The sequence below is a fragment of the Kordiimonas sediminis genome (genome assembly GCF_014656395.1).
Lineage (GTDB): Bacteria > Pseudomonadota > Alphaproteobacteria > Sphingomonadales > Kordiimonadaceae > Kordiimonas_A > Kordiimonas_A sediminis.
Genome location: NZ_BNCI01000002.1, coordinates 230,686 through 288,356, shown reverse-complemented (window position 1 = coordinate 288,356; position 57,671 = coordinate 230,686). Strand labels below are relative to the sequence as shown.

The 57,671-nt window shown below is 50.0% G+C and carries 55 protein-coding genes and 1 tRNA gene (2 of these 56 only partly in view); 20 read left to right on the top strand and 36 right to left on the bottom strand.

Translation table 11 applies throughout. From position 1 onward, the window contains the following. Positions 1-246: the 5' portion of a PaaI family thioesterase gene (locus IE181_RS08895; RefSeq protein ID WP_191252108.1), read on the bottom strand. It extends 168 nt beyond the left edge of the window; the window shows 246 of its 414 coding nt (coding positions 1-246); it begins with the start codon at positions 244-246; the stop codon falls past the left edge of the window. Positions 247-292: 46 nt separating this feature from the next. Then, a complete protein-coding gene (locus tag IE181_RS08890) occupies positions 293-1,135 on the bottom strand; it encodes a TIGR00266 family protein (protein ID WP_191252106.1) in 843 nt (280 codons plus the stop codon). A gap of 184 nt (positions 1,136-1,319) precedes the next feature. Here IE181_RS08890 and sppA point away from each other — a divergent pair, with 184 nt between their 5' ends. The 3 genes from sppA to IE181_RS08875 all read left to right on the top strand — a co-directional run bounded on the left by sppA (position 1,320) and on the right by IE181_RS08875 (position 4,290). Continuing rightward, complete coding sequence (gene sppA / locus IE181_RS08885; protein WP_191252103.1) at positions 1,320-3,164, top strand: signal peptide peptidase SppA; 1,845 nt, start codon at positions 1,320-1,322, stop codon at positions 3,162-3,164. Positions 3,165-3,170: 6 nt separating this feature from the next. Continuing rightward, on the top strand, positions 3,171-3,575 hold the full coding sequence (msrB, locus tag IE181_RS08880; RefSeq protein ID WP_191252101.1) for a peptide-methionine (R)-S-oxide reductase MsrB: 405 nt from the start codon (positions 3,171-3,173) through the stop codon (positions 3,573-3,575). 109 nt (positions 3,576-3,684) lie between these two features. Beyond that, the gene (locus IE181_RS08875) at positions 3,685-4,290 is read left to right on the top strand and encodes an FMN-dependent NADH-azoreductase (protein ID WP_191252099.1); all 606 of its coding nucleotides are present in this window, start codon (positions 3,685-3,687) and stop codon (positions 4,288-4,290) included. A gap of 92 nt (positions 4,291-4,382) precedes the next feature. Here the strand turns inward: IE181_RS08875 and IE181_RS08870 are convergent, their stop codons facing one another. Both IE181_RS08870 and IE181_RS08865 read right to left on the bottom strand, forming a co-directional pair. Continuing rightward, the gene (locus tag IE181_RS08870; RefSeq protein WP_191252097.1) at positions 4,383-5,777 is read right to left on the bottom strand and encodes a DUF3667 domain-containing protein; all 1,395 of its coding nucleotides are present in this window, start codon (positions 5,775-5,777) and stop codon (positions 4,383-4,385) included. Between the two features lie 108 nt (positions 5,778-5,885). Further along, positions 5,886-6,539, bottom strand: a complete 654-nt coding sequence (locus tag IE181_RS08865; RefSeq protein WP_191252095.1) for an MBL fold metallo-hydrolase — start codon at positions 6,537-6,539, stop codon at positions 5,886-5,888. Positions 6,540-6,650: 111 nt separating this feature from the next. Here IE181_RS08865 and IE181_RS08860 point away from each other — a divergent pair, with 111 nt between their 5' ends. Both IE181_RS08860 and kynB read left to right on the top strand, forming a co-directional pair. Then, the gene (locus IE181_RS08860) at positions 6,651-7,499 is read left to right on the top strand and encodes a tryptophan 2,3-dioxygenase (RefSeq protein WP_191252093.1); all 849 of its coding nucleotides are present in this window, start codon (positions 6,651-6,653) and stop codon (positions 7,497-7,499) included. 52 nt (positions 7,500-7,551) lie between these two features. Continuing rightward, positions 7,552-8,190 (top strand): arylformamidase, encoded by a 639-nt coding sequence (gene kynB, locus IE181_RS08855; RefSeq protein WP_191252091.1) that lies wholly within the window; start codon positions 7,552-7,554, stop codon positions 8,188-8,190. A gap of 36 nt (positions 8,191-8,226) precedes the next feature. Here kynB and IE181_RS08850 read toward each other — a convergent pair whose 3' ends face one another. The 4 genes from IE181_RS08850 to IE181_RS08835 all read right to left on the bottom strand — a co-directional run bounded on the left by IE181_RS08850 (position 8,227) and on the right by IE181_RS08835 (position 10,523). Beyond that, entirely contained in the window at positions 8,227-8,466 is a 240-nt protein-coding gene (locus IE181_RS08850) for a hypothetical protein (RefSeq protein WP_191252089.1), read from the bottom strand. Between the two features lie 104 nt (positions 8,467-8,570). Further along, positions 8,571-9,314: a substrate-binding periplasmic protein gene (locus tag IE181_RS08845; RefSeq protein WP_191252087.1), complete on the bottom strand. Its 744-nt coding sequence runs from the start codon at positions 9,312-9,314 to the stop codon at positions 8,571-8,573. A 242-nt stretch (positions 9,315-9,556) separates the two neighbouring features. Continuing rightward, positions 9,557-10,075 carry a PEPxxWA-CTERM sorting domain-containing protein gene (locus IE181_RS08840; protein WP_191252085.1) on the bottom strand — a complete coding sequence of 173 codons (519 nt, stop codon included), beginning with the start codon at positions 10,073-10,075 and terminating at the stop codon, positions 9,557-9,559. 373 nt (positions 10,076-10,448) lie between these two features. Further along, a tRNA-Gln gene (locus IE181_RS08835) sits at positions 10,449-10,523 on the bottom strand. Positions 10,524-10,682: 159 nt separating this feature from the next. Between IE181_RS08835 and IE181_RS08830 the strand changes: the two genes are divergently transcribed. Further along, positions 10,683-11,657, top strand: coding sequence for an NAD-dependent epimerase/dehydratase family protein (locus tag IE181_RS08830; protein ID WP_191252083.1), 975 nt, complete (start codon positions 10,683-10,685; stop codon positions 11,655-11,657). 20 nt (positions 11,658-11,677) lie between these two features. Here IE181_RS08830 and IE181_RS08825 read toward each other — a convergent pair whose 3' ends face one another. From IE181_RS08825 to IE181_RS08815, 3 genes are read right to left on the bottom strand one after another with little or no spacing between them, the layout of a single operon-like run. Continuing rightward, positions 11,678-12,574 carry a 4-(cytidine 5'-diphospho)-2-C-methyl-D-erythritol kinase gene (locus IE181_RS08825; RefSeq protein WP_191252081.1) on the bottom strand — a complete coding sequence of 299 codons (897 nt, stop codon included), beginning with the start codon at positions 12,572-12,574 and terminating at the stop codon, positions 11,678-11,680. Positions 12,575-12,584: 10 nt separating this feature from the next. Continuing rightward, entirely contained in the window at positions 12,585-14,354 is a 1,770-nt protein-coding gene (locus IE181_RS08820) for a tetratricopeptide repeat protein (protein ID WP_191252079.1), read from the bottom strand. A 20-nt stretch (positions 14,355-14,374) separates the two neighbouring features. Continuing rightward, complete coding sequence (locus tag IE181_RS08815) at positions 14,375-16,030, bottom strand: electron transfer flavoprotein-ubiquinone oxidoreductase (protein ID WP_191252077.1); 1,656 nt, start codon at positions 16,028-16,030, stop codon at positions 14,375-14,377. A 256-nt stretch (positions 16,031-16,286) separates the two neighbouring features. Between IE181_RS08815 and IE181_RS08810 the strand changes: the two genes are divergently transcribed. The 6 genes from IE181_RS08810 (at position 16,287) to IE181_RS08785 (ending at position 23,534) form a co-directional block, all read left to right on the top strand. Further along, positions 16,287-17,141, top strand: a complete 855-nt coding sequence (locus IE181_RS08810) for a uracil-DNA glycosylase (protein ID WP_373308362.1) — start codon at positions 16,287-16,289, stop codon at positions 17,139-17,141. Further along, on the top strand, positions 17,138-18,952 hold the full coding sequence (locus IE181_RS08805) for a lytic transglycosylase domain-containing protein (protein ID WP_191252075.1): 1,815 nt from the start codon (positions 17,138-17,140) through the stop codon (positions 18,950-18,952). The genes IE181_RS08810 and IE181_RS08805 overlap by 4 nt, the downstream gene beginning before the upstream one ends. A gap of 150 nt (positions 18,953-19,102) precedes the next feature. Continuing rightward, complete coding sequence (locus tag IE181_RS08800) at positions 19,103-20,614, top strand: alanine/glycine:cation symporter family protein (protein ID WP_229819287.1); 1,512 nt, start codon at positions 19,103-19,105, stop codon at positions 20,612-20,614. Next, complete coding sequence (locus IE181_RS08795) at positions 20,611-21,120, top strand: nuclear transport factor 2 family protein (RefSeq protein WP_229819285.1); 510 nt, start codon at positions 20,611-20,613, stop codon at positions 21,118-21,120. Before IE181_RS08800 ends, IE181_RS08795 begins: the two co-directional genes overlap by 4 nt. Before the next feature lie 187 nt (positions 21,121-21,307). Then, on the top strand, positions 21,308-21,949 hold the full coding sequence (locus IE181_RS08790) for a PAS domain-containing protein (RefSeq protein WP_191252073.1): 642 nt from the start codon (positions 21,308-21,310) through the stop codon (positions 21,947-21,949). A gap of 166 nt (positions 21,950-22,115) precedes the next feature. After that, the gene (locus IE181_RS08785; RefSeq protein ID WP_191252071.1) at positions 22,116-23,534 is read left to right on the top strand and encodes a cryptochrome/photolyase family protein; all 1,419 of its coding nucleotides are present in this window, start codon (positions 22,116-22,118) and stop codon (positions 23,532-23,534) included. A gap of 54 nt (positions 23,535-23,588) precedes the next feature. Here the strand turns inward: IE181_RS08785 and IE181_RS08780 are convergent, their stop codons facing one another. The 3 genes from IE181_RS08780 to IE181_RS08770 form a co-directional block, all read right to left on the bottom strand. After that, positions 23,589-24,392: an SDR family oxidoreductase gene (locus IE181_RS08780; RefSeq protein ID WP_191252069.1), complete on the bottom strand. Its 804-nt coding sequence runs from the start codon at positions 24,390-24,392 to the stop codon at positions 23,589-23,591. A gap of 64 nt (positions 24,393-24,456) precedes the next feature. Next, positions 24,457-25,257 carry an enoyl-CoA hydratase/isomerase family protein gene (locus IE181_RS08775; RefSeq protein WP_191252067.1) on the bottom strand — a complete coding sequence of 267 codons (801 nt, stop codon included), beginning with the start codon at positions 25,255-25,257 and terminating at the stop codon, positions 24,457-24,459. A gap of 14 nt (positions 25,258-25,271) precedes the next feature. After that, positions 25,272-25,964, bottom strand: coding sequence for an SOS response-associated peptidase (locus tag IE181_RS08770; RefSeq protein WP_191252064.1), 693 nt, complete (start codon positions 25,962-25,964; stop codon positions 25,272-25,274). 81 nt (positions 25,965-26,045) lie between these two features. On the opposite strand from IE181_RS08770, the gene IE181_RS08765 reads away from it, so the two are divergent. After that, a complete protein-coding gene (locus tag IE181_RS08765) occupies positions 26,046-26,501 on the top strand; it encodes an NUDIX hydrolase (RefSeq protein WP_191252062.1) in 456 nt (151 codons plus the stop codon). Positions 26,502-26,537: 36 nt separating this feature from the next. After that, positions 26,538-26,762 carry a DUF2842 domain-containing protein gene (locus IE181_RS08760; protein ID WP_191252060.1) on the top strand — a complete coding sequence of 75 codons (225 nt, stop codon included), beginning with the start codon at positions 26,538-26,540 and terminating at the stop codon, positions 26,760-26,762. A gap of 58 nt (positions 26,763-26,820) precedes the next feature. On the opposite strand, the gene IE181_RS08755 is transcribed toward IE181_RS08760, so the two are convergent. Next, complete coding sequence (locus tag IE181_RS08755) at positions 26,821-28,446, bottom strand: long-chain fatty acid--CoA ligase (protein WP_191252058.1); 1,626 nt, start codon at positions 28,444-28,446, stop codon at positions 26,821-26,823. Between the two features lie 170 nt (positions 28,447-28,616). On the opposite strand from IE181_RS08755, the gene IE181_RS08750 reads away from it, so the two are divergent. Then, entirely contained in the window at positions 28,617-29,207 is a 591-nt protein-coding gene (locus IE181_RS08750) for an EipA family protein (RefSeq protein ID WP_191252056.1), read from the top strand. Positions 29,208-29,219: 12 nt separating this feature from the next. On the opposite strand, the gene IE181_RS08745 is transcribed toward IE181_RS08750, so the two are convergent. Together IE181_RS08745 and IE181_RS08740 are read right to left on the bottom strand one after the other, a co-directional pair. After that, the gene (locus IE181_RS08745; protein WP_268245736.1) at positions 29,220-29,657 is read right to left on the bottom strand and encodes a M67 family metallopeptidase; all 438 of its coding nucleotides are present in this window, start codon (positions 29,655-29,657) and stop codon (positions 29,220-29,222) included. Continuing rightward, positions 29,629-30,108 carry a hypothetical protein gene (locus IE181_RS08740; RefSeq protein ID WP_191252052.1) on the bottom strand — a complete coding sequence of 160 codons (480 nt, stop codon included), beginning with the start codon at positions 30,106-30,108 and terminating at the stop codon, positions 29,629-29,631. The genes IE181_RS08745 and IE181_RS08740 overlap by 29 nt, the downstream gene beginning before the upstream one ends. A 10-nt stretch (positions 30,109-30,118) precedes the next feature. On the opposite strand from IE181_RS08740, the gene IE181_RS08735 reads away from it, so the two are divergent. After that, entirely contained in the window at positions 30,119-31,108 is a 990-nt protein-coding gene (locus IE181_RS08735; RefSeq protein ID WP_191252050.1) for an RluA family pseudouridine synthase, read from the top strand. A 68-nt stretch (positions 31,109-31,176) separates the two neighbouring features. After that, a complete protein-coding gene (gene rpoH, locus IE181_RS08730) occupies positions 31,177-32,049 on the top strand; it encodes an RNA polymerase sigma factor RpoH (protein ID WP_191252048.1) in 873 nt (290 codons plus the stop codon). Positions 32,050-32,102: 53 nt separating this feature from the next. On the opposite strand, the gene IE181_RS08725 is transcribed toward rpoH, so the two are convergent. From IE181_RS08725 to IE181_RS08700, 6 genes are all read right to left on the bottom strand, one after another. After that, positions 32,103-32,606, bottom strand: coding sequence for a hypothetical protein (locus tag IE181_RS08725; protein ID WP_191252046.1), 504 nt, complete (start codon positions 32,604-32,606; stop codon positions 32,103-32,105). A 49-nt stretch (positions 32,607-32,655) separates the two neighbouring features. Further along, a complete protein-coding gene (locus tag IE181_RS08720; RefSeq protein WP_191252044.1) occupies positions 32,656-34,680 on the bottom strand; it encodes a serine/threonine-protein kinase in 2,025 nt (674 codons plus the stop codon). 179 nt (positions 34,681-34,859) lie between these two features. Next, the gene (locus IE181_RS08715) at positions 34,860-36,152 is read right to left on the bottom strand and encodes an adenylosuccinate synthase (RefSeq protein ID WP_191252042.1); all 1,293 of its coding nucleotides are present in this window, start codon (positions 36,150-36,152) and stop codon (positions 34,860-34,862) included. Between the two features lie 33 nt (positions 36,153-36,185). Further along, positions 36,186-37,364, bottom strand: coding sequence for an ATP phosphoribosyltransferase regulatory subunit (locus tag IE181_RS08710; RefSeq protein WP_191252040.1), 1,179 nt, complete (start codon positions 37,362-37,364; stop codon positions 36,186-36,188). 14 nt (positions 37,365-37,378) lie between these two features. After that, complete coding sequence (gene serA, locus IE181_RS08705) at positions 37,379-38,956, bottom strand: phosphoglycerate dehydrogenase (protein ID WP_191252038.1); 1,578 nt, start codon at positions 38,954-38,956, stop codon at positions 37,379-37,381. A gap of 72 nt (positions 38,957-39,028) precedes the next feature. Beyond that, complete coding sequence (locus IE181_RS08700) at positions 39,029-40,183, bottom strand: phosphoserine transaminase (RefSeq protein WP_229819283.1); 1,155 nt, start codon at positions 40,181-40,183, stop codon at positions 39,029-39,031. Positions 40,184-40,469: 286 nt separating this feature from the next. Here IE181_RS08700 and IE181_RS08695 point away from each other — a divergent pair, with 286 nt between their 5' ends. After that, entirely contained in the window at positions 40,470-41,024 is a 555-nt protein-coding gene (locus IE181_RS08695) for an EF-hand domain-containing protein (protein ID WP_191252033.1), read from the top strand. Positions 41,025-41,117: 93 nt separating this feature from the next. Here IE181_RS08695 and IE181_RS08690 read toward each other — a convergent pair whose 3' ends face one another. After that, positions 41,118-42,320, bottom strand: a complete 1,203-nt coding sequence (locus IE181_RS08690; protein ID WP_191252031.1) for a pyridoxal phosphate-dependent aminotransferase — start codon at positions 42,318-42,320, stop codon at positions 41,118-41,120. A 224-nt stretch (positions 42,321-42,544) separates the two neighbouring features. Further along, positions 42,545-43,249 carry a TorF family putative porin gene (locus tag IE181_RS08685; RefSeq protein ID WP_191252029.1) on the bottom strand — a complete coding sequence of 235 codons (705 nt, stop codon included), beginning with the start codon at positions 43,247-43,249 and terminating at the stop codon, positions 42,545-42,547. 326 nt (positions 43,250-43,575) lie between these two features. Here IE181_RS08685 and uvrB point away from each other — a divergent pair, with 326 nt between their 5' ends. After that, positions 43,576-45,720 (top strand): excinuclease ABC subunit UvrB, encoded by a 2,145-nt coding sequence (gene uvrB, locus IE181_RS08680; RefSeq protein ID WP_191252027.1) that lies wholly within the window; start codon positions 43,576-43,578, stop codon positions 45,718-45,720. A gap of 12 nt (positions 45,721-45,732) precedes the next feature. Here uvrB and IE181_RS08675 read toward each other — a convergent pair whose 3' ends face one another. The 11 genes from IE181_RS08675 to IE181_RS08625 form a co-directional block, all read right to left on the bottom strand. Further along, positions 45,733-46,359: a sulfotransferase family 2 domain-containing protein gene (locus IE181_RS08675; protein ID WP_191252026.1), complete on the bottom strand. Its 627-nt coding sequence runs from the start codon at positions 46,357-46,359 to the stop codon at positions 45,733-45,735. 36 nt (positions 46,360-46,395) lie between these two features. Beyond that, the gene (locus IE181_RS08670; protein WP_191252024.1) at positions 46,396-47,556 is read right to left on the bottom strand and encodes a serine hydrolase domain-containing protein; all 1,161 of its coding nucleotides are present in this window, start codon (positions 47,554-47,556) and stop codon (positions 46,396-46,398) included. A 9-nt stretch (positions 47,557-47,565) separates the two neighbouring features. Continuing rightward, entirely contained in the window at positions 47,566-48,330 is a 765-nt protein-coding gene (locus IE181_RS08665) for an alpha/beta fold hydrolase (RefSeq protein WP_191252022.1), read from the bottom strand. A 2-nt stretch (positions 48,331-48,332) separates the two neighbouring features. Continuing rightward, the gene (gene thiD / locus IE181_RS08660; RefSeq protein WP_191254135.1) at positions 48,333-49,115 is read right to left on the bottom strand and encodes a bifunctional hydroxymethylpyrimidine kinase/phosphomethylpyrimidine kinase; all 783 of its coding nucleotides are present in this window, start codon (positions 49,113-49,115) and stop codon (positions 48,333-48,335) included. A gap of 6 nt (positions 49,116-49,121) precedes the next feature. Beyond that, a complete protein-coding gene (gene glmM, locus IE181_RS08655; protein ID WP_191252020.1) occupies positions 49,122-50,462 on the bottom strand; it encodes a phosphoglucosamine mutase in 1,341 nt (446 codons plus the stop codon). 51 nt (positions 50,463-50,513) lie between these two features. Next, a complete protein-coding gene (gene folP / locus IE181_RS08650) occupies positions 50,514-51,644 on the bottom strand; it encodes a dihydropteroate synthase (protein ID WP_229819279.1) in 1,131 nt (376 codons plus the stop codon). 6 nt (positions 51,645-51,650) lie between these two features. Continuing rightward, entirely contained in the window at positions 51,651-53,588 is a 1,938-nt protein-coding gene (gene ftsH, locus IE181_RS08645) for an ATP-dependent zinc metalloprotease FtsH (protein ID WP_308430909.1), read from the bottom strand. Between the two features lie 133 nt (positions 53,589-53,721). Then, the gene (gene tilS / locus IE181_RS08640; RefSeq protein WP_191252018.1) at positions 53,722-55,011 is read right to left on the bottom strand and encodes a tRNA lysidine(34) synthetase TilS; all 1,290 of its coding nucleotides are present in this window, start codon (positions 55,009-55,011) and stop codon (positions 53,722-53,724) included. A 12-nt stretch (positions 55,012-55,023) separates the two neighbouring features. Continuing rightward, positions 55,024-55,887, bottom strand: a complete 864-nt coding sequence (locus IE181_RS08635) for a tol-pal system YbgF family protein (protein ID WP_191252016.1) — start codon at positions 55,885-55,887, stop codon at positions 55,024-55,026. Between the two features lie 118 nt (positions 55,888-56,005). Next, positions 56,006-56,560 carry a peptidoglycan-associated lipoprotein Pal gene (pal, locus tag IE181_RS08630; protein ID WP_229819277.1) on the bottom strand — a complete coding sequence of 185 codons (555 nt, stop codon included), beginning with the start codon at positions 56,558-56,560 and terminating at the stop codon, positions 56,006-56,008. 215 nt (positions 56,561-56,775) lie between these two features. Further along, entirely contained in the window at positions 56,776-57,405 is a 630-nt protein-coding gene (locus tag IE181_RS08625) for a LysE family translocator (protein WP_191252014.1), read from the bottom strand. Between the two features lie 169 nt (positions 57,406-57,574). Here IE181_RS08625 and ygfZ point away from each other — a divergent pair, with 169 nt between their 5' ends. After that, positions 57,575-57,671, top strand: the start of a protein-coding gene (ygfZ, locus tag IE181_RS08620) for a CAF17-like 4Fe-4S cluster assembly/insertion protein YgfZ (RefSeq protein WP_191252012.1). It continues 689 nt past the right edge of the window; only the first 97 of its 786 coding nucleotides appear in the window; the start codon lies at positions 57,575-57,577; its stop codon lies beyond the right edge, outside the window.

The following is a 57,671-nucleotide window of genomic DNA, read 5'->3' as shown; positions in this document are numbered from 1 at the left end:
GGAGACTGTCACAGCAGCCTCCCCCAGATGTTCCCTTGCAATTGCAAAAAGCGCTGTGTCAGCAAAACTCATCATCAAACCGCCATGCAAATTGCCGTGGCCATTAAGATGCTTTTTCTCGGAATAAAAAGCAGACTTCCATGTGCCGTCATCACATTTCTTGACGTAAAAGGGACCAATCAAGTCTTCATAGTGTTCAGCAAGGTCGCCGCCCCACGGCTCATATCCCTCAGGTATTTGCGTCATAGACTGTTCTTTCTCTTAACTACTGTATCTCTTAGAAATGTGGCTGCTAGAAACTATCGTCCCCCAAGCCCAGCCCATTCAACAAAGACCCCTCGCCCTTATCACGGCCACCATGCTGCGGAGCTGCAGCCAACACCCGGCCAGCCAGACGGCTGAACGGCAGACTTTGCAGCCATACTTTGCCCGGTCCGGTCAGTCGCGCAAAGAACACGCCTTCACCGCCAAAAATCATCGACTTGATACCGCCTACACGTTCAATATCCATATCGACTGTCGCCGTCATTGCCGCCAGACAGCCTGTATCAACATGAAGAACCTCACCCGGCTTCAATTCCCGCTCTACAAGCGTGCCGCCGATATGGACGAACGCCCAGCCATCGCCTTCCAGGCTTTGCATGATGAAACCTTCACCACCAAAAAGACCGGTAAGAATCTTCTTCTGAAAATGCACGCCAATGTTCACACCGCGAGCTGCTGCTAGAAAGCTATCTTTCTGACAGATGATTTTCCCACCCATTTCGTCCAGTTTTATTGGCAGGATATTACCCGGATAGGGTGCAGCAAACGCGACATGTGCTTTGCCGTGCCCTTCCTGTGTGTACACGGTTGTAAAAAGGCTTTCCCCTGTAACAAGACGTTTTGCAGCACCAAATATCTTGCTGCCAATGCCACTTTCTTTGCCGGAGCCATCGCCAAAAACAGTATCCATCGTCACGCTTTGGTCCTTGAACATCATCGACCCTGCTTCTGCGATTGCAGATTCCCCAGGGTCCAGTTCAATTGTCACAAACTGCATTTCAGAGCCAACGATCTCAAAATCCACATCATCGGAAACACTGGAACTGCGTCTATGGTGATTTTGTTGTACTGTGGGAATGCCTGTTGACATGCTGTAGCTCTCCTGCCTGCTAAAAAATATCGGGTACTCACCGCAACTTTACCATATTTCGTCGCCATAACCTTGACGACTGAAGGAAGAAGCTACACTTTGAGTATTAACTGCACAAGCGACTACCATAAGTATTCTGTGCTTTAAGAAAAGTCCGTTTTAAATTTTACTGGAGAAATTGCTCGTGAAGGGTATTTGGGAAATTATCAAGGTTGGGTTGAAGTTCGTTCAGGGACTGGGAACAACCTTTATGGGATTGTTTGTTATTCTGTTTATTTTCATGATCTACAGTGCAATGACAAACACAGAGCCCAGACCAACAGTGCCAAACGGCGTTGTTATGGTCTTGTCTCCGTCCGGCGTTGTACGGGAACAGATTGAATACCCAGATCCGCTTGAACAGGTTTTCCGTGAATATCAGGACTTTAACTCTACGCCGCCTCAATCAAGCTACCATGAAATCATCAAGGCAGTTGAAAGAGCGACGACCGACAGCCGCATTGCTGGCCTGGCAATTCTAACAGACCGGTTCGCCGGTGCATCCCCGGCCCACCTGCACGGTATTGCGGACCGCATCAAGGCTTTCAAGGAAGCTGGCAAGCCCGTCTATGCGATCTCCAGCGCCTATAGTCAAAGCGACTATCTCCTTGCATCACAGGCAGATAAAGTCTTCATGAACCCTGAAGGCAATGTGATCCTGACAGGATATGGCCGGTACGGCACCTACTTCAAAAGCCTGCTGGATATGATCGGCGCTGACATTAATGTCTTCCGTGTTGGGACATTCAAGTCTGCAGTAGAGCCATATATCCGCGACGACATGTCCGCTGCGGCCAAAGAAGCAAATCAAGCATATCTGGGAGAATTATGGCGGCAGTATACCGATAAGGTTGAACAGGGCCGCGGGATGGAACCCGGCACCCTGGCCAAGTCGGTTGATGAAACCCCTGATCTTCTGCGTGCGGCAGGAGGGAACTTTGGCCAATTGGCTGTTGATATGGGTCTGGTGGATGAGCTGGTACACCGTATTGATTACAGAGAGGCCCTCATCGAAGAATTTGGCGCTACGCCAGACGGAGAAACATTCAAGCAGATATCTTATCAAGCCTATTTGGCGGCTTCTCATCAGGCTGACAACAGTAAAAACAAGATCGCGGTTATCACCGCACAGGGTGAGATCATTATGGGCACAGGCCCAATCACCGTTGCCGCGGCTGAGACAGTTGTCAGTCATATCAGGGCGGCCAGAAATGACGAGAATGTCGCGGCAATTGTCCTAAGGGTAGACAGTCCCGGCGGGTCTTCGTTTGCGTCTGAGCTGATCCGTCAGGAACTGGAAGCTGCACAAAAAATTAATGGCCTGCCTGTTGTCGCCTCTTTTGGTCCTGTCGCAGCGTCTGGCGGCTACTGGATATCTGCAACTGCGGATGAAATCTGGGCATCGCCTTCCACCATCACCGGGTCTATCGGTATCTTCGGCGTTATTCCGACATTCCAGGACACACTGGATAAAGTGGGCATCCATACTGACGGTGTCGGTACCACAAAATTATCTGGTGCCTTTGACATCACCCGCGACCTGAGTGAGCCAACCAAAGACATCATCCAGCAGTCCATCGAAAATGGGTATCAGAATTTCCTGACACTTGTTGCCAATGGTCGCGGCATGACAGTTGAAGAAGTGGATAAAATTGCTCAGGGTCGCGTCTGGGCTGCGACCACCGCGCTCGAATACGGTCTGGTTGATCATCTGGGAACATTTGATGATGCAGTCGCGTCTGCGGCTAAAAAAGCAGGGGTCTCTGATTACCGTGTATCCTTTTACCGGGACGCACCAGACCGCCTAGACGCCATGCTGGCGCGCCTGTTCCAGTCCAACATTTTTGAAAGCACCACTGTACCTGACTATCCGGTACCCTCACCCATGCTAAAAATGCTGACAACCATGAAGGCAGAAGCAGACCTGTTATTAAAGTTCAATGATCCGATGGGACGCTACGCCTTATGTTTAACATGTCAGTTACGGTAAAAGACGATGACCGATAAAATTGAAAAAACCGACCAGGAATGGCGGGAACAAATGACCGCAGCGGAGTATGATGTCTGCCGCTGCGGTGGTACAGAGCCGCCCTTCTCTGGCAAATATTGGGATACAAAAACACCTGGCACATATCTGTGTGCCGGGTGCAGAGCCCCCCTGTTTGATAGCGAGACGAAATATGACTCTGGCTCTGGCTGGCCAAGTTTCTGGCAGGCTATCAACGATACAGCAGTCACAGAAAAGTCCGATACTTCCTACGGCATGGTTCGCACAGAAATAAAATGTGCAAAGTGCGACAGCCATCTGGGGCACGTATTCCCTGACGGCCCGCAACCTACAGGGCTTCGGTACTGTGTTAACTCTGCCTCTTTGCATCTGGAAGTGTCTGGCACTGACTAGCATGTTGCAAAATTAACAACACCATAGTGCGCTTTTCCAGACTTCTGTCGCAGAAAGGCGCACCTTATTATCTCTCACTGTAACAACCGAACATGTCGAGGGATAAACAATGACAAAAAGCTCCATAAATGTTTTACGTGTAGACAGCAGCATTTCCGGTGATGCATCCAACACTCGCAAGCTGCTGGATCGTTTCATCAACTCTCTTAACCCCCAATCTATTGTAAACCGTGATGTTAATGTAGGCATTGACGGCCTGACAGGTGACTGGGTAAGCGCCAACTTCACAGCTGAGGAAGATAGATCAGAGGCTCAAAAAGAGGCTTTGGCACTTTCCGATACTTTGATTGATGAAGTCTTCGCAGCCGACCTTTTGGTGATTGGTGTACCTATCTATAATTTTGCCATTCCGGCAGCACTGAAAAACTGGGTTGATATGATTGCTCGCGCACGGAAAACCTTCCGGTATAGTGAAGATGGTCCAGAAGGACTGGTAAAAGGCAAGAAAGCATATCTGCTTGTTGCTTCTGGCGGCACAGGTGTGGGTTCAGACATTGATTTTGCAACACCGTATATGAAGCATGTGCTTGGCTTTATCGGGATCACGGATGTTGAAATTATCGCAGCCGATGCCATGGCAATGGACGAAAAGTCACTAGAGAATGCTGAAGCAAAAGCAGTTGAAAAAGCTACTTCACTTCGGGATGCCGCATAAAACACCCACACTGCATTTCGAAGTGCGTTTCTCGACCCCATCTGGGGTGCGGGGAAAAGCAGGGGCTATAACTGCATTTACCCCAGTGCGGCCTATAGCTCCTGCAGCCCCTGATAAACGACAAACATTAATGTCATACCCATTAGAATCAGATAGGACATATAGACAAATCCTGCCTTGATGAACGCGCGTATGAACCCCTGGTTTTGGCCAATTTTCAGCGCGATAATCAGATATAGCGACGTTACTATCCAAAAAATGTCAAACCCCTTCTGGCCGCCAACTTTTGGCAACAGATACATCATTGCCATCAACAGGATGAAGAGGAAGCTGTGAAAATGCAGCGAAAAGACCAGTTGGTTGACATAATTACGTTCAGCGCCCCAATGAAACACTCTCAAAATTAAGGCAAATACAGGCATGAGAACGAACAGCGCACGCGGCAACCAATCGTTAAACATATCATTGAATGCTGCGGGGTCCTGAAGCCCCTTTGAAAAGCCTGCGGTCAGTTTCTTTACCGTTTCTGTCTGATCAGACCCTTCGATAATCTGGTCAATATCTTCCTGCCGTAGTCCTTCCCTGGGTTCATCCGTAATGGGAACGAACATGCCAACGTCAATATCGTACGGAAAAGTACCCAGTTGCAAATCAAGCTTCTCACTGTTGCTGAAATCCTCCGGGGACACTCCGGGAATATCTTCTGCGCCCCTAATACGCTTCAGACGCTCTTCCATCTCAGGGCTTATGCCGCCTGTGTTGTTGACCTCTAACAAGGCTTCACGGGATAATCGCTGCGCTTCTTCGATGACTTCCTTCGGGTCCCGCGTGTCTGGCTTGCTGCGCTGCTCCCTGTCCGTGGCCTCTGCCTCAACAGCCGTTTTGGGATCTTGTTGCATTGCTGTCGCCGAGCCTACCGCTGGATCAGGCTGACCTTCCGCCTGTTCGTCAGACGATGTAGGCGGCATTTCACTCTCAGGCGGAGGGGAAGACCCCTCCTCTGCCTTTTGGTCCGGTTCAGAAGTTTCCGCAGCCAATGCCGCGGCTTTTTCTTCATTGTAGGCTACGTTGATATCAATAATGGCGATCTGAAGAATAGAGAGTGCCAGAAAGAACGTCACCGATATTACCAGATACAAGCGAAGGGGCGGCACATATCTGGCACGTCGTCCCATCATGAAGGACCGTGTAAGCCCCCCAGGCACAAGGATCAGCATCAAGATTGACTTCAAAACGCGGCTGTCGGTTGACAAGAGATCATCCAACATGTCCCGCACAAAGGTCCATAATGGACGTCGCAGGTCATTATCTCGCTGGCCACATACATGGCAGAACGGTCCGGACAGCTCTGTACCACAATTCATACAGCTGTCACCGGCATTATAATCCGGGCTGGTTACCTTTTCTTTCAACTTACGATATTGATCCCGCTTTGCAGGATTAACATTCCGTACAGTTGCCAGCAGATCTTCCCAAACTTTTTTCATTTAGCATACCGGCGTTCGTATATCCCGAACAGCCAGCCCCCAGCTTCCCATCACACAGGATGATTTCACTGATCCTATGTTGCCGTGAAAAAAGTCTAATACAAGCGTTTATTTTCCAGCAAGCACCTGATCCGCTACGAATGGATTGCTGACGCGCTCCTGTCCAAACGTGGACAATGGGCCGTGACCCGGCACAAAAGTAGTTTTACGACCCAGCGGCCATAACTTTTGTGTGATCGACGCAATCAGATCGTCCATGTTTCCTTTCGGAAAGTCCGTGCGGCCAATCGACCCTTTAAAAATCACGTCTCCAACGAAAGCAACATCCATTTTACCTTCGTAAAACACGACATGACCCGGTGTATGACCCGGACAATGAATGGTCTCTAGTGTTACATTACCAAAAGAGATTGTATCGCCGTCATCAAGCCACTTATCCGGCGTACAGTTACGCGCACCCTGAACACCATACTGTGCCGCGCTGGTCTCTATCTGATCGAGCCAGAATTTATCATCCTTATGCGGACCCCAGATTTCCAGCCCCAGTTTATCTTTAAGCTCTGCCGCGCCGCCCGCATGGTCCAAATGACCATGTGTCAGAATAAGCTTCACTAGCTTCACACCCAGGCTTTCCACTTTCTCAAGGATCAGGCCAATATCGCCGCCGGGATCAACCAGAACGCCTTCCATTGTTTCATCACACCAAACGATGCTGCAATTCTGTGCAAGAGCAGTAACCGGAACAATCTGTGCTTTGAGCATATATATCTCCTTTAATTGCCTCGCACCCTACTGAGATGTTTTGGATTCCGCAAGACCATTGACAGGCCGATTAGTATCATGAGAAACAATCTTTTTTCAGGGAGTAATAGAATGAGTGATAAAACAGCACCATCAACCTCGGTTGATTTGTCAGGCGAGAAGATTCACTGGAATCAGGACCTGAGCTACGGCAGCTATCTCCAGCTGGAACCTCTCCTGCAATGCCAGAAGCCCGTCTCAGGCGAGCATGATGAAATGCTGTTCATTGTTATTCATCAGGCTACTGAGCTGTGGCTAAGGGCTTGTCTGCATGAAATTGGCGGCGCGATGCAGCATTTGATCGCAGACGATTTGGGCCCTGTGTCCAAGATGCTGTCACGTGTGTCAAAAATTCAGGCAAATCTGCAACAAAGCTGGGAAATATTATCAACTATGACACCGGCGGATTATGCCAAATTCCGGGATAGTCTTGGTCAAAGCTCTGGCTTCCAGTCTTTTCAGTACCGCGAAGTGGAATACCGCCTTGGTAACAAGAATGCCAAAATGGCCGAAGCCCACAAGGAAAACCCAGCCGTTTATCAGCACTTGCAGGATGTGCTGGACAGTCCCAGTTTTTATGACCTCTGTATCCAGCTACTTGCAAAACGCGGGTTTGATCTGCCTGAAAGCTGCACAAACCGTCAGTGGCGCGAACCATATGCAGCAAGCGACGCCGTAGAAAATGCCTGGCTGGAAGTTTATCAAAATACTGAAAAATACTGGGACCTGTATGAACTGGCCGAAAAACTGGTTGATTTAGAACATCATTTCCACCAGTGGCGCTTTGCCCATATGAAAACTGTGGAAAGGATTATTGGCTATAAACGGGGTACTGGCGGCACCGGCGGTGTCAGCTACCTTGTCAAAGCACTTGATCTTCGTTTCTTCCCGGAACTTTGGACCGCCAGAACGAAACTTTAGTCAACCATCCAATTTTGGAACAAGCATACCATCACGGTGAAGGGCACAGGCAATGACAAAGATTTACGATATTAGCCAAACCATACGTGGTGGTATTCCGGTCTGGCCCGGCGACACTCCTTTCGCCCTGGAAACCACATGGGGTATAGGGCCAGAATGTCCGGTGAATGTATCAAAACTGACCCTGTCCACCCACACAGGAACCCATGCAGATGCTCCGCTGCATTACACTGAAAACGGGGCTGATAGCGCTACCAGCAGCCTTTCACCCTACATAGGTGCAGCCATCCTTGTTGATGCCTCCTCATCGGTGTCTAGCGGCGCATCTCTGACACGTAGCACCTTGGCACAGTTATTACCGGCGGCAGTGCCTGAACGCGTGCTGATAAAGCTTTTTGACCGTAACACTGTTGAAATCTGGCCAACGGGCTTCCCCGCAATTGAAAGTGATGCCATTGAACTGCTCGCGGAGAAAGGGGTTAAACTGATTGGTACAGATACACCGTCCCTGGACCCAGAAACATCCAAAACTATGGATGCGCATATGGCCGTTGCACGCAACAACATGGCAATCCTTGAAGGGCTGGTTTTGGACGGTGTGACACCCGGGGCATATGAATTGATCGCACTCCCCCTAAAAATAGAAGGCGCGGATGCAAGTCCTGTCCGCGCCGTCCTTCGTGATATTTAAGGGCCGCTGCGCTGGCCCATCTGCATAAAGCCTGCCCTATCCGGCGATGGCTTTGATCGCATGGATAAAGGCGTCAATGTCATCCGTGGAATTATAGACATTTGGCGTGACCCGGATACAGGAACCACTGTTTAAGCCAACCCGGTGCACGGTGAAAATATTATGATCCATAATCAGTTTTTCTGCCAGCGCCTTATTTTCCTCAATACTGTTTTTTCCTGACAATCTGAAGCTTGTGATCCCTCCATAACAGCGGGCATCCTCCAAAGGTGTCATAATCTGGATACCGGCATGATCACCAAGCGCATGTGCCCAGCGGTCCCTCAGGGATCGCAGTCTGTCCTCTTTTCACTTGGATCTAATGGTCTGGTTTTGCGGGACTACTGACGTACCAAAGCAGGATTTACGTAAGGCGTACGGTCGAAGTAAGCGTCAATCTCAGGGATTTTATCAGCACAGGCCCATTTTCTGTTGATTGTCATATGGGCGCTGTTCTTTGTTATAAACTCTGGATGCACACCAAGCTGCCCCGGGGGATTACCTAAATTTACGTAATCCATCTCCATATTCTCAAGATTGCTATAGATATAATCAGCCCGCCTGTCTTCTAGCAACTGTGCCGCCTGCTTTAAGGTTTCAATCTCAATAATTGTAGGGCCTTTGGCTTTGATTTTCTCCATAACCGGACGGTCCCGGTATAATACAAATGTCAGAATACTCGCTTCTGACAAAGGCACTAATCCCAGGTCCTTCCTGTAAATCAAACCATAAGTATTTGAAAACAAAGGCCCGCTAAGATGATACATCTGTGCGCGTTCTTTGGAATAAAGACCAGCCAGAATAATATCCACATCCCCGTTTTCCATATCCCGCAAAAGACGACCAGCTGGCTTAACGGGCAAGGCTTGTGCCTCGATATCGAGAGACTGCAGCATTTGCGAGACATAATCTACAAGGGGGCCTTCAAAGCTCGACTTAGTGTGAACATAATGAGGAGGCCAACTTGGAAACACGCCAATTCGAGCAACCTTACAAGTGTCTTTGGAACTTGCAGCCGCAGTGAATGACGCAGCAAATACAGCCGCGACTATATAATGAACCAGATACAAGAATCTTACTTGCAAAACTCTTCCCACTTGCCATTGCCCCGAACGTACAGCGGCGAAACTATTGTCACAGAATGCACTGAATTTCAAGACAACAGAAGGGTATATATTAGAGGGCAATCAAAGAAACCATTAAATATTACAGAAATAGTTCTGTTTTTTTAAAACGTTATACTTATCGACTGGGAAAGAAAAAAAAAGAAAAAACGGACCACGATGGGCCCGTTTCACTGAATTCTCGGCAAGTTTTATAATCCGCGTTAAGCGACCCGCAGTTGCCGACGGCGACGCACAGCAACCCCAACAACCCCAAAACCCATAATCATCATAAGCCAGGTAGACGGCTCTGGCACGCCTGACACAATGTTCCCTGAAAAGCTATAGTACCGTTCACCATCATCAAACGCCAACCCCATCGCTGTTACATTGGCACTGCCCGACAAGAAAGAGACCTGAGCGAAAATAACATCATCGCCGGTCATCAACTCCCCGCCAAAGCCACTAGACGTGGAAAAACCACCAAGGACATAAGGGTTATCGTTTTCTATCTCAAAGTCCGCGATATCTCCCACCCCTGGCGCGGAGCCAATCACAACTTCAAGAATTTCGCCGGGATCAAAATAATCCCCACTAAAGCTGAGACCGCCAAAAATGATTGTTTCATAGGTGAAATCAAAATCAGCATGCTGATCATTATAAAAAACGAATGTCGTTGTTGAGGCACTTGACGCGAACGAGACCCCCACAAACAGGAAAACACTTAAAATAAGACACTTCATAATTCCCCCAGATACAATCTTGCAAACAGCCCTTTAGATAATTTACCCCTACTATCAGTTGGACAAAGTGTCAACTATTGTTAACAATTCATTAACCATTTGAGGGCATCTGTCCCACTTTGAAACAGCCTCCAGCAATCCTATTGCCCGCAAGACAGAGCAAAGTCAGATTAAGGGGCCCAAATAACGAACTAAAGCTGGTATGGCGTGGCAAGAAGTAAACCCTTGAACTATTATAGCCCCGCAGGGAACTCGCTTAGGTGAAGATACCAGATACCCTTAATATCAGATACGGAAGGCGCAGGAGTTATCGGAACAACTAAAGAGCCGATACTACACACACTAACATATTGATTGAGTTATCTAAAAAGGATGGCTGGGGCGGCAGGATTCGAACCTGCGAATGCCGATACCAAAAACCGGTGCCTTACCACTTGGCGACGCCCCATCAGATTTGATGTGGGCGGTTTGTACCCAAACTGCCGGTAAGAGTAAAGACCTTTCTGTATTTTTTTTATCTTTTGTTTTTCACCCAAAGCTTTCAACAATTAACGTCTTGTTTTCATTTTAAATTTTCGTAAGCTATCTACAAAGATGGGGCACAGATATGACGGTTTTAGTAACAGGCGCAGCCGGGTTTATCGGTTCATATGTGGCACAGTCGTTGTGCCGCCGGGGAAACACCGTCATCGGCATTGATAATCTGAATGACTATTATGACCCCATACTGAAAAAAGCCCGCCTATCGCAGCTCCAACCACTCTCAGGTTTCAACTTTCACCACGTTGATTTTGCTGACAAAGACGCCCTCTTTGAAGTTGCTGCCAAACACAAAATTACGCAGATCGTGCACCTTGGGGCCCAGGCTGGGGTTCGCTATTCAATCGACAATCCAGATGCCTATGTCGCCAGCAATCTGGTTGGCCATGTAAACATTCTTGAACTTGCCCGCCATACAGACTCACTTGACCATCTGGTCTATGCCAGCAGTTCCAGCGTTTACGGCGGCAATAGTAAACTGCCCTTTTCAGAGCAGGATACGGTGAACAACCCTGTATCGCTCTATGCTGCTACAAAACGCGCTGATGAGCTATTAAGCCAGTCCTATGCCCATTTGTACGGCTTACCACAGACGGGCTTACGTTTTTTTACTGTCTACGGCCCATGGGGACGGCCTGATATGGCATATTTCCTATTTACCAAGGCCATTTTGGAAGACAACCCGATTACCATATTCAACAACGGCGACATGGGCCGGGATTTCACCTATATCGATGACGTCGTTACAGGTCTTCTGAGTGTCCTCGACACGCCGCCTGAAACAAACGCAGAGGCGCCTCCACACAGGCTGTATAACATTGGCAATAACCGCCCGGAACGGTTGATGACAATGATTGAAATTCTTGAAGAACTTTTGGGCAAAAAAGCGATAAAGCAGTTCAAGCCAATGCAGGCAGGAGATGTCAAAGAAACATTTGCTGATATTACCGCGCTTCAACGGGATTTCGGTTTCAGCCCATCAACACCGCTCACGACAGGACTGCAACATTTTACCGAGTGGTACCGTTCTTACTATTCCTAGACTTGGGCGCAAATTAGAAACTAATTGCGCAAACGGTCAGCATACACCCACCAATTTGGATGCTTGGTTTTCATATCCTTCTCGGCGCACGCAAGCGCCGTTTCATCCTCATATAAGGCGAAGCATGTTGCCCCGGAACCAGACATCCGCGCCCCCAGACACCCCGCTGTCTCCGACAAGGCAGCAACAACATCCTGAATTACAGGACAAAGAGACACCGCAGGCGCTTGCAGGCTATTTACCGTCTCCCTGAACAAATGCTCCGTATCATGCAGAATATCACTCCGCTGGTCAGGGCTGATGTCAGCGACGAAAGGTTCCTCCAGCGTTTGAAACCGTTTAAAAACGCTGGGTGTTTCAACCTTAACACCCGGGTTCACCAACAGGATATAGGGCGGCAGAGAGTGCGTAACAGGTGAAACGTCTTCACCGATCCCTTTAACCCACAGGGCCTGCTGATAAAGACATGCCGGTACATCGGCCCCAAGTTCCAGTGACATGGCCGCCAGTTCATCATGGGAGAGACCGCAATTCCAAAGACTATTGAGCGCAAGCAGCGTGGCAGCCGCATCTGATGACCCACCACCGATGCCAGCCGCAATCGGCAGCTTTTTATCCAGCGTAATGCGTACGCCCTGCCCGCTTACTGAAACCCTCGACGCCAAAAGCCGCGCCGCTTTCAGACAGAGGTTATCCTCCGGGGCCGTTCCCTCAAGGTCAGTTCCTTCAAGATCAGGGGCGAAAGGCCCAGTGATAGCCAGACTGAACGTATCTGCCAGTTCGCAGGTGATACCGTCCCCGGCATGGGTGAAAACAAACAGGCTTTCCAGATCATGGTACCCGTTTGACCTGCGCCCGGTAATATGGAGAAACAGGTTTATCTTGGCAGGTGCATCAATAGTAACGGCGTCAGACATCCCGCCCACCCTAGAGCGCATCTTCCAGACCGAACTCGATCTTACGTTCTATCGTCTGGCGCAGCTCCTCGGTATCAGGCCCGCTATCAAGCGCATGCCGCCACTGGAAGCGTGCCTCTATCCTGCGTCCCACACGCCAGTATGCATCTCCCAAATGGTCATTGATCGTCGCATCATCAGGCTCCAGCCGTACTGCTTTTTCCAGATACTCAACTGCCTTGGCATAGTCACCCGTCAGATAATGCACCCAACCGTAGCTGTCTGTAATAAAGCCGTCTTCCGGTCTGGCTTCCATAGCCTGCTGGATCATTTCTTTGGATTTATCAATATTCTGGCCACGATCAATCCAGCTGTAGCCTAAATAATTCAGGACATTCGGGTCGTCCGGGTTGAGACTATTGGCTATTTGCAGATCCTGCTCTGCTTCATCCCAGCGCCCTAAACGCTCCAGGCAAATACCCCGCACAAAGAAGATAAACCAATCGCTCTGTTTCGTCTCTGTCAGTGCCTCAATCACCGTAGTGTAGTGCACGGTTGCTTCCTCGAAACGGCTTTCTTCCCGCAATATATCACCCAGTGTGGTGTGCAACACTCTGCTGTCTGGGCTGTTCACCAGTTCTTCCCGCAGCATGTCAATGGCAAGCTGGGTATCGCCTGCGGCTCTGACAGCACTAATATGCCTAAGTCGAGCCAGTCCATAGGACGGCGTTCCCCGCGCAATCGTGGCATAGGCCCGTGCGGCCTGTTGCGGATTGCCGACCTTTTCGAACATTTCCCCCATCAAGAGATAGAGCTCGTCGGTATCAGGTGACAAAAAGCTCGCCAGTCGCAGATACACAACTGCTCCCATATTCGAGCCGCCACGCGCAAACTCCGTTGCCAACCGCAAGAACAATTGCGACACGCCGCTTTTTGGGGTCGCCACATGATTTGATGGCTTGCCGGTTTGGGCGATGCGTACACTTTCACGCAGCAAATACCGGTTATTACTATATGTCTTGGCATGCTCCCCAAGAAGGCTGCGTGCTGCTTCCATGTCCCCCATACGAACAAGAAGATATGCGTAGGCGATGATCGGCTGAACGGTCGCACCGCGTTCCTGCGCCATCAATTCCTGATAGGCAGTGATAGCACTTTCATTTTTACCCATATAATCCAGCATATAGGCCCAGTATTCGAGCCCCAAAGACCGCAGGCGAGGATCCGCCAGCATGGGCGCCATTGCAGCCTGTGCTTTGCCTTCCTGTCCTTGTGCAGCATAACTCCATGCCTTCAAAATCGGTGACAGAACAAAAGAAAAGCCGTTATTCATAACCAGCCCGTCAACCCGTGTCTCTGCGGCTGACCAATCTTTTTGCTTAAAGGCATCCAATATATAGGTCAGATGGATCAGATTATCAGAAACCACCTTATCTTCGTCAGGTTTTGACAAAAGACGACGGGCAACCGTTGATGCCTCCTGCAAACGCCCAGCATAGATCAGCTCCATAAAGGCGCGTTCGGCGATAAACACGCTGTCAGGGTCAATTTCCAGCGCATCAACAAACAGGGAAGCTGCCTTTGTATGCTGGGAAGAATGCTGTGCGAACATCGCAAACACGAAAGGACTATAGACACTTTCTTCCGTCTGATATTCGACGTCAAAAGGACTGTGAAACGGAGACGGCACTGTTTGTTGCGGCGCAGGCGTACTAGCACCACACCCAACCAGTGCAGCAGAAAGACAGGTCGAGACAAACAACTGTCTCAACCCCTGTTTTCTGATTGTATCAAATGTCATAATGGCTGACGGTCTCGACCCTACATATTCGGATAGTTTGGACCGCCGGCACCTTCCGGAACGACCCAGTTAATATTCTGTGTTACGTCCTTGATATCACAAGTTTTGCAGTGAACACAGTTCTGTGCGTTGATTTGCAGCCGTTTTTCAGCCTCTGTATCGCCCACATATTCGTAAACACCCGCAGGGCAGAACCGCTGCTCCGGGCCTGCATACTCAGGATAATTCACCTTCATGGGGATAGAAGCGTCCTTCAGTGTCAAATGACACGGCTGTTCTTCCTCATGGTTGGTGTTGGACAGGAAAACACTTGATAATTTATCAAAGGAATACACACCATCAGGCTTTGGATAGTCAATCGGTGTGCATTCACTTGCCTTTTTCGTAGCTTCATTATCCTTGTGGCCATGCTTCAGTGTCGGCATCAATGCGCCCAGACCAAGGGTATTCATCCACATGTCGAAACCGGAATAAAGTGTACCAAGTGCAATTCCAAACTTTGCAAGTGCAGGACGTGCGTTCCGTACCTTGTAAAGGTCCTTGTAAATCCAGCTATCCTTGAACGCTTGCTGATATCCATCCAGCAGAATGTCACCATTAGAGCCTGCTGCGATTGCGTCAAAGGCTGTCTCGGCTGCCAACATGGCAGATTTCATCGCGTTATGTGTGCCTTTGATCCGCGGAACATTGACAAAACCTGCAGCACATCCAACCAGGGCACCGCCGGGGAAATATAGCTGCGGCACAGACTGAAGACCGCCTTCATTGATTGCTCTCGCGCCATATGAAACGCGGCGACCGCCTTCCAGTATTTCTTTTACTGCAGGATGAGTTTTAAACCGCTGCATTTCATCAAACGGCGACAGATAGGGGTTTTTGTAATCAAGCGTAACTACAAAGCCAATTGCTACCTGATTGTTTTCCTGGTGGTAGATGAACCCGCCACCAGCATCCTCTTCCAGTGGCCAGCCCTGCGTGTGGATCACACGGCCAGGGTGATGTTTCGCAGGATCAATATCCCACAATTCCTTGATACCGATACCGTATGTTTGATGCTCGCAGTCATCCCGAAGGCCGAACTTAGCTTCAACCTCTTTGGTTAGTGAACCGCGGCAGCCCTCTGCAAACAATGTATATTTTGCTTTCAGGTCCATGCCTGGCATGAAGCTATCTTTTGGATTGCCTTCACGGTCAACGCCCATATCGCCTGTGCCAACGCCGCATACGCGTCCGTCTTCGTCATACAAAACCTTGGCACCCGCGAATCCCGGATATACTTCCACACCAAGCGCCTCTGCCTGTTCAGCTAGCCAGCGAGTAAAGTTTCCAAGGGAGAGGGTGTACATACCATCATTTGACATCAACGGCGGCATGATGAAGTGCGGCATATTTTTCTTGCCGGTTTCAGAAAGAATCCAGTGCTGGTTGTCAACAACCGGTACATTCAGCGGCGCGCCCTTTTCTTTCCAGTCCGGGATCAATTCATTCAGTGCAATCGGATCAACAACAGCGCCAGACAAAATATGGGCACCAATCTCTGACCCTTTTTCGATAACACAGACCATCAGTTCCTGGTCTTTTTCCTGTGCGAGCTGCATCAACCTGATCGCAGCAGAGAGGCCAGCGGGACCACCCCCAACGATGACAACATCAAATTCCATGGATTCGCGTTCCATACGATACTCCTATCTCGGCAAAATCGTCTAAAAGCAACACCGTAGCTTTACGTATATCGCTTTAACCCTCATGTCCCTTATTTGCTCGGTTTATGCCCTTAAATGCGCTCCGGGTCAAATGAACAGACCGAATATTTACACCTGAACATACGCACAAATGACCAAAACAAAATCCATGACATAAAATATCTCTATAATTTTGCCATATTTTTTCATACAACCTACATTTAGAAGCCCAGATATAAACAAACAGGAAGTGTCATTGTCTCAATTCAGCGATCATCAGACTTTGGACCCGGCCACACTCCTGGCCTGGCAAGTCGCCATGGGGGCTGACGAGGCGATAGATGATATGCCTGTTGACCGGTTTGCACCCGCAGCACAGCCTCAAAGTGCTGCTGGAGAGCCAGCATTCCAGCCACCAAATGCAGTAAGCCAACCCCCTGCTCGTGAACGTGCTACACAACCACGGCCCGTTGTGGCAAAACCCGTCCAGAAAATGGAAGGGGCAGGCGCAGACGTGGCCACTCAGGTCGCTGCGGCAGCCAACACCCTTGAAGAACTTCAAGCAGCAATGGAGGCCTTTGATGGTGGACTTCTGAAACGCTCTGCCAAATCTACCGTTTTTTCTGATGGGGTGCCGGGCAGCGACGTCATGTTAATCGGCGAGGCTCCTGGCGCAGAGGAAGATCAAGCGGGAAAACCATTCATTGGACCTGCGGGACAATTTCTGGACCGCATGCTGGCTTCAATAGGACTGGATCGTGCGAAGAATGTCTATATTTCCAATCTTGTTCCGTGGCGCCCCTTGGGCAACAGAACACCAGACCCGGCTATTGTCAGCATGTGTCTACCCTTCATTCGCCGACATATCGCGCTTGCAAAACCAAAAGTAGTTGTCTTGGTTGGCGGGGTATCGTCACAGGCGCTTCTTGATACGACGAATGGTATCGTAAGTCTGCGCGGAAAATGGCGCACCATTGACATTGAAGGTCATAATTTTGACGTGCTTCCAACCTATCACCCTGCATTCCTTTTGCGACAACCTCTGAAAAAGCGGGAATCATGGAAGGACTTGTTATCTGTTAAGGAAAAACTTGGTTTGTTATGAGTATGACGCGTCCCTTTCTTCAGTATTTTTTTCTGGCGATCCTTGCCGTTAGCTCTGTCATCATTGGCAGCCTGTCCGCATCGGCAGAGGATGGAGAGGCAGCTATACCGCGTGTCCTTTCAGACAAAGATGTCAGCAGGTATCAGCGCATTTTTGAATTGCAGGACGAAGCCAAATGGAAACAGGCTGACCGTCTTATAAAGTCTCTGGAAAAAGATACACTGATGGGGCATGTCCTGTTCCAGCGGTACATGCACCCGACTGGGTACCGCAGTAAATATTCCGAGCTGTCTGGCTGGATGAAAGAATATGCTGACCTGCCCGGTGCATGGCGTATTTATAACCTGGCGCGGCGGCGTCAGGGCAAAGCGGCAGCCCCTAAACGCCCACTGGACACCCGGTATCCTGGCGTTACAGGACACAGCACACAGTCTAAACCACCCGTAAAACGCCGGTCACGCACAGAGCTACGTGCAGTTAGCCGCTTCAAGGCAAACATCAGACGTTATGTCAGCAGCGGCCTGCCCGACAGGGCTGAACGCCGTTTCTGGGCTATGGAGGCAACAGACCTCTTGGCACCCCACGAAAAAGCAGAGGCGCTGGAGCGTATAGCCGCCAGTTACTATTATACCGGTAACGACTTTAAGGCACAGGTCTATGCAGAATATGCTGCCAACGAATCTCGCGAAGTCGTACCTGAAAGTGACTGGATCGCGGGGCTTGCATACTGGCGTGCCGGAAAGACGGAAAAAGCATACATACATTTTAAAGCCTTAGCTGGTGCAGAACGGGGTAGCAGCTGGCTTCTGGCCGCCGGTAACTTATGGGCAAGCCGCGCTGCATACCGTCTACAGCGTGTTGATGAAGGCGTGAAATATCTTCGGTCTGCCAGTCAGTATTCCGAGACTTTTTATGGACTGATTGCTGCCCGACAACTGGGGATCAAACCGCAAATAAACTGGACCCTGCCCCATCTGGACACCACGATCGTCAATCGGCTTTTGAAACATCACGCAACGGCGCGGTCAATTGCCCTTTGGGAAATCGGACGGGACGATCTGGCTGATGAAGAAATGCGTCTTTTATGGGGGCGCGAAGGCACCAAAGTACAGGATGATATTCTTGCCTTGTCAGCTCACCTGAACTTACCGGCGATACAAATGCGTATTGGCTGGTCAGGCGGCACCGGCAATCCGGCACCAACGTCTGTGCGGTATCCTCTCCCCGACTGGGCGCCAGTTGACGGCTTCCGCCTGGACCGAGCCTTGATTTTTGCAGTTGTCCGGCAGGAAAGTAATTTCCGTATCCGTGCCCAAAGTGGTGTTGGCGCCCACGGATTGATGCAGGTTATGCCTGCGACTGCCAGTTACATTACCCGAGACAGGTCTCTGTTCCGGCGTGCAAAAAACAAACTGTATCAGCCTGAGTTTAACATGGCGCTGGGTCAGCAGTATCTCGAATATCTATTGGACAAAGACGAAGTGGATGCCAATCTCTTCATGCTTTTGGCAGCCTACAATGGCGGCCCAGGAAGTCTGGCACGGTGGAAAAACATGACAGAATACCGCCATGATCCCCTGCTGTTTATTGAATCCATTGATTTCCACGAAACCCGCAACTTTATCGAACGTGTCATGGCGAACCTATGGCTGTACCGCATGCGAATGGGCCAAGCGACACCAACACTGGATGTCGTTGCGTCTGGCGGCTGGCCAACACCTGAAATGCTGGATACACCTGAAGAGCGCATGATAGATAAACGCCGCAGAGAACGTCTTGAACGCAGAACAGCGCATCACGCAGGCACATAGACCTTCATCCCGGTTCCGGGCCGTGTCTAGAACCATAAAACAAAAGGGCGGGTGTACCAACAAGTAAATTTGATACACTTTCTTCTTTCAATCACGAATTTCCCTCTCTAGGATGCCGCCTTTATCTAAATTCACGGTGGAGGAAAGTGGGTGCGGAACGTAACGCATTTAATAAGCTGCATACTGTCTGTCGGGATTCTGTCCGGTGCGGCATCAGCACAGGATACAGAAGTAACACGCGGCGGATTTATTGATTTTCTAGTCAGCATTATTCACGCGCTGGACGCATTCGCTTTCAAAAGCATCAATATCTTCGGCATTGAAATACAGTGGATCATTGTCTGGATGGCCATGCCAATGATACTGCTGACACTCTATTTCAGATTCATTAATCTGCGCAGCTTCCGGCGGGCATGGGACATTGTACGCGGGAAATATCATGACGATATGGCACCGGGCGAAGTAACACAGTTCCAGGCGCTATCTACTGCCCTTTCAGGCACGGTAGGACTTGGAAACATTGCCGGTGTTGCAGTCGCCATCAGTATTGGGGGCCCTGGTGCCAGCTTCTGGATGATCCTGATCGGCACGCTGGCGATGACCCTTAAATTCGCGGAATGTACACTGGGTGTGAAGTACCGGAAAGTCCATGCCGACGGCACCATTTCCGGCGGCCCTATGTATTATCTTGAAGCCGGACTGAAAGAACGCGGCTGGGGCACATTTGGGAAAATCCTTGCATGGACATATGCCATTCTGGCAGTTCCCACACTCCTGCAGGTGGCTCAGGTTAACCAAAGCTATGAAGCAATCAACTATGTCGCCGGCTTTGAAGGCAATGGCTACAAATGGGGCTTTGGTGTTATCACAGCGACGCTAACAGCCATCGTTATCATCGGAGGTATTCGGTCCATTGCGCAAGTTACCAGCCGTCTTGTACCCCTTATGGCAGGGATTTATATCACGGCAGCAATGGTCATTATTCTGGGCAATGTGTCTGAAGTCCCCGCTGCATTCGTAACGATTTTCAACGGTGCCTTTTCACCGGAAAGTGTTGGCGGCGGGATTATTGGTGTCATCATTATCGGCATGAAACGAGCGGTTTACTCAACGGAAGCAGGGCTGGGTAGTGCAACAATCGCCCACGCAGCTGCAAAAACCCGCGAACCCGTTTCAGAGGGTATGGTCGCGCTGATGGAACCCTTCATTGATACAGTTGTTGTATCCACCATGACTGCCCTTGTCATCATCATCACTGGCGCATATATCGGCAGCGAAGGCACCGAAGGCGTAGCGTTGACATCTGGTGCTTTTGGTTCCGTTATTAGCTGGTTCCCCTATATTCTGGCTATTGCATCCTTTATGTTTGCCTTCTCCACCATCATCAGCTGGGGTTATTATTCCGGCAAAATATGGGAATTTGTCTTCGGTGGCTCTGACAGATCCATGAATCTCTTTAAAATCATCTTCTGCGTTACGCTGGTTCCAGGCGCTGTTTTCAGCCTGAAAGAAGTGTACATGCTGATGGACAGCCTGTTCTTCCTGATGGCCGTTCCCAACATACTGGGTATCTACATCATGGCGCCTGTCCTAAAACGCGATCTGCAAAGCTATCTGGAACGTCTGAAGTCTGGTGAAATCAAGCCAAAGGAACAATCATGATCAAAATCTTCTCTAAAATCGCTAGATCCCTGTGCATGGTCCTTCTTGTCGCTGGCACTGGTTTCTCAACTGTATCAGCTGATTCCAAAGACATAGAGGCCGTAAATCAGGTTCTAAACGCCTACCACAAAGCGGCTGGTGAAGGCGACTGGGATACCTATTTTAATCAAATGGCTGAAACCAGCGTATTTCTGGGAACGGATATTACGGAACGCTGGACAAAGAAAGAGTTTCAAGCCTACGCCGAGACACGCCCAACGGGTTGGAAATACACACCGAAGAAACGTAATATTGACATGACACCGGATGAAAATGCTGCTTTCTTCGATGAAATCCTTTTGTCTGAGCAATATGGCTACAGCCGTGGTTCCGGTGTTCTGATTCGTACAAAGTCTGGCTGGAAAATTTCGCAGTATAATCTGACATTCCCGATCCCCAACGATGTGTTCACTGAAATCACAAAACAGTTTCAAGGGCTTGTCGCTGATCAGGTAAAAGACAATTAGGGTACTTTTAAGCCACCTTGAAACTTGGACCATTTACAGGCACCATAGGCGTCACAGGCACCCCCGCCTTATCCGGTGACAGATGTTACAAAGAATAAGAGTATAACAGTTTCCGACTTTGTGCCCCTGCGCCACTGCCAACATTTCCTGAATTTTCGGGATAGGGTGAAGGGGTCAGGAGACTGCTATGGAACTCAGTGGTCCTTTATCTGAAATGATGGAGTATTGGCGCGCTTTGCCGCGGCAGACAGGATCGGTCATTCCCAACAGACTGGCTTTCCATCCCAAGCATTTCACCCACATCATGCCGCGACTTAGTCTGTTAAAGCGCGTTGACGACGACCAATTGATGTTTGGCGTTGTCGCCACATCGGTAGAAGAACTGTGGGCACACCCTGTCACCGGTATTAATGCCTATGATTTGGCGGCACCCAAAATGCAGCAGAACCTTAGCCGGTTCTGCGATGCCATCCTTGACCAGCCAAGCGGCGCCTTTGTCAAAGAGACTGTGGCAAATGAACATGGTCAGCTTAATCAAGTTAACTCTCTCTATCTCCCTATGAATGACAAGGACGGTATTCCCAACTACATCCTTGGCTGCACGCTGGCAGAAAAGCCAGGCAACAAAGTGCCCTTATCAGACCGGTTTGTTCTTGATCACAACAAGATCCGCGGCATTAAGTTTCTTGATATTGGGTGCGGCACGCCAGCAGTTGACTTTGTCCTGGACAATACCCCGAACACTCTTACCCACACACCAAGGCCAAATTGGTGGCAACGGCTTATACCAACAAGCAGCACACGCCCTTCCGGGCCACGACGACACTGATACAGGACGAATGCATCCGCTAAAACAGAACCACTGATTATTACTGTGCACGCCATAATCCAGTTGCTACTGCAGTGCGTAGAAAGTTCTGCAGTAGCCAGAGACTTGCTTTGTGTAGAAAGTCATACATCGTCAAGTTTCCACATAGCATAGTACAGAGATTTTTATGCCCCGCACTTCCACATCCCTTTTTTGGTTTCGCCAAGATCTTCGCCTTTCTGATAACCCTGCCCTGGTTGCAGCTGCAAAGGCTGGCACAGTCATGCCCGTTTTCATTCTGGATGATGCGGCAGCGGGTGAATGGTCGAGGGGTAGTGCCAGTCGGGCTTGGCTGCATGCGTCTTTGAAAGCCCTGAACGAGGCACTTGGTGGCAAGCTCGCGACCTTCAAAGGCAGCGCAGAAGACATTATCCCCCGACTTGTTAAAGACAATTCCATTAAAAACATCCACTGGAACCGCTGCTATGAGCCGTGGCGGATTGACCGTGACATGCGGATCAAAGACACACTTCATGCGATGGGCTGTACGGCCGAAAGCCACAATGGGTCGTTACTGTGGGAACCATGGGAAGTCCAAAAGCCAGACGGCAGCCCTTACAAGGTGTTCACCCCATTTTATAAAAAAGCAAGCCAGGAAGCTGCCCCCCCAGCGCGTCCACTGCCCCGTCCAGATTGCAACTTTATCAAGGCTGATGGAGGGTGCATGGTGGATGAACTCAGTCTGCTACCAAAAACCCTCGACTGGGCAGACACCATGATGTCGGACTGGGAAGCTGGAGAGGAAGCAGCCTTCACACGCCTGCAGGAGTTTCTGGAAGACGGATTAACCGGATATAAAACTGGGCGCAATTTCCCGGCACGTGCAAATGTATCCCGCCTGTCACCCTATCTTCATTTCGGTGAGATTTCTCCGCGTACGGTCTGGTATGCAGCGCTGAATAGGCCTGCCTCGGACGACCGGAAGCACTTTTTGTCAGAACTGGGTTGGCGCGAGTTTTCCTATTATTTGCTGTATCATTTTCCAACGCTGCCAAGGCAGAATTTCCAGCCAAAGTTCGATGCCTTCCCCTGGGGCGAGAACGAAGAAGCCTTGAAAGCGTGGCAACAAGGCCAAACAGGCTTTCCCATTATCGACGCAGGCATGCGGGAATTATGGCAGACTGGCTATATGCACAACCGTGTCCGTATGATTGTTGCATCCTTCCTTGTAAAAAATCTGCTGATAGATTGGCGACACGGCGAAGACTGGTTCTGGGATTGTCTTGTGGACGCAGATCTGGCGAACAACAGTGCCAGTTGGCAATGGGTCGCGGGGTCCGGTGCAGACGCCGCCCCCTATTTCAGAATTTTCAATCCCGTCTCCCAATCCGAGAAATTTGACCTGGACGGCAGCTACATCAGGACCTATGTGCCCGAACTTCAAGGTGTGCCCGCACCCTATATCCACACGCCGTGGACCGCCCCCAAAAGCATTTTAACTGCCTCTGGTGTGACACTTGGGGAAACCTACCCCGAGCCAATATGTGATCTAGCGCTGACACGGTCACAGGCGCTGGCGGCATACCAAACCATCAAAGGCACATAAACGTAAGGGGAACACGCTGTTCCCCTGTATTTCGTGTCGCACTGTGACGATTCCCTAAGTAGGTTTTCCCATATTGACCACCGCTTTAAAGAGTGCTTTGGGGAAGAAACGTTTCAACCAAACGGCCTGTGCTTCTTTTCCTTGGGCAACCAATATCTCAGGCTCCCCTTTTTTCATTTTAGCCAGAATAACATCGATACATGTATCCACAGGCATGCCCGTTGCGATATTCGTATCCGTACGGCCAAATTCAGTACCATCCCCTTTCAAGGCGTTCTTGGAAATATTCGTCTGAATGAAACCCGGCGTAATCGTCGTTACCTTGATATTATTGCCGGCAACTTCGGCGCGCAGTGCATCAAAAAAGCCCATCATAGCATGTTTGGCCGCGCAGTATCCCGTACGGTACGGCACACCAATTTTCCCCGCAACAGACGCCGTGACCATCATGTGGCCACTGCCCTGATTAATCATAATGGGCAATACAAGTTTGGTCAGGGCAATCTGGCCGAACACATCAACTTCAAAGAGCTTGCGGTATGTGTCCATTGTCGTATCCACTGCCAAGGACCGCTGCGAAATGCCTGCATTATTGAAAAGATAATCAATTCTGCCGGTGAAATTTTTCGCCGCTTCAACCTTTGCCGGCATAGAAGCTTCGTCGGTTACGTCCATGGGCAGGACAAGGATTTTGGCATCCGGCGCGAGCGCTTGACATTCGCCTTTCACGCGGTTCAGTTCTGCTTCATTACGTGCAGACAGGATCAATGATGCTCCGTCCGTCACAATCTTTTTGGCGAAAGCCTCCCCAATGCCAGAAGACGCCCCCGTGATCCATACCGTTGTATTTGAAAACATATTCCCTCCCCTGCAAATACTTGTCAGAACTCTAAGGGGAAAAAGACAGCGGATCAATCAGCGATCAGCCATTCCAGCGAAAATTTGGGGGACGCTTTTCACGAAAGGCAGCGACACCTTCCCGCGCATCCATGCCGTTATGTGCATCGGTGAATATTTTGGCGGTTTCTGCATCATCATCCAGCTGGCCGTCAAGAATTCGCCGGATTACCTTCTTGATGCCGCGGACAGAATACTGGCTGACACTTGCCATGTTGCTAGCAAGATCGCGAACAGTATCAGGTAGCAAATCGGGTTCAACTACCTGATCAACAAGGCCAATCTGCAACGCTTCCTCTGCGGCAAAAATCCTGCCGGTGAATAAAATATGTTTGGCCGCCGACGGACCAACGAGCTCGATTAACTGGCGTGTGTCGTTCAGTGGATAAACAATACCAAGCCTGGCAGGAGTAATCCCAAAAGTGGCCTGACTGGATGCAATACGCATATCACAGTGGATTGCAAGCCCGCACCCACCCCCGATACACGCACCCGGCACCTCTGCAATGGTAGGCTTCTCGGTTCGCGCCAAGATACGCTGTGCCTGTCTGATAGCGACACGGTTTTTCTCACGCTTGACTTCGTCTTGTGAAAATTCTTCCAGTTCCTTGATGTCCGCACCGGCAGAGAAAGCCTTGTCACTACTGGAACAGACAACGATCACCCGTACATCCGGATCAGTATCAAGCAGTTTTGCCGCCTCGGGAATTGCACGCCACATCGCATAGGACATTGCATTGAATTTATCAGGTCTATTCAAGACCAGACGGCCAATACCATCTGCTTTTTCAATATAGACAGAGTGCGAACGATCAGAATAATCCATAGGTAATCCAGTGCTTAAAACAGGCTCCCCTGTGATACGTCGTCATTTGGCAATAAACAAGCAGGATCATCAAATCGCACAGAATTGACACGTCGGCTGACCGCCTGCCAATGGAACTGTGTCTCAGGCATCCAGTCAAAAGACTTCAAAAAGCCTCTGGGTAGCGGGTCTTCCGGACGCAGCCATGCCTCATACTGATGCGGCTGAACAACCAAAGGTTTCCGTTTATGGACAGACCTAAGGGGACCGGTCGCCTCGGCCGTTACAATGGCCATTGTCTCCAGCCAGTGCTCCCCTTCCGGACCGTGCCATGTAGACCATATTCCTGCAAACGCAGCAGGGGATTTTTTTGTAGGCGAGATATAGTAAGGGAGAGCCAGTCCATTCTGCCGGCGCCATTCGTACCAACCTGAAAATGGCACTAAACACCGCTTACGTTTAACACTGGACCGAAAAGATGGCTTGACCTCAACCGTCTCAATCCTGGCATTAATCAGCGGCTTTGTATTGATTTCTTTGGCCCATTCAGGGACAAAACCCCATTCTACCGCAACAAGTTCCCGTTTGCCGTACTCATCATGCCGAACGATTAAAACAGGTTGGCGCGGCGCAATATTATACCGGGGATCAATCGCTACAGGCGCCTGAACCCCAAATGTTTTGCGCAGTTCTTCGATTGCGTCAACTAATGTGTATCTACCGCACATGGATGCCTTAATTGGACCTTGTGTCCATCATATTTACTCGTCAAACTGCCTTCTTGATAGTGGAAGAAAATAGGAAAAACAATGTCTGTACGTTCTTTTCCCCGACCGATAGTGGGTGTAGGCACAGTTGTGTTCTGCGGTGATAAGGTCCTGCTGATCAAACGTAGTAACCCGCCAAAGGCAGATGAATGGAGCCTACCCGGCGGCAAACAGGAACTGGGCGAAACACTTGTTGAAGCTGCAAGACGCGAAGTATTGGAAGAAACAGGTATTATAGCAGAGATCAAGGGGCTGGTTGATGTCGTGGACTTTATTGACCGGTCACCATCTTCTCAAAAGATCGCACACCACTACACCCTAATAGATTACTGGGGTATCTGCACGGCAGATACAGTCACAGCGGGCAGCGATGCCAAGGCCGCATGCTTTTATTCCCTTGAAGAAGCACTGGCCCTTCCGCTATGGAGTGAGACAAAGCGTATCATTCTGGCAGCAAACGCCTTATATGTTGCATCCAGACAGGAAACCGCTGACTAATCATCCGAACTGAGTATCAGGAAACGAGGCACCACAATGAGCAACACCAAACCAACTAATCGCAGCGCAATTGGCATGGCTATTTTGATTTTTGGCCTGACCGCATATGCCTTTGCCGCCGCAGCCATTGGTGAACTGTTCGGTGAAAGCGGCCTGACCATACAAACACTCTATTATTCTTTTGCCGGGATCATCTGGATTTTCCCGGTTAAAAAACTTCTGGTCTGGATCGAGGAAGGCCACAAAAAAAGGGACGAGTAAACCCCGTCCCTTGACCGTTTAGAGCGGCCCCATAAGACCACTCTATATCCCATATGGCCTAGGTGCCCGGAAACTTATAATCCTTGAACTGATCCCGCAGATCCTTTTTCGAGATTTTCCCCGTAGCAGTGTGCGGTAGCTCGTCCACAAATTCTATACCGTCCGGCAACCACCATTTGATCACGTGCTGTAACAGAAATTCATGCATTTCTTCCAGGGTGACAGTCTTGCCTTCATGCATTTTCAGGATCAGAAGGGGACGTTCCTCCCATTTCGGGTGGTAGCGACCGATAACCGCAGCTTCGACCACATCAGGGTGCGCAACCGCAGCATTTTCCAGATCAATAGAGCTGACCCATTCCCCGCCTGACTTGATCACATCCTTGGAACGGTCTGTGATCTGCATGTACCCGTATTCATCAATACAAGCCACATCACCAGTATCGAACCACCCGTCATTATCGACGGCACGCGTGTCAGCGCGGTAATATGTATCCACAACCCATGGCCCACGAACAAGAAGATTACCCGATGTTTTACCATCGCGCGGCAAGCTGTTACCTTCGTCGTCCACGATTTTCATTTCAACACCAAGAACCGTCCGTCCCTGCTTGCACTGGACATCGAGTTTTTCTTTCTTGGAGAGATTGGCAACAGCCGCGTTTTCCGAACCGATAGATCCAAGCGGGCTCATCTCTGTCATGCCCCAGGCATGGTTCACCCGTACGCCGTAATTCTCCTGGAACTCTTCGATCATGGACCTTGGTGCCGCTGAACCACCGATCGTCACGGTCGTAAGCTTGCCCATATCTTTGCCAGTGTCCTTCAGATACTGAAGCATACCTGTCCAGACAGTTGGAACCGCCGCTGTTACATTCACATCTTCGCGGATGATAATGTCATGCAAAACATCAGGTTCAAAATGTGGTCCGTTCAGAACCATCTTACAGCCTGTCGCACAGGCTGCGTATGGTATGCCCCAGGCATTGGCGTGGAACATCGGCACCACCGGCAGAATTACTGACTTGGCAGTAATGCCCAGAGTATCACCGGAAATCGCGATCAATGTGTGCAAAAAGTTGGACCGGTGCGTATACTGAACACCCTTTGGATTGCCCGTCGTTCCAGACGTATAACACAAGCCGCACGGCGTATTTTCATCAAGGTCTGGCCACGCATACTCGCCGCTTTCCGCCATTAGAATTTCTTCGTAACTAATCCAATTATCACCCAGACCTTCTGGCATATGGTCTTTCCCGACCATGACAATGAATTTTTCGACGGTTTTCAACTCGGCTTCAATTGCCTGCACAAGCGGCACAAATGTCACATCCACACACAGAATTTTGTCTTCTGCATGGTTCATGATGTAGACAAGCTGTTCAGGGAATAAACGTGGGTTAATTGTATGGGTTACGGCGCCCATACCTGATGCAGCGTACCAGATCTCCACATGGCGGTGAGTATTCCACGCCAAGGTACCAACGCGGTCCCCTTCTTTAACACCAAGGGTCTGAAATGCCTGTGCTGCCTGTCGCGCACGCTTGGCCATATCCGCCATACTATAGCGGAACTCCCCGCCCTCTGGCAGTTTGCTAAAAATTTCCTGATAGCTATGGTTCAGTTCGGCATGTTCCAGTATTTTACTAACCAGAAGCGGCCAATCCTGCATATCTTTAAGCATTAAATAACTCTCCCCTAAACACTAGTAGACTTTAAATAATAGGATTATTTCCCACATTTCAATGGATCGATCACGATTTCGACACGATTATTGCCTTTTATAGCCCAGTCGCAGTATGTTTCAGCAACAATTTAACGTCAGGATGATATTTTCCTGCAGATGGGATGAAAATGACTAATGTTTCTATGATAACAAGAGCCGGCCGTGCCCTTGTTGCCGTGTGTTTCACTTTCTTTTGTTCCTTTGCCGCCATTCCTCAGGAATCGAGCAATGTGGATGATACATATGACGAAGATACAATCGTCGATGTCGCATCAGACTTTTTAGGGGAAGGTGCGGAAAGCATTGCCAAAGCATTAGAATCAGTCTTCAAGTCAAAAGGACGTCCCAATGCGTATATAACGGGATCGGAAGCTGGTGCGGGTCTTGTTCTTGGACTTCGTTACGGGGGCGGAACACTTCATCATAAAATCGAAGGCCAACGCACTGTTCACTGGACAGGGCCATCTATTGGCCTGGATGCCGGCGCTGATGCCGTAAAGGTCTTTGGTCTGGTCTATAATTTATATGACACAGAAGAAATCTATACCCGCATCGGTGCGGTTGAAGGCTCTTTCTACTATGTTGGCGGTCTGGGCATGAGCTACTATGGTAACAATGACCTTAGCATCGCCTTTGTTCGTGTGGGTGTGGGCCTACGTGCACAGGCTACCGTTGGCTACCTGAATATCACAAAGAAGAAACGCATTCTGCCTTTGTAAAACAGGCGTATATTAGTCAATCAAAATATCGACCTGACAAAATTTTGTCGGGTCTTTTCTTTCTGTCACATACGCTTGTGTCTGAACACTTGGGCCTGGCACTGATATCATCCAAACAAAATTTCCTTGTGTCGACGATGCTTTATCTGTGACCGATGGTTCAGTCTTGCCGCCCGGATGGCTATGCCAGACCCCTATTATTTCAGTCTTACCCTGATCATTACGCAGCTTTTTTTGAGCTTTAATATGAACAGCTGGATCAATCTCAAAAAACTTTGTCCGGTCTCTGTCTGAAACATTTGGCGACATAACTGCTGCCGTTACAGTGAAGCACTCTTCATAGGCATACCCCGTAAGCAAGGCACAAGCTTCTTCGGGGGCATACATAGTCGCAGCCCCCTCTAACTGACGGAGCGTGTCTTTAGTTATCCTGACGAACAACGGGGACATGGATACGGGTCACTTTGCCCGAAGCACGATCAAGAATGAGAATGGTATCACTGCCGTCCACACCCCGAAACTGCAACACCACTTCCCAGTCGCGGACTGTGGTGGATGTTAGGCTGGCACCTTCTGGGCGGGGCAACGTATAATCACCGCCTGCATCGGGGCGAGCAGACTGCACAGTTGGTGCGGAACGCGACCCGGCAGAGCGCGAAACAGCCTGCCCCGTATCTGCGGGTGCCGCATTTGCTGATACAGTTGTTTCCTGCGCGTCAGGGTCTTTCGTTGCAGCCTTCGTCAACTCATCTGCGATTTTGTAGAAAATCAGCGCCAACATACCAATGATAGCCACCCCCAGAACGATCACCAACATCTTCAGGCCAAATGGTGCCTTCACCTGCGGGAATTCGTCCATATCTGCATTCTTGGACGTGACATTTTCAGTTTGAACCGCCATAAGGGTCTCCATGACTGACCAATTTACCATTCAGATCGACAGCGCGATGGCTGGAAAACGCCTCGACAAGATACTTGCCGATCAACTACCTGACATTTCCCGTTCTCGGCTGAAAGCCCTGATCAAGGAAGGTCATGTCACACATTCAACCAGTTCGTCAACTGCAACTGTCACCAGCCCATCGCAATCTGTTAGGGCCGATGACATGTATATTGTCACCTTACCGGAACCGGAAAGCGCAGAACCAGAAGCACAAAACATCCCACTGGATGTGCTTTACGAAGACGCAGATGTCATTGTCATCAACAAACCCGCCGGGATGGTCGTCCACCCCGCAGCAGGTAGCCCTGACGGCACCCTGGTTAATGCACTATTGCACCACTGCGGCAGCAGCCTGAGCGGTATTGGAGGGGTCAAGCGTCCCGGCATTGTCCACCGCATAGACAAAGACACCAGCGGCATTCTTGTTATGGCAAAAAATGACAAGGCGCATCAGGGGCTGTCTATTCAGTTTGCAGACCACTCGATCGAGCGCGTTTACGGCGCAGTGTGTCGCGGCCATCCTAACCCGGCGGCAGGACGGATCGAGGGCAACATTGCCCGACATCCGGTTGACCGCAAAAAAATGGCGGTTACAGACAAAGGCGGTAAGTGGGCTGCAACCCATTATAAGACCCTGTCGAATTACCAACATCAGGGCATTGACCTGGCCAGCCTGATAGAATGCAGGCTGGAAACCGGACGGACACACCAGGTGCGTGTTCACATGGCCCATATTGGGCATGCGCTGGTTGGTGATCCTGTCTATTCTCGCGGCAAATGGTCCTCAAAAATACCGGCTGACCTGCGGGGGACACTACTTGGGTTTGCCCGGCAGGCGCTTCACGCACGTGTGATTGGTTTCATCCATCCCGTGACTGGCAAAACCTTGAAATTTGAAGCAGACTACCCATCTGATATGCAGAAACTGATATCAGCGTTAGATCAATATTCGGTCTGACGCATTTTTGTGTGTTTTATGGTATACTAAGCTGACACAGAGACAGCAGAGAAAATAGCGAGACGACAATGACAACAACACCATCAAATTTACCGACTTTATCGCCAGAAGGCAGCCTGAGCCAGTATCTACAGGAAATTAGAAACTTCCCAATGCTGGGCGCAAAAGAAGAATATATGATGGCTAAGGCCTGGGCAGAGCACGGTGACAGCGACGCTGCCCACAAGATGGTAACCAGCCATCTGCGCCTTGTTGCTAAAATTGCCATGGGCTATCGCGGATACGGCCTTCCGGTTGCTGATCTTATCTCTGAAGGCAATGTTGGCCTTATGCAGGCTGTAAAAAAGTTTGACCCTGACAAGGGGTTTCGCTTGTCCACCTATGCTATGTGGTGGATACGCGCAGCCATTCAGGAATATATCCTGCGCAGCTGGTCACTGGTCAAGATCGGTACAACCGCCGCACAGAAGAAACTTTTCTTTAATCTACGCAAGCTGAAGAACCGTCTTCTGGCTGTCGACGAACAGTCATTGAAGCCTGAGCAAATTACAGAAATCGCGAACGAGTTGAATGTTTCTGAAGCCGATGTGGTATCCATGGACGGCAGACTTTCAGCGCAGGATCATTCCCTGAATGCGCCGCTACGCGCCGACACAGAAGGCGAATGGCAGGACTGGCTGGTGGACGAAACACCAGATCAGGAAACAATGGTCGCAGATAATGAAGAACTTCTGCAGCGAAGAGCCATGCTGGAAGATGCCATGGGTGATTTGAACGACCGCGAACGACATATTATTCTGGAACGCCGGTTGAAAGAGCCTGCCACGACGCTCGAAGAATTATCCCAGCATTATAATGTTAGTCGGGAGCGAGTGCGCCAGATTGAAGTCAGAGCTTTTGAGAAAATCAAGAAAGCAATGCATGAAGCGGCTTCTTCATAGCTGTCTTCGCACGTACCCTTGGCAAACAAACAGGCGCGGCTATTCAACCGCGCCTATTTTTCTGGCAACTTCGCAGAGGGTGGTGTAACCATGCCCCCTGGCTCAGCACCGGAGACCGTACCTCCAGAGACAACCTCACCGCCCCACCGGTCAATCAGTGCCTGACGTTTCTTGGCAAGTCCCCTAACCCGGTCCTGTGACAAGGCCTGCAATACCATTGCTGCAACTATCGGGCCTGCAAAGATCAAACCATACCCAACAGCCGCCCCCATATAGACCATAATAATGGGATACAGCTGATCTAAAATAGAGCCAAATTCAGACGGGCGTGACCAGAACTGAGCAGCAAAAGGCAGGATCGCAGTGATGTTGCAGAACATGACAATCTGCAATTTCAACATCATATGGGCACCGGCCCCCGTAAAAGCCAGAACAAAAGTAGGCAACAATCCAATGGTCGCAAACAGGGCAACCTGCCATTCCACCAAGGCAAGAACAGCAAGAGCAACGCCAATACCTGTTAGCAACGTTTGTTTGGTAGACTGTTTCCGGGTCATTCTTACCCCGGCATTTTTTCTGGAAGCTGCCACTCAGTTCGACCCTTGATTACAACATTAGCACGACGGCAAGACCAATAGCCGTTACTGCAGATAGATTACGTGCTCCTTTTAACCCTTTCAACTGTGCTTCCGGGTCCTGGAAAACAATTTTCCTAGTTAACCGCTTCCGTTCACGTTCTATAAAGGCCATTTCAGACACTGCTGCGGCAAACTCTCGGCGATCTTCTGCCTGAATTTGCAACAAATTAACTGATGATGATACTTTAGACAAATCCCCCGACTTCTTCGCCTTATCCAACAGATTAGAAACTTCTTCGCGCTTTTTCTTGTCTTTCAAATCTTTTAAGGCTGGCTTCAGATTCTCAACCAGCTTGTTCGTAAGGTTTGGTAGCTTATCAAGTTTGTAGCGTTGTTGCAGCATGGAGAAGAAATCCAGCGCAAGAATATTAAATTTCGGCTGGTCTTTTTGCGCAGCGGCCAGCTGATTAAATTCCCTGTCCAAACTGCCGCCGTGCCGGGCGCAAAATGCGGCAACATGCCGGTCAAACAGGATATTGCTGCCGCCCCCCTTGCCCGCCAGCCGTTCCAGACTGGTCATGAGCTGCTTCATGGAGGCCACAAATATATTATCAAATCGCGGTGACAGGCATGGTATGCCCGGATTCATCTCGTAGAGAACTCTTTCCATTCCTTTACCAAGCTGATTAGATGTCGCAAACGGTATAAGGTTCTTCAGAACGTTAAAACTACTGGCCAGCGTAGGGTTTAAACGACCAGCGATTTCCAGCAAAGAAGACAGCAGCTTCATATCAAACAGCTCAGAGTATGAAGTAATAAGGGACTTCTTACCCTCTGCAAAAGCGGCTGCCAGTCCTAAATGAATGGCATCATGATTTACCGACACATCCTTGTAGCGGATAGGGCCATTTGGATGCAGGAACATACAGACCCTCGACACCAGACGCATTTCACTGCGGGCTGTGGATCCTACTGACTTGTCGGCCGCAACATTCAGTGCCTTTTCAACCCTTTCGGAATAGACTTCATCCCGCAGGGAAGCCTGTATCCACTTGGTAAAATCCAGACTTCGTAAAAATGCGGCTGCTTTTTGTGGATTCCGGGCAAATGCATCCGCCAACAGGCGCCGGTCCGCATAGGATACACCTTCGAATACAGTTGGACGACTAAGTGACCATGCTTTCATTGTGGTGCGCTTGGAATTACTGATCCCTTCAAACCAGCTAACCATTTCTTCTGCGTGCCAGCGTTCTTCTACTTCATCTGCCATCAGGCCGCGCACCAAAGTACCAAGTGTGCCTGGAATATCCTGCCCGCCAGCCATTGACCAGTAAGATGTCTGATTGACCCGCGCTGTCAGGAAACTGTTCCTGTCTCTGCCTGCATAAAGTAGCTTGCCAAAATTCAGACACTGCAGAGTTACCCCAATCTGATAAAAATCAGCGGAAGTATTGCCTTCCCCGCGTGCTGTTTCGTCCGCGAAGGCGAGCTCGAGAGGCTCTGCCCCCATCGGGCACCGAACACCTGCCGGAGTTGTGCAGCATTCGCCAACAACGACATCCGTGCTGGTTGGAGAGGCAAAATACACATTGGTTGGCAAAATTCTACGATGTGCAAACCCCGCCTTATCGACAGCCACAGCGACCTTGAGAAGGGCCAATGCGATATTCTTCTTAATCAGCATGGGATTAAGTCGTGGGTTTGGCTTACCATCACTGGAAATAAGGGGGCCACCAGTTGGCCGTTCAAAAATTGTCACAAAACGCTGTTGTGACCGGCCGTCCAGAGATACATTCATAACACCGCGTGCAACAGGGCAAATCATTCCTGAAATCATGCTTGAAGACAGGCTTTTATATACATCGTTACGGACTGCAATGCCGTTATTCTGAACAACAGCATACAACGTACGCTCAGCATTCTCTTTATCCACAACCATAAATGCCTGACCACCTGGCGTCGAAAAGTCAGCAAGCGGCGCTTTGGTATTTATTTCATACCGCTCGCCAAAACCGCTCTGCACTTCAGGAATAGGTGTTTTATCCGCACTCACGTCGCTTCCCCGCAACTAGTTATCCCCCCCCGTTTGACGGAAGATTGAACCAAAGCTGGCCTAATTGCAAATATATACGAAAAATCACTGATATTGATAAAATATCAGTGATTTAGCATTCAAAGTGTATCAATTTGGGTCGTATTTATTCGCCTTATTAGATTAAGGCCACAACCTACTTAATCTTTAAATGGATCGCGAACAAGAATAGTGTCATCCCGCTCGGGGCTCGTTGACAAAAGAGCCACAGGTACACCGATCAATTCCTCAACACGGCGCACATATTTCACAGCCTCTGCAGGCAGGTCAGCCCAGCTGCGGGCACCAAATGTGCTTTCTTTCCAGCCTGGCATCGTCTCATAAACCGCTTCCACATCGGCCTGATCTTCCATGCCATATGGAAGATAATCAATGACCTCGCCTTTATGCTTATAGCCAACACAGACTTTGATTTCTTCAAGCCCGTCAAGAACATCAAGTTTAGTAAGAGCGATACCGTCAACACCGCCAATAGTCAGGCTTTGACGCACGATTACAGCATCGAACCAGCCACACCGGCGGGAACGCCCTGTAACAGTACCAAATTCATGGCCTTTTTCACCAAGGAACTGACCGATTTCGTTATTCTGCTCAGTTGGGAAAGGACCCTCACCCACACGGGTTGTATAGGCTTTCGTAATACCCAGAACATAATCAAGACTGCTTGGCCCGATACCAGAACCACCTGCGGCCTGACCCGCGATCGTGTTTGAGCTTGTCACAAAGGGGTATGTACCATGATCAATATCCAGAAGCGTACCTTGCGCCCCTTCAAAAAGAATACGTTCGCCCTTTCGATTTGCTTCTTCAAGCGTTCGCCAGACATTGTTCACATACGGCAAGATTTTCGGTGCAATTTCCATCAGGTCGTCGGCAATTTTCTTTGCGTCGATTTCAGGATGACCAAGGCCTTTGCGCAGCGCATTATGGTGAACCAGAGCCGTCTCAAGACGTTTCTCCACCAGTTCACGAGAGGACAGGTCACAAATACGCAGGGCACGGCGACCAACTTTATCTTCATACGCAGGCCCAATACCGCGGCGCGTTGTACCGATTTTAACACCAGTTGAAGCGTCTTCACGGATACCGTCCAATTCACAGTGATACGGCATAATCAGCGTTGCGTTTGCCGCGATCTGCAAAGATTTCGGGGAAATATCAACACCCTGCCCTTCAAGGGTAGCAATCTCGCGCAAGAGCGCCCAAGGATCAACAACCACACCATTACCGATGATGCTGACTTTACCGCCGCGGACAATACCAGAAGGCAACAGGGACAATTTATAAACCTTGCCATCAATGACAAGTGTATGGCCTGCATTATGGCCACCCTGAAAACGCGCTACAACACTTGCACGTTCACTAAGCCAGTCAACAATCTTGCCTTTGCCTTCATCGCCCCACTGAGAACCGACTACTACAACGTTGGCCATTATAAATCCCCTATTGATACAGGTTAATTGATGTTAATCGAGCGGCTGAATAGAGCCGTTCAAATATATATGACTGCAAAGCAATCGCCGGGCTTCTTTGCTGGCATCTGCAGTTTCTGTCAAGCCCTGAATGGTACGCCACCCGTCAGAATGTAGTCTTTTTACCATTTCCGCCGGTGTCGCCACAGGAATAAACAGTTTTTTGCCAGATTTTGGCGCAGGCAGAGCAGACATTAAAGTGTCCATATAGACGGAGAAACCAGTTGCTTCTTCTGCATCTATATCCGGATGGTCAACATGATATCTACCACCACGACCAAGCTCTGTATTGGATCCGCGTGCAAAAATCGCAAAACCGATACCGGTCTTATACTCGAACCCGTGTGTCTCGCTGGGATCGAATGTAACCGCAACCGACGGCATGCTTTCTTCAATCGCATCAACCAGACTGCGAACCCGTTTGATTAAGGTCCCAGTCTTTTTCGGCAGGGTCAGCCCTTCAATCACGGAGAGCGCCTCGCGGGCAGAGCCAGCTGCTGAAATAAGCGCAGAAAAGATTGTCGCGGCCTTGTCAGGCAAAGCATCAAACCCGTGCGCATCTTTGGCAGAAAGGGCAGAGACTGTCTGTGCCAAATCATCCCCTTCCAGATCAAACGCGGTCAGAAGTTCACGGATAAAAGGTGCAACAGTTAAATCAATACTGAGATCACGAATACCAACAGATTCCAGTGCCTCAACAGCAATCTTGATAACTTCCAGTTCCGCTTCCAAGGCATCACTGCCGATCAGTTCAAAACCAACCTGCATAAACTGGCGCGCAGGACGCAACTGACTGCCCTTAACGCGCAGAACATTCCCTGCATAAGCAAGCCGGAGCGGACGCGGCGCATTCTGAAGGCGTGTAGCCGCAAGACGCGACATCTGGACCGTCATGTCAGCCCGAACAGCCATAACCTTCTGCGTGTCTGTGTCCATCAAACGGAACATCTGGTTTGCATGGGTGCTACCAGGGCCTGTCAGAAGGCTATCTTCATATTCTACCAAAGGCGGTGAAACACGGTCATAGCCGTAATGACCGAACACCTTGAGGAGCTGTCTGACCGCAGAATATTCATAGTCAGCAGCGGGCGCCAAAACATCACGGAACCCGCCGGGTAATAAAGCCTGACGGGCATACGCATTGCCCGTCATTTTTTTAAAAGGACCAGTCATTGGGTCCCTCCTGATTAGAACGTTAAGCGTTTTGCCTGACGTACATGCGCAAGTGCAGTCACTTGGTCAAGAACAATATCCTTAATTGGCTCATCTACAGCAACCAAAGCCACGGCTTCTTCGCCCAGAATCTTTCTGCCAAGGGCGAAAGTCGCGACGTTCACGCCGTTATGGCCCAACAAGGACCCCAGAGCTCCAATGAAGCCAGGCTTGTCATCATTTATGACATATAGCATGTTTTGTGTCAGTTCAGCCTCAAGATTAACACCTGCCACCTCGACGATTCGCGGTGCCTTATTCGCAAACAGCGTACCAGATACGGTCCGTGTCTGGTTTTCAGTTTCAACTGTCAGCTTAATCAAAGTGTGATAATCCAGCTCGCGCTCATGCTTTGATTCTGTAATGTCGATGTTACGCTCTTTGGCAATTACAGGCGCATTGACCATATTCACGCAGTCCATCTGCGGGCTTAGAAGCCCCTGCAGCAGAGTTGCAGTTAGTGGCTTGGTGTTCAGACCAGCAACATGGCCTTCATACTCGATAGTCACTTTAACAATGCCAGACTGGGTAATCTGCCCTGCAAAACCGCCGATCTGTGCAGCCAAACGCATATATGGTTGCAGTTTCGGTGCGTCTTCTGCTGAAACTGACGGGGTATTCAGTGCATTAGTAACACCACCGGTCATCAAATATTCAGATATCTGATCAGCAACCTGCAGCGCAACATTAACCTGTGCTTCTGTCGTAGAGGCACCAAGGTGCGGTGTACAAATTACCTTAGGATGGCCAAACAGGACATTCTCTTTTGCTGGTTCTACTTCAAACACATCAAGCGCAGCACCTTCAACCTGACCAGAATCAAGTGCGTCTTTAAGCGCAGCTTCATCAATCAAGCCACCACGTGCACAGTTTACAATCCGCACACCTTTTTTCATTTTGGCGAAGCTTTCAGCTCCCAGGATACCCCGCGTCTGATCCGTCAGCGGTGTATGAAGGGTGATAAAGTCAGCCCGAGCCAGCAATTCATCCAACTCTACTTTCTGAATGCCCAGGTCATCGGCGCGCTCGTGCGACAGATACGGGTCAAATGCGATTACCTTCATTTTCAGACCGTGTGCACGATCCGCAACAATCGACCCAATGTTTCCTGCACCGATAAGACCAAGCGTCTTTCCTGTTACTTCAACACCCATGAATGCGGACTTTTCCCACTTGCCTTCATGCGTAGAGGCATTTGCCTGTGGGATTTGACGTGCCAGTGCCATCATCATTGCGATTGCATGCTCAGCCGTGGTGATGGAGTTACCAAACGGCGTATTCATAACAATAACACCGCCGTTTGTCGCAGCCGGCACATTAATATTATCAACGCCGATACCAGCGCGACCAATAACTTTCAGGTTCGTTGCCGCTTCCAGTACTTCCGGTGTAACCTTGGTAGCAGAGCGAATAGCAAGACCATCATAGTCGCCAATAATTGCGATCAGTTCTTCAGGGCTTAGGCCTGGCTTATAATCAACATCAACACCGCGCTCTTTGAATGTTTGTTCCGCAAGAGGGCTCATTTTATCAGAAATCAGTACCTTTGGCATGATTCATCCTTTCAAAATCTTTGTAAAATCTGGAGAAGGGGCCGAAACGTGCCAGCCCCACGTCAGTTTTAATCAGGAGAGTTCCGCCTGAACTGTTGCATATGCCCAGTCAAGCCACTGCGTCAGGGCTTTCAGGTCATCTGCTTCAACCGTACCCCCGGCCCATATGCGCAGGCCAGCAGGGGCATCCCGGTAAGCACCGATATCAAAGGCCACTTTTTCAGCCTCCAGAAGTGCAGCAACTTTTTTAGGAACCGTTGCAGCAATATCGGGGTCAAGACTGGAAATCCAATCACCCGTCAGCTTCAGACAAACAGAAGTATTGGAATTGGTTGCCGGGTCAACTGCCAGGAAATCAACCCAGTCAGTTGCCTCAACCCAGGCTTGCAGGACCGCAAGGTTTGCTTCGGAACGTGCAATAAGTCCCTTCAAACCACCTACAGACTCAGCCCATTCCAGCGCATCAATATAATCTTCAACTGCCAACATGGACGGCGTATTGATTGTAGCACCGGTAAAAATACCATCAATCAGCTTACCGCCTTTGGTCAGACGGAAAATCTTTGGCAGTGGCCACGCAGGCGTGTATGTCTCTAGACGTTCTACAGCGCGTGGGCTTAAAACGATCATGCCGTGTGCTGCTTCACCGCCCAGAACTTTTTGCCAGCTAAAAGTAGTAACATCCAGTTTTTCAAACGGCAGATCCATCGCAAAGGCTGCGCTCGTGGCATCACAGATTGTCAAACCTTCACGGTCATCCTTGATCCAGTCTGCGTTTGGTACCTTCACACCCGACGTTGTTCCGTTCCAAGTAAAAACTACATCGCGGTCGGTATCAACGGCATCAAGGTTAGGAAGACGACCATAATCCGCACGAAATTCACGAACGTCATCTAATTTGAGCTGCTTGACAACGTCAGTGATCCAGCCGGCGCCAAAACTTTCCCATGCAAGCATATCAACACCGCGTGCCCCAAGAAGTGACCACAAGGCCATTTCAACAGCACCAGTATCGGACGCAGGCACAATTCCCACGTGGTATTCGTCTGGAACACCAAGTATTTCACGAGTTTTGTCGATTGCGTATTTAAGTTTGGCTTTGCCAGGTTTGGAGCGGTGTGACCGACCAAGAAGTGCATCATTAAGTGCATCAAGTGTCCAGCCGGGGCGCTTCGCGCACGGGCCAGAGCTAAACTCCGGGCGTGGAGTTACAGCAGGTTTATTCAATTGTCTATCCTTCCAGATAGTATGTGCCCCGTTGGGGGAGCATATCCCAAAAAATGTGCCTTGGCCTTTGACCTTTTTTGCGCCAGCCCGACACGGTTCATGCGACCCTTTCATGTCACTGCCCTCAGTAGGGAGGGATACCTGCCGCTTAAAATATGGATAATCTGTCAGATGTCAATCGCGATATAGGGCACACACAAAAATAATCTTGGGCTTTTCAAACGGGTCTGTTTATGCTGCACGTATTAGGGAATATAGTGATGCAATCGAAGGGTACCTGTACCGCATGAGAAGACCTGTTTTTTTGTCCCGTTCTGCAGCAATGTCTACAACCGCACTCTTGCTGTTAATCACGGCATCCGGCTGCGCGTCAAGACAGGAAGGCCCACCGCCCCTTACCCCGGAACAAATCACACAAGCGCATGATCGCTTCCTTGTCCGCTGGGACAAAAACGGCGACGGCGTTGCGTCTTGTGATGATATTCGATTGATACGGTCGGTAATTTTCAACAACGTTGACTTGGACCAAACCCGCACACTGTCCGAGACAGAATTCCGGCGCGTCGTCTTCGAAGACAAATCCTACCAATTACTGATATTGCCAGACCTAGACAAAAATGAAGACGGTAGCCTCAGTTTTGAGGAGTTTAATGCCCATCCGCATTATCAGTTCAATTACCATGACAATAACGGGGACTGCATTGTAGACCCCGAAGAGGCAGGAGAAGCCCTGCGTGGTCAACGACGACCGGGACGCCGCACACGCCAAGGCACGCCACAAGATAATGCAGAAGGTAACGGACGCCGCAAAGTGCCAGATATCGAAGATATCGAAAACTGAGCTAAACCACGTTCTGACAGAAAAAACCGGACAGTTCCCTGCCCGGTTTTTTAGTTTTAATGCCGCGGTTTTTTATCGCCCCTAATGAATTACTTAGGTCAAAGCTGCGCAAGCCTTTTGAATGCGCGTGCAGGCTTCTGTCAGCGCCTCCGTTGATGTTGCATAGCTTACCCGGAAATGCGGGCTTAGTCCAAAGGCCTCCCCCTGAACAGCTGCGACTCCGTATTCTTCAAGAATATATGTCACAAAATCCTCGTCCGTTTCGATAATCTTACCCGCAGGTGTCTTCTTGCCAATACACCCCTGAATACTTGGGTACACATAAAAGGCACCTTCCGGCACCGGGCATTCGATGCCATCAGCCGCATTCAGCATATCAACAACCAGATCCCGGCGCGCCTTGAAAACATCTGCGCGCTCTTTCAAATACTCCTGCGGACCAGACAGTGCCGCAACCGTTGCAGCTTGCGAGATGGAACAAGGGTTTGATGTGCTCTGTGACTGCACTTTCGCCATGGCTTTGATAAGTTTCGCATCACCGCCGGCATAACCGATCCGCCAACCAGTCATAGCATAGGCTTTTGCAACACCGTTCATTGTCAAAACCCTGTCAGCCACATCTGGACAAGCCGCGGCAAAGGTCACGAATTTAAAGTCATCATATACAAGATGCTCATAGATATCATCAGCAAAAACCCAGACATGCGGATGGCGCGCGATCACTGCACCCAGTGCTTTTATCTCAGCCTCGGAATAAGCAGCGCCTGTCGGATTTGATGGAGAGTTAAAAATCAGCCATTTTGTTTTCGGCGTAATCGCAGCTTCCAGCATCTCAGGCGTCAGCTTGAAACCTGTTTCAATTCCAGCCTCCACAACAACCGGAGTGCCGCCAGCAAGCAGTGTCATGTCAGGATAGCTAACCCAGTAAGGCGCAGGGATAATGACCTCGTCCCCCTCATTCAGAGTTGCCATAAGAGCGTTATAAATCGTGTGCTTACCGCCGCTATTCACAGAAATCTGGTTTGGCGTAAATTCAAGCCCATTTTCGCGCTTGAATTTCTCAATGATAGCAGCCTTCACGGCAGGCGTACCATCAACACTGGTGTATTTTGTATCACCGTCCCATATGGCCTTGATAGCAGCCTCTTTAACATGGTCAGGCGTATCAAAGTCCGGCTCCCCGGCGCCAAGCCCGATAACATCTTTGCCCGCAGCGCGCAGTTCGGCCGCTTTGGTAGTAACAGCAATCGTTGGTGAAGGCTTCACACGATCCAGCGAAGTAGAGAGAAAAGACATAGTAAAAGTCCAATCCTTTAAAAGTGTCAGAAAATGAATAAAAAAACGATAGGACTGAGCCCGATTTGTCGCAAGCAGAAATACACCCCGATTTGAATATTTATGGGCTTATCTATTTCAGCTATAAACTGCGCCTGAAAACTCCCCCTTGACCCGCCCCCAAAAAAGGAGGGCGCAAAGCGCCCCCAGTTGGTCCAGATTCACATCTAAATGACACGTAGCGCCTAGAAGCTCGCCGACAAGGTCGCCACCACTGCCGCTTTACCAATACTGTCCTCAACATTTGTGTCTACATAGGCAACTGATAAGCTGTACTGTTCAAAGCTATAACTCGCCCCCAATGACCAGTCCCATTTGTCATCCCCAAATGCACCATCTTCGTAGGCCACATGCCCATCCAGCGACACGGGCGTATCACCAAGCGGCATGCTGGCATCCAGGTAAATATAAATATTATCTGTATTACCGACATTACCCTGATCCCAGACATACGCTGCCCCCACGGTCCAATCGACAATGTCGATGGCCCCGCTCAGCGAGCCGTATAGTTCAAGATATGCCGTACCGTCAGACCCTGGATAGGTGTAGGCCAAAAGCCCGACGTCTGCTGTTAAGCCATTCCCGATTTCGGTGGCATACCCCCCATAGATATCCAACTCGACTTCGGAACCTTCATACGATTCAATAGAGGAACCCCATGCACCAAGATAAAAACCACTTTTTGTGGAGAGATCAAAACCACCCTGGATTGCCGGGTCATGATTAGAGAGGGAAAGTCCCCGGAATCGATATTCAGTGGTCAGGGCTGCGTTGGCTGATAATGTCACATATGACATATCATCTGCAACGGATTGGGAAGAGAGAGACGTTACAGCTAAGACAACCACAGCAAGTGCGGTTTTAGTACTTTGGGAGAAGTTCTTGGGCACAGTGTTCCTCCATTGTCCTGTATAAGGTTTTCTGGCTTATCAACTAAGCACCCTATACACAGCAAGGCATGTGCCAACTTACCATACAAAATATTACGCAATAAAAACAGCATCTTACATAATTAAATACCGCACAGCAAAATTAAAATGCTGCGGTGCACTGTTTATTTATTATACAGTGGTTAATAATTATACAGAATGAATGGTGACGTATTCCCCAATTGAATTCTTGTCCTACATTGGATACAAACAGTGAACATCATGAATTTTTTTGGGTAGAGCCATCGTAGTCTGAACGGCCACCCGGCACCCTAGGCAGGCACACTATGAAATTGGAAGACACAAGAGCAAGCTTTATCCCCAATCGTCCGGAGCGACCGGAAAAGTCAGAAGGGGGCGTTGCTTTTGATCTGGTCTCTGATTTTACGCCGAACGGTGACCAGCCTACCGCGATCAAAGAACTCGTTACCGGCATAAAATCAGGAGAACGGGATCAGGTTCTTTTGGGCGTGACAGGCTCGGGGAAGACTTTTACCATTGCCAATATTATTAAGGAAACAGGCCGCCCTGCCCTGATCCTGGCACCGAACAAAACGTTGGCAGCCCAGCTTTACGGCGAATTCAAAGACTTTTTCCCCAATAACTCGGTCGAATATTTTGTTTCCTACTATGACTATTACCAACCGGAAGCCTATGTTCCGCGCACAGATACCTTTGTAGAAAAAGAAGCAACCATCAACGAACAGATCGACCGCATGCGCCATAGTGCCACCCGGGCTATTCTGGAGCGGGATGATGTTATCATTATCGCTTCTGTTTCCTGTATCTACGGCATCGGGTCCGTGGAAACCTATACCGCGATGACCTTTTCATTGACCGCAGGGGTGGAAATTGAACCAAGAGAATTAGCACGCAGGTTGGTATCCATGCAGTATAGCCGCAATGATGCTGCTTTCCAGCGCGGCACATTCCGCATTCGCGGCGACGTTGTAGATATTTTCCCCAGCCATTATGAAGACCGCGCGTGGCGCCTGATGATGTTTGGTGATGAAATTGAAGAGATTATTGAATTCGACCCACTAACCGGCGAAAAAATTCGCACACTGGAAACGGTCAAAGTGTATGCCAACAGCCACTATGTTACCCCGCGCCCAACACTTGATCAGGCAGTCAAGAAAATCAAGGCTGAGCTGAAACAGCGACTGAAATACTATGAAGAGCATGGCCGTATTCTCGAAGCCCAGCGACTGGAACAACGTACACTTTTTGATATTGAGATGATTGAAGCCACCGGCAGCTGTGCCGGGATTGAGAACTACAGCAGGTACCTGACCGGGCGAAACCCTGGCGAGCCCCCACCAACCCTGTTCGAATATATCCCCGAAAATGCCCTGCTGTTTGTTGATGAAAGTCACGTCAGTGTAGGACAAATTAACGGTATGAGCCGCGGGGATGCGAAAAGAAAGTCCACCCTTGCTGATTACGGCTTCCGTCTACCCAGCTGCGCAGATAACCGCCCCCTGAAATTCGAGGAATGGGACGTAATGCGCCCGCAAAGCGTTTTTGTGTCCGCAACGCCCGGCGATTGGGAACTGGAACAAACAGGCGGCGTCTTTACAGAGCAGGTTATTCGCCCAACAGGACTGATTGATCCTGAGGTAGAAATTCGCCCCGTCGACAGTCAGGTTGATGATCTGATGCACGAAGCAAGGAAAATATCTGACGCTGGTATGCGCGTACTTGTTACCACCCTGACAAAACGCATGGCAGAGGACCTGACCGAGTATTTACACGAAAATGGGGTCAAGGTACGCTACATGCATTCTGATATTGACACCCTGGAACGCATGGAAATTATCCGTGACTTACGGCTTGGGGTATTTGACGTGCTTGTTGGTATCAACCTGCTGCGTGAAGGACTGGATATTCCGGAATGTGGCCTGGTTGCCATTCTTGATGCCGACAAGGAAGGTTTCCTGCGGTCTGAACGATCACTTGTACAGACTATTGGCCGGGCGGCCCGTAACGCTCGCGGTCGGGTTATTTTGTATGCGGATACAATCACCCGGTCCATGGATGCAGCCATTTCCGAGACTAATCGCAGACGTGAAAAACAAATAGCCTATAATGAATTACACGGCATCACGCCGCAAACCATCGAAAAACGCATTGGCGATCTGATGGCAGATGTCAGTTCTGGCGACTATGTCACTGTTGATATCGGTCCTGATGCAGACCATCTGGTTGGCTCTAATCTGAAGAAGCATATCGAAGATCTGTCCAAGCAAATGATGCAGGCGGCCGAAGATCTTGAATTTGAAGAAGCAGCAAGACTGCGCGATGAGATCAAACGGCTGGAGGCAGGCGAACTTGGCGTTCCTGACAAGTCATTAAGACCGAAGGGCCGCGCGATGGGCGGCAAGCCCGGCACACGCACCAGAAAGGCTAAAAGCCACCGAAAACTGGGATAGAGACGCGAAACGTCAAAAGCTATAACCAAAGGTATCAATATCGGTTTTATAATGGTCGGCAATCATCTCGCGACTTTCATCGTCATAATAGTCGCGGTATGGGCCACGCTTACTTTTATTCGTGTGCGGCAGCTTTTGCCCCAGCATACCAAGACGCTCAAGTACCGTGTCCACATCCTGCCCAATTGTCTCAAACCGGCCGAGGAAATCAACCAGCTGTTCTCCATTATCATCCAGCACAAAACGGTGCTGGTGATCCCACTGGACGTGGGTTTTCTTCATCGTCAGATTTAGATAGGTTTTCAGGTCTGCATCCGCTTCCATACCAATAAAAGCACGTAAATCTTTACGGCCTTTCATATAGGCATACTGTGATATTGCCTTATCCCAAGGGTTACGAACGAAAGCGAACTTATAACAGGCACCAAACAATTCCGCGCCAACCTCCTGTCGGATTTGCTTTGCCAGTAAATGCTGCAAGCCGCCTGTCTGATACTTGTTATAATGGGGGCGCACAAAACCCATCCATAATTGGTCCGTTTTGCGCTCTTGTGGTGCCCCCCAGACAATTCTCTCGATACTGCTTCCACCCGTTTTAGGGATATGAACAAAGATGCACTTATGTTTTCTCGAAATCACTAATCAGTATCCTGTCTGTTTCTGTGATGAAGGGGATTAGCGCGAAGCCGCAACAACCGTACGAGGCAAAGGACTGGTAAAAACATCATCAAAGAAACTGATAGTCAGCTCATCAATGATGTTGGAATTGGTATTAATCAGGATTGCCAGCCCCACGTCCCTATCTGCAGAATAGGCCACCATGGAACGAAATCCTGCAACGGCACCACCATGGGCGACAATTTCCTCATCGTGAAACTGATACAGGCGCCAGCCCAACCCGTAATGGGCATCGGTCAAGTGCGGGCGCCACAGTTTCTTGCCCATTTGGCGCTTGCTTTCAATTTGCTTGGCGGTAAGCGTTTTAAGCACTTCCGGGCTGATGACATCCGGGCGGTGACCTGTGTGCGCAATCAACCACTTGGACAAATCAACAATACTGGCATTGACACCCGCCGCAGGAGCAATCCGGTAATAATCTTCTTTAACCTGAACCGGCTTGACGCCTTTACGAGTACGCTGATGGGGTGCTGCCACATTCTTTGCATCCAGAAACGGCGCGAAGCCTACGGAGGCTGTGTTCATTTCAAGGGGCTTGAACAACCGTTCTTCGATCAAGTCCCCATAATCAGCGCCGGTTTTTTCTTTTATTACCGGCTCGACAAGGCTGAACATAATGTTCTGATACCCGTAACAGTCCCCAGGTTGGCAAAGTGCCCGAACCTTGTTAAAGCGAGGCAGAATCTCCTCGACCGGGCGACCAGCCTCCAGAATATTATCGTAGGCATTAGGCATCAGCCCCGATGTGTGTGACAAAAGATGACGAATGTTCAGCGCCTTAAGACTGGCCGACGACCGCAGACGTAATTCAGGGGCATAGGGTGCCACTTTTTCTTCGAAACTAAGCGTGCCTTCTTCAACCAGCTTTGCAGCAAGTGTCGCTGCAAATGTTTTAGAGACTGATGCCAACCGAAAGGCAGTGTCCTTGTTCACCTTGCTGTGCTCAGTGGCCTTCCGGTAGCCCAGAGTGCCCAACTGCAGAATTTCGCCTTCCTTGACAATAACGTAGGCACCGCCCGGCACATCCCCTTCACGGAGTTTTATACTGAAAAGACGATCAAACTTTTTCAAATCCTGCTGGCTCTGAGCAGATGCAACCGTCGCTGTAACCAGCACGGACAGAAGGGTACAAACAAGCCTGCTTTTCAAAATCTTCATGCCTTGACGCTACTCACTTAAAAATCTTTTTACAATACGGTTCACCATATCCGGCTTTTCTGCATGCAGCCAGTGGCCTGTTCCTTCCACGGTCCGCACCGTCGCACGCGGGAACAATTCCAGTATCTGATCCTTGTGGTCCGCCGTGATATAGTTTGACGTACCACCGCGAACAAACAAGGTCGGCCCCAGATACGGGGTACCATCATTCCCAGCCATAATATTTGAATGCTGATCCAGGATCGCATCCAAATTCAACCGCCAGCCCCATTTGCCGTCCTTATTTTTGCGCCAATTGGTTAAAATAAAACTGATAATTTCAGGTTCATCAATAAATTGCTTCAGAATTTCTCCTGCTGGCTTTCTGCCCTCTGCGCCCTTTTCAGAAACAGCCTGCATTCCAGCAAGAATGCTATCATGGCCATGACTGTATTGAACTGGTGCAATATCCAGCACCACCAGCTTTCCAATTCGTTCCGGGATGGTCAGCGCAGTCTGCATCGATGTTTTCCCACCCATGGAATGCCCCACCAGATACACATCCTCGTCAAGTCCAAGGTCATCCAACAGCTCGATCACATCAGCTGCCAGCAACGGATACGTCATGTCGTCCGCGTGGTCACTGCGGCCATGATTACGCAGGTCAACCGCGATAACCTGATAATCTTCTTCAAGGGCCCGCGCCAGTGCTCCAAGATTGTCTGCCGATCCGAACAAACCGTGCAGAAGAACAACTGGATGACCTTCACCCCGTATGCGGTGGAATAGTTTCATCGTCACCTCCCGACCCTTGCATGACCAAGCGGCCCATGCCCTGCGCCGTACCCTGGCGCTTTGGCAATTGCTTCCTGGACAAAAGCATGTGCGTTCCTGACAGCAGTCTCCAGGCTTTCGCCCGCTGCCATCCCCGCCGCAATGGCGCTTGCCAACGTGCAACCAGTTCCGTGTGTATTCCGGGTATCCTGTTTGCGCGCTTCAATTTCGACAATACCATGCGGCGTCACCAACAAATCAGTTAAGTCCTGCACAGGTAGGTGCCCACCCTTCATCACCACTGCCTTGGCACCAAGTGTAAGAATATCCTCCCCCGCAGCCTTCATATCGGAAACGTCCCTAATCGTGCGGCCAGTAAGGATTTCAGCCTCTGGAATGTTGGGGGTCACAACCGCAGCACGGCTAACCAGACGTTCCTTCAAGGCACTAACAGCTTCTGCTGACTGAAGTGTATCACCGCTTGTTGCCACCATTACCGGGTCCACCACTATGGGAATGGTGGCAGGTATTACGTCAGCAACCGTCTCAATGGTGGCAATATCCGCAAGCATGCCTGTTTTAATGACATCAGCACCGATATCTGAAAGCACAGATTGAATTTGTCCGGCGATAACTTCCTGCGGAACGGGATAAATGCCGGTAACGCCCAGCGTGTTCTGCACCGTAATCGCAGTCACCGCGGTGGCAGCGTACCCACCCAGCATGGTGACAGTTTTGATGTCAGCCTGAATACCGGCACCCCCGCCGCTATCCGAACCCGCAATAATCAGAACACGTCCCACCAGTGGCTCCTAGGCGCTTTGTACTTCTGCGCAGATTGTATCAACGATACGGTTTACTTGCGCGGCGTCATCGCCTTCGGCCATAACCCGGATCACTGGCTCGGTTCCTGACTTGCGAATAACAAGACGGCCACTTCCGTTCAGTTCTGCCTCTGCGGCGGCAATTGCTTTTTTCACTGTTTCATTTTCAAGGGGCGCGTCCGCACTGAACCGGACGCTTTTCAGCGTCTGCGGTACCGGATCAAATTGTGCACAGGCTTTAGACGCTGGCACACCCGACTGAATTATCTCAGTCATCACCTGCAAGGCAGAAACCAACCCATCACCCGTCGTAGTAAAATCATTTAAAACAATATGCCCTGACTGCTCGCCCCCAACATTAAACCCGCCACTGCGCATTCTTTCCACCACATAGCGGTCACCAACCTTGGTCCGCTCAAGGGTTAACCCTTCACCTTCTAAAAGACGCTCAAGACCGAGGTTCGACATCACGGTAGAAACAAGACCGCCGCCTTTAAGGATACCGCGTCTATGCCAGTTTCGGGTAATCAGCGCCATAATCTGATCGCCGTCTACGATCTGGCCGCGTTCATCGCATAAAATTAACCGGTCTGCATCACCGTCAAGCGCAATGCCTATATCAGCACGCTCTGTGATCACCTTGGCACACATGGCTTCTGGGGACGTCGATCCGCACCCATCGTTGATGTTAAAACCATTTGGGGCTACGCCCATTGGTATAACTTCTGCGCCCAGTTCCCAAAGCGCTGTTGGTGCCACCTTATAAGCCGCACCATTTGCGCAGTCGACCACCACTTTCAAACCATCCAGACGTACACCAGACGGCACCGTGCCTTTGGCATACTCAACATAGCGGCCCTTCTCATCCTCCAGACGCATCGCCTTGCCAAGCTTTTCTGACGGCTTCAGAATATCATCCCCGCCTTCATCTACCAGACGCTCTATCTCCAGCTCTTGTTCATCAGATAGTTTATAGCCGTCAGGGCCGAAAAACTTGATGCCATTGTCATAGTGTGGGTTATGGCTGGCAGAAATCATAACGCCCAGATCGGCGCGCAGTGACTTCACCAGCATGGCAACCGCTGGTGTTGGCATTGGCCCCACCAGAATAACATCCATACCCGCGGCAATAAAACCGGCGGTAAGCGCAGGTTCGAACATATAACCGGACCGGCGCGTGTCTTTGCCGATCACAACACGGTGGACATGGTCGCCGCGAATGAAAGTCTGCCCAGCAGCCAGACCAACCCGCATGGCAATATCAGGGGTCATATGGCCCACATTGACCTTGCCCCGCATGCCGTCTGTACCAAAATACTTGCGTTCCATCTGCCCGCCCCTCGCGTTAGAGAACATTGAAGTCTGCATCAAAATTTATGATTAATCATATACGTCCATCATGGACACGTCTGCAAGTGCCTGATGCACTTTCATTGCCTGTACCGTCTCGGCAACATCATGCACCCGAAAAACCTGAACACCGACCGTGCGCGCGACAAGGGCCGCTGCAACCGATCCCGGCATACGGTCTTTCGCGTCTTCAACGCCGGTGATTGCCTCTATAAACCGTTTACGTGAAGCACCTAAAAGGACAGGACACCCAAGACCGTGCAACATAGCAAGCCCGTTAATCAGCGATAGATTGTCCACCAACACCCGCTTGCCAAAACCTATACCGGGGTCGAGGATTATTTTATCCTGCGAAATTCCAGCTGCAATCGCTGCATCCCGCCGTGCTTCCAGATAATCATACACTTCTAACAGGGCGTCCGAATATGTAGGATTATCCTGCATGGTTTCAGGTAATCCTTGCGAATGCATCAAAACGACAGGCGCGCCGCTTCTCACGGCGACATCCATACTGGCACCGTCATATTCAAGAGCAGAAACATCATTCAGAATATGCGCCCCGGCATCCAGTGCCTGCTGCATGACCGTGCTGTGCCGTGTATCAACCGATATGGGTACACCTTCACCAGCCAGCGCTGCTATGACAGGTAAAATGCGGTTTGCTTCTTCGCCTTCCCAAACGGGCTTGGCACCCGGGCGGGTACTTTCACCACCGATGTCGATAATGTCTGCGCCTTCGGCCACCATTTGGCGTGCACGGCGGACGGCGGCATCGGGATCAATAAAATCACCACCATCAGAAAAACTGTCAGGTGTTACGTTCAAAACCCCCATAATCAAAGGACGGGTGAAGGCTAGCATACGACCAAGGCCAAGGCCCGCACATTCAATAGGCTGGCGCGGTGTTTCAATTGCACTTTTCTGTGCACACAAACTCTTCTGCAGCGGAGCAGGTAACATGCCCAGAACGCTGTCTATGTCACCGGCAGGAATATAGTGATTTACAACTCGGGTTTGCTCTTCACGGATAATCAGCCTGACACCAGCGAACTTCAATCCGCTATTGCCAAGCCGCAAGCCGGCGGCAGAACCCATAAATGAACCAACGGGGAGAAGGTATCCCTTCGCCCCGTCAGATAGACTTGGTAGATCAAACGTCACAGGAATTTAGCCTTCTGGCTGCGGTGTGGCAGGGCCAGAACCTGACGTTTTACCTGTTGTAGGGATCGAACTGGATGCAGACGGCGGCATTGGTTTGTCATCGTCTTTCTTTTCATCCTTGCGGATCTCCTCACCATTGATCAGTGCCTTTAATTCATCCCCTGTCAGGGTTTCATATTCAAGCAGCGCTTCACTGATGATATTTAACTGATCCCGGTGATCCGTCAGGATTGTCTTGGCACGTTCGTACCCTTCTTCCACAAAACGGCGGATTTCTTTATCAACAAGCATCGCAGTTTCATCAGACATGTTTTTCTGCTGTGACACAGAATGTCCCAGGAACACCTCTTGCTCGTTCGCCGCATACTGGATAGGACCAAGCTTGTCGGACATACCCCACTGCGTCACCATCTTGCGTGCCAGATTGGTTGCTGACTGAATATCGCCAGAAGCACCGGACGACACTTCGTCATAGCCAAACACCAATTCCTCGGCTACGCGGCCACCCATTGCCATTGCCAAATGGTCATGCATTTTCTGGCGACGGAAAGAATATTCATCCCGCTCTGGCAGGCTCATCACCATACCAAGGGCACGACCCCGCGGAATGATTGTCGCCTTATGGATAGGATCAAGATGCGTACAGTGCAAAGAGACAAGCGCGTGTCCGCCTTCATGATAGGCAGTCATCTTCTTCTCTTCGTCCGTCATCACCATTGACTTGCGCTCAGACCCCATCATGACCTTGTCTTTGGCGTCTTCGAAATCTTTCATCGAAACAATTTTCTTATTGCGGCGTGCAGCCAACAAAGCTGCTTCGTTTACAAGGTTCATCAAGTCTGCACCAGAGAAGCCCGGCGTACCGCGCGCGATCGTTTGTTTGTCAACATCAGGTGCCAACGGAACCTTTGACATATGAACACCCAGAATTTTCTCACGGCCATTAATATCTGGATTAGGCACAACAACCTGACGGTCAAAACGGCCTGGACGCAACAATGCAGGGTCAAGAACATCAGGACGGTTGGTAGCCGCCAAAATGATGATGCCTTCATTTGCTTCAAAGCCATCCATTTCAACAAGCAGCTGGTTCAGTGTTTGCTCGCGCTCATCATTACCGCCACCAAGACCGGCACCACGATGGCGACCAACGGCATCAATCTCGTCAATGAAGATGATACACGGTGCATTTTTCTTGGCCTGTTCGAACATGTCGCGGACACGGCTTGCACCGACACCGACAAACATCTCAACAAAGTCAGACCCGGAGATTGTGAAAAACGGAACATTTGCTTCGCCAGCGATCGCCCGTGCGAGAAGCGTTTTACCCGTACCAGGAGGGCCAACAAGAAGGGCTCCCTTTGGGATTTTGCCGCCAAGGCGCTGGAATTTTTGTGGGTCCTTCAGGAAGTCAACAATCTCTTCCAGCTCTTCCTTTGCTTCTTCGATACCTGCAACATCTTCAAATGTTACGCGGCCTTGCTTTTCCGTCAGCAGGCGAGCGCGGGATTTACCAAAGCCCATGGCACCGCCACCACCGCCGCCTTTGCCCTGCATCTGGCGCATCATAAAGATCCAGATACCGATAATCAGCAGGAATGGAAGCCATGACAGTAACATACCAAGGAACAGATTTGATTCTTCTGCATCAACTTTGAACGTTACGTTGCTGTCGCGCAGACGATCCACCAGCTTGTCATCGTACGGCATAACCGTTTTAAATGTCTCACCGGACCCAACGTATTGGCCAGTGATTTCCTGGCCTTTGATTTCGACCTGCTGGACTTCGTTCTTTTCAACAGAATCAAGGAACTGACTATAAGCAATCTCCGTTGATTGCCCCTGACCACCCTGAAACAGGTTAAACAGAGCAAACAACAGCAGGATAATCATTCCCCATACGAGCGCATTGCGCATAAAACTGTTCACTACATCGCCTTTCATAGCACGACAACATCACCACACGGGGTGTGGTGTTTGCTGCCGATCAATTTGGGGAGTGTCTTCTCCCAATATTCCTTATACACACAGATAAGACTATCTTGGCCGTGTGCAAGAGTAAACCACCTGATATTCGTCATTTTTTCGGTATAGCGTTGCTGAGGCACGATAAAGTAACGATAGGTGTGCCTGTGCTACATTTACCAAGCGTAGGTAGTTCAACCACTTCAGCATCCCCATTTTCTGCCAACCGGCACACAACAGGCAGCCCCCGCCGCACAACAGTCGGGACCATAATATCCTTCAAATCCGGCCACTGTGCACGGGCCTGCCCCCATAAATCATCCGCAAGCGGCATGATCACTAGATCAGCTACACTATTTGTTTGGGCGGATACGACAAACCTGTTATCCCAAACACCATCCCCCAAAGGAGTTGCAGGGCTAATTGCAGAGGGTTCACGCGCAAATAAAAACCCATCACCCAAAGGTTCAATCTTACAGCCAGCAAGTGTTACCCCGGCAAAATCAATATCGCGCATGGCTGCATATAGCCGTTCCAACTTCTCAAAGCGGGGCGCATATTCTGCATCAGCAACTGCGTGCAAAATGGCAATAATCCCCCGCAGAACAATCTCATCAGGTGCAGAGTTCAACGCCTCAGACGGAATACTGACATAGTGCTGTGGCTCCATCCGTGCATAGGTATCCAGCCACTGGTTAACATAAAAAGTGATCGCCTGCCGTGATCTGCGCAGTCGGTCCGCCGTTTCGGACAGTCGCAAAATATCAAGCCCCTCCAGCGGAGGTTCCTTTAAAAACTGGCGCACCTTAACCCGGTCAAAAGCCTTATTCTCATTTGAAGGATCTTCAATCCAGTCAAGATCATGGCGCTGCAGGAAAGCGATCAATTGTTCTTTGCGTGTGCGCAGAAACGGACGAAGAAGCGCGATACCCGTTCCGGCATAGTCAGGCGTCACAGCCGGCATGCCAGCCAAGCCGTAAAGACCGCTACCACGTGCCAGTCGCAGGATCAGCGTCTCTGCCTGATCATCCATATGATGCCCGGTCAGAAGAAACGATATCCCCTGCTCTCTGCAGACGTCGGTCAATAACCGGTAGCGTTCCCGGCGCGCAACGGCCTGAATATTTCCTGTGGGTTTAGCGCCTGACCAGCGTACAATCTGGTGTGCAATATTCTGATCCGCAAGCATGCTGGTGACAGTTTCTGCCTCCGCACCGGAATCTGGCCGTAAACAGTGATCAACCGTAATTGCCAGTGTTGGCCTACAGGCTGCTGCCAGAAAAGCCAGGGCCAAACTATCCGCCCCGCCAGAGACGGCAACCGCCACTTTGTCATCAGGCCCCACCCCGGCATTCAACAGCCAGGCGTCCAGATGATCAACAGTGTAGTCGCGGTCCACCATGTATAGTACCTATCAGGAACACCCTGCCTGTTTTTCAAGCCGTTTGGCACGATCCTTCAGCCTTGATGATTCTCCACTGCCAACCCGGCCAAATTCAGCCAAAGTATTGCAGGCCTCACTGGGTGCATCCATAGAAATTAAGACCTCCCCAAGGTCTACAAGCGCGGCTGGGCGTCGCTCATGGTCAGGAAAGTCTGTTACAAGCGAGAGAAATTCGTTCGCCGCCAGTCCAGGACGGCCTTGCAGCATATGAACACGGCCTAGCCAATAGCGTGCATTCCCGATCCGACTATCTCCTTTGTTCTTTTCAATAAACTGTTCAAATGCAATACGCGCATTATCCAGTTGCTCTTTGCGCACAAATGAAAATGCATAGGTATATTGCTCGTCAACGCTACCATTTGGCAGACTGACAACGGAAGCTGCTGGCGCTACCGGCTCTGCTGCCGGTTCTGCCAGGAATTCACCGCTAGCTGCTGGCGGCTCCGGGCTATAGGTTTGCGGTGTGGTTTGCGCTGTTCCCGCCGCACTGCCCCCTGCACGAAAGCTCATTTCCCGACGCAGCATATCAAGGGCATTTTGCTGCTCCCGCTGACGATACTGCAGTTCCTCGATCTGACCGGTCAAGGCGCGCAGCTGCGCTTCAAGGCTATCCACCTTAACTGACATCTGTGCAAGTACCCCGCGGTCTGCCGTAGTTGCCTGCTGCGGAACATTTTCTTCTGGCGGTAACTGCCCGCCCTGGAACACACGTCGCTGCACAGCACGCAGTTGTTTTTCAATTGCGATTATTTTGCGGTCCAACTCTTTGGCACTTTGTGCTGATGCAGGTATTGCCATTAGAAAAACAAGCAGGGAAACAAGATATATGCGCATGAAACTCACCGTATCTATTGAAAACAAGGGAAACTACCAAGCCATGATGGCAAAAACATGATGGCCCCGCCCAATCAAGTTGGACAGGGCCACCGAATTCCTTCAGGGTATGGCGCGATTAATTTACGCGCAAAACACCACGACGGTTACGTGCGTGCGTACTTTCGTCACCACCGCTGGCAACAGGACGCTCTTTACCGTAGCTGATTGTCTGAAGACGTGTGGAAGGCACACCAAGTGCAACCAGATAATTCTTCACAGCATTTGCACGACGATCACCCAGCGCAAGGTTATATTCACGCGTTCCGCGCTCATCACAGTGACCTTCGATTGTCAGGGACACGCGAGCATACCCATAGCCCTGTGACATCCACTTTGCAGCAGCCTCAAGAACAGCACGGCCATCATCGTTCAGTTCGCTGCTATCGTATGCAAAGAACACACGATCAGCACCCGCAGTCATATCCATGTAGTCATTCAGACCAGTCTGGTTTGGCAGACCGAATTCTTCTACCATCAATTCTTCAGCAGTTTTTGGCTGCTCAACAGGAGCCATCTGCTCCTCTTCCACTGTTGGCGCAGTTACTTCTGGCTCAGGTTCTTTGGAACAAGCTGCAGCAAGAAGAGCAGCAACAGTGACGAATGCGAATTTGGAGCCCATACGGTTGGACATATTGATACACCCTCCAACATATTTAAAAATTAAGGGTTTCCCCCGGGTTGATCTTATATAGCACCGCCCGATTTGTCCTTAAAATAACCGAAACTGTGCCGACTGTTCGCGCAAACTATATAGTCACATTTCCATATGTTCAAGCAGGGAAGACGACTAAATAGCTGCTTTTTCATCTTTTTTGGTATTTTCTTAACGCTTTTGGGATAGCCGGGTCAAAAAATTGCAGAAATCAATGCGATACAGGCGAATAGCGCGAAGACACTCGCAAAAACGTGATTTAGCTTTTCCAGCATACGGTCAGTGATTACATCTCTTAATTTAACGGCAATCCCTGCGAAGGTTGCCCACCACAATGCGCCCCCAATAAATATACCGACTGATAATAGCGCCCCGAACTGCCAAAGCGTGTTAAAGGCGCGGCCCATTTCTGTAACCCCTACCAGTGTGAACAACCCTGCAAACCCCAGAAATACACCAGGGTTGGACAGCGTCAGCATAGCAGCCGCCAGCATACTGCGTTTCACGCCCACTGAACCATTTGGGCGGGAAAGGTGCGGATGGCTGCGCCATACTTTGATGGCAAAGGTTGTCAGCAATATTGCTGCGAATATTTTTAAGTAGACCAAATAAGCTTCAATGGCGGAATGAACCGCCGCCAAACCATAGGCTGCAAGCGCCCCGTAAAAGGCATCCACGAACGCTGCGCCAAGCCCGATCAGAAATCCGTGAAACGCATTACCGTAAAGACTGCGCTGCAAACAGATAATATTAACCGGACCAAGGGGGGCAGAGACTATATAGCCAAAAAACACACCCCAAAAAAATACACTGGCTTCCTGCATCCACTTCCCCACTCGGCTTTCAGCCTACAAATAGTGCCCCTACCAAGGGGCATTCTGCCAATCATTGCAGCGGCTCTATATATTTGTAACATTTTTGATCTTTGACCATAACCATCAAATAATCATTTTGATCCTTGAATATCAGCCCGGAATAGATAAGTGATAAAGCATGAAAATATTACAGCTAGAAAACAGAGGCGTTTTTCGCCTGAGCGGCCCGGAAGCATTCTCCTTTCTTCAGGGGCTGGTGACCAATGACTTGAACC

Coding starts and splice junctions, on each gene's coding strand:
- IE181_RS08890 (WP_191252106.1), bottom strand. CDS start 1,135: ATGTCAACAGGCATTCCCACAGTACAACAAAATCACCATAGACGCAGT.
- msrB (WP_191252101.1), top strand. CDS start 3,171: ATGACCGATAAAATTGAAAAAACCGACCAGGAATGGCGGGAACAAATG.
- IE181_RS08875 (WP_191252099.1), top strand. CDS start 3,685: ATGACAAAAAGCTCCATAAATGTTTTACGTGTAGACAGCAGCATTTCC.
- IE181_RS08870 (WP_191252097.1), bottom strand. CDS start 5,777: ATGAAAAAAGTTTGGGAAGATCTGCTGGCAACTGTACGGAATGTTAAT.
- IE181_RS08865 (WP_191252095.1), bottom strand. CDS start 6,539: ATGCTCAAAGCACAGATTGTTCCGGTTACTGCTCTTGCACAGAATTGC.
- IE181_RS08860 (WP_191252093.1), top strand. CDS start 6,651: ATGAGTGATAAAACAGCACCATCAACCTCGGTTGATTTGTCAGGCGAG.
- kynB (WP_191252091.1), top strand. CDS start 7,552: ATGACAAAGATTTACGATATTAGCCAAACCATACGTGGTGGTATTCCG.
- IE181_RS08850 (WP_191252089.1), bottom strand. CDS start 8,466: ATGACACCTTTGGAGGATGCCCGCTGTTATGGAGGGATCACAAGCTTC.
- IE181_RS08840 (WP_191252085.1), bottom strand. CDS start 10,075: ATGAAGTGTCTTATTTTAAGTGTTTTCCTGTTTGTGGGGGTCTCGTTC.
- IE181_RS08830 (WP_191252083.1), top strand. CDS start 10,683: ATGACGGTTTTAGTAACAGGCGCAGCCGGGTTTATCGGTTCATATGTG.
- IE181_RS08825 (WP_191252081.1), bottom strand. CDS start 12,574: ATGTCTGACGCCGTTACTATTGATGCACCTGCCAAGATAAACCTGTTT.
- IE181_RS08820 (WP_191252079.1), bottom strand. CDS start 14,354: ATGACATTTGATACAATCAGAAAACAGGGGTTGAGACAGTTGTTTGTC.
- IE181_RS08815 (WP_191252077.1), bottom strand. CDS start 16,030: ATGGAACGCGAATCCATGGAATTTGATGTTGTCATCGTTGGGGGTGGT.
- IE181_RS08805 (WP_191252075.1), top strand. CDS start 17,138: ATGAGTATGACGCGTCCCTTTCTTCAGTATTTTTTTCTGGCGATCCTT.
- IE181_RS08795 (WP_229819285.1), top strand. CDS start 20,611: ATGATCAAAATCTTCTCTAAAATCGCTAGATCCCTGTGCATGGTCCTT.
- IE181_RS08790 (WP_191252073.1), top strand. CDS start 21,308: ATGGAACTCAGTGGTCCTTTATCTGAAATGATGGAGTATTGGCGCGCT.
- IE181_RS08785 (WP_191252071.1), top strand. CDS start 22,116: ATGCCCCGCACTTCCACATCCCTTTTTTGGTTTCGCCAAGATCTTCGC.
- IE181_RS08780 (WP_191252069.1), bottom strand. CDS start 24,392: ATGTTTTCAAATACAACGGTATGGATCACGGGGGCGTCTTCTGGCATT.
- IE181_RS08775 (WP_191252067.1), bottom strand. CDS start 25,257: ATGGATTATTCTGATCGTTCGCACTCTGTCTATATTGAAAAAGCAGAT.
- IE181_RS08770 (WP_191252064.1), bottom strand. CDS start 25,964: ATGTGCGGTAGATACACATTAGTTGACGCAATCGAAGAACTGCGCAAA.
- IE181_RS08765 (WP_191252062.1), top strand. CDS start 26,046: ATGTCTGTACGTTCTTTTCCCCGACCGATAGTGGGTGTAGGCACAGTT.
- IE181_RS08760 (WP_191252060.1), top strand. CDS start 26,538: ATGAGCAACACCAAACCAACTAATCGCAGCGCAATTGGCATGGCTATT.
- IE181_RS08755 (WP_191252058.1), bottom strand. CDS start 28,446: ATGCTTAAAGATATGCAGGATTGGCCGCTTCTGGTTAGTAAAATACTG.
- IE181_RS08750 (WP_191252056.1), top strand. CDS start 28,617: ATGACTAATGTTTCTATGATAACAAGAGCCGGCCGTGCCCTTGTTGCC.
- IE181_RS08745 (WP_268245736.1), bottom strand. CDS start 29,657: ATGTCCCCGTTGTTCGTCAGGATAACTAAAGACACGCTCCGTCAGTTA.
- IE181_RS08740 (WP_191252052.1), bottom strand. CDS start 30,108: ATGGCGGTTCAAACTGAAAATGTCACGTCCAAGAATGCAGATATGGAC.
- IE181_RS08735 (WP_191252050.1), top strand. CDS start 30,119: ATGACTGACCAATTTACCATTCAGATCGACAGCGCGATGGCTGGAAAA.
- rpoH (WP_191252048.1), top strand. CDS start 31,177: ATGACAACAACACCATCAAATTTACCGACTTTATCGCCAGAAGGCAGC.
- IE181_RS08725 (WP_191252046.1), bottom strand. CDS start 32,606: ATGACCCGGAAACAGTCTACCAAACAAACGTTGCTAACAGGTATTGGC.
- IE181_RS08715 (WP_191252042.1), bottom strand. CDS start 36,152: ATGGCCAACGTTGTAGTAGTCGGTTCTCAGTGGGGCGATGAAGGCAAA.
- IE181_RS08710 (WP_191252040.1), bottom strand. CDS start 37,364: ATGACTGGTCCTTTTAAAAAAATGACGGGCAATGCGTATGCCCGTCAG.
- serA (WP_191252038.1), bottom strand. CDS start 38,956: ATGCCAAAGGTACTGATTTCTGATAAAATGAGCCCTCTTGCGGAACAA.
- IE181_RS08695 (WP_191252033.1), top strand. CDS start 40,470: ATGAGAAGACCTGTTTTTTTGTCCCGTTCTGCAGCAATGTCTACAACC.
- IE181_RS08690 (WP_191252031.1), bottom strand. CDS start 42,320: ATGTCTTTTCTCTCTACTTCGCTGGATCGTGTGAAGCCTTCACCAACG.
- uvrB (WP_191252027.1), top strand. CDS start 43,576: ATGAAATTGGAAGACACAAGAGCAAGCTTTATCCCCAATCGTCCGGAG.
- IE181_RS08670 (WP_191252024.1), bottom strand. CDS start 47,556: ATGAAGATTTTGAAAAGCAGGCTTGTTTGTACCCTTCTGTCCGTGCTG.
- IE181_RS08665 (WP_191252022.1), bottom strand. CDS start 48,330: ATGAAACTATTCCACCGCATACGGGGTGAAGGTCATCCAGTTGTTCTT.
- glmM (WP_191252020.1), bottom strand. CDS start 50,462: ATGGAACGCAAGTATTTTGGTACAGACGGCATGCGGGGCAAGGTCAAT.
- ftsH (WP_308430909.1), bottom strand. CDS start 53,588: ATGAAAGGCGATGTAGTGAACAGTTTTATGCGCAATGCGCTCGTATGG.
- tilS (WP_191252018.1), bottom strand. CDS start 55,011: ATGGTGGACCGCGACTACACTGTTGATCATCTGGACGCCTGGCTGTTG.
- IE181_RS08635 (WP_191252016.1), bottom strand. CDS start 55,887: ATGCGCATATATCTTGTTTCCCTGCTTGTTTTTCTAATGGCAATACCT.
- pal (WP_229819277.1), bottom strand. CDS start 56,560: ATGTCCAACCGTATGGGCTCCAAATTCGCATTCGTCACTGTTGCTGCT.
- IE181_RS08625 (WP_191252014.1), bottom strand. CDS start 57,405: ATGCAGGAAGCCAGTGTATTTTTTTGGGGTGTGTTTTTTGGCTATATA.